This is a genomic window from Streptococcus hyointestinalis, assembly GCF_041225505.1.
GTDB classification, from domain to species: domain Bacteria; phylum Bacillota; class Bacilli; order Lactobacillales; family Streptococcaceae; genus Streptococcus; species Streptococcus hyointestinalis_B.
This window is the reverse complement of sequence record NZ_JBCLSK010000003.1, coordinates 1-57,671: the sequence shown is the minus strand read 5'-3', so window position 1 is coordinate 57,671 and position 57,671 is coordinate 1. Positions and strand designations below refer to the sequence as shown.

At 44.5% G+C, this 57,671-nt stretch carries 49 protein-coding genes and 1 tRNA gene (1 of these 50 running past the window's edge); 11 read left to right on the top strand and 39 right to left on the bottom strand.

The genetic code is table 11. From position 1 onward, the window contains the following. Both AALA56_RS01520 and AALA56_RS01515 read left to right on the top strand, forming a co-directional pair. A protein-coding gene (locus AALA56_RS01520) for an MDR family MFS transporter (RefSeq protein ID WP_369908444.1) crosses the window boundary here: on the top strand, positions 1-9 show its 3' end. 1,494 nt of this gene lie to the left of the window's left edge; the window shows 9 of its 1,503 coding nt (coding positions 1,495-1,503); its start codon lies beyond the left edge, outside the window; it ends in the stop codon at positions 7-9. Continuing rightward, on the top strand, positions 6-695 hold the full coding sequence (locus tag AALA56_RS01515; RefSeq protein WP_369908443.1) for a DUF4811 domain-containing protein: 690 nt from the start codon (positions 6-8) through the stop codon (positions 693-695). Before AALA56_RS01520 ends, AALA56_RS01515 begins: the two co-directional genes overlap by 4 nt. A 39-nt stretch (positions 696-734) precedes the next feature. Here the strand turns inward: AALA56_RS01515 and ftsX are convergent, their stop codons facing one another. The 4 genes from ftsX to AALA56_RS01495 form a co-directional block, all read right to left on the bottom strand. Beyond that, positions 735-1,658, bottom strand: a complete 924-nt coding sequence (gene ftsX, locus AALA56_RS01510; RefSeq protein ID WP_369908442.1) for a permease-like cell division protein FtsX — start codon at positions 1,656-1,658, stop codon at positions 735-737. After that, positions 1,651-2,343 (bottom strand): cell division ATP-binding protein FtsE, encoded by a 693-nt coding sequence (ftsE, locus tag AALA56_RS01505; RefSeq protein WP_369908440.1) that lies wholly within the window; start codon positions 2,341-2,343, stop codon positions 1,651-1,653. The genes ftsX and ftsE overlap by 8 nt, the downstream gene beginning before the upstream one ends. 23 nt (positions 2,344-2,366) lie before the next feature. Next, positions 2,367-3,468 (bottom strand): peptide chain release factor 2 gene (gene prfB, locus AALA56_RS01500; RefSeq protein WP_369908439.1). Its coding sequence is split into 2 segments (ribosomal slippage): positions 2,367-3,395 and positions 3,397-3,468, totalling 1,101 coding nucleotides; the frame shifts between segments, so codons are not numbered across the junction. 268 nt (positions 3,469-3,736) lie between these two features. Further along, positions 3,737-4,852 carry an HdeD family acid-resistance protein gene (locus AALA56_RS01495; protein ID WP_369908438.1) on the bottom strand — a complete coding sequence of 372 codons (1,116 nt, stop codon included), beginning with the start codon at positions 4,850-4,852 and terminating at the stop codon, positions 3,737-3,739. 168 nt (positions 4,853-5,020) lie between these two features. On the opposite strand from AALA56_RS01495, the gene AALA56_RS01490 reads away from it, so the two are divergent. Next, positions 5,021-5,881 (top strand): metallophosphoesterase, encoded by an 861-nt coding sequence (locus tag AALA56_RS01490; protein ID WP_369908437.1) that lies wholly within the window; start codon positions 5,021-5,023, stop codon positions 5,879-5,881. Positions 5,882-5,940: 59 nt separating this feature from the next. Here AALA56_RS01490 and AALA56_RS01485 read toward each other — a convergent pair whose 3' ends face one another. From AALA56_RS01485 to AALA56_RS01450, 8 genes are all read right to left on the bottom strand, one after another. Further along, positions 5,941-6,549 (bottom strand): DUF1269 domain-containing protein, encoded by a 609-nt coding sequence (locus AALA56_RS01485; RefSeq protein ID WP_369908436.1) that lies wholly within the window; start codon positions 6,547-6,549, stop codon positions 5,941-5,943. 51 nt (positions 6,550-6,600) lie between these two features. Then, a complete protein-coding gene (locus AALA56_RS01480; RefSeq protein WP_369908435.1) occupies positions 6,601-8,052 on the bottom strand; it encodes an alpha-amylase in 1,452 nt (483 codons plus the stop codon). Positions 8,053-8,173: 121 nt separating this feature from the next. Beyond that, on the bottom strand, positions 8,174-10,222 hold the full coding sequence (locus tag AALA56_RS01475; protein ID WP_369908434.1) for an ATP-binding cassette domain-containing protein: 2,049 nt from the start codon (positions 10,220-10,222) through the stop codon (positions 8,174-8,176). After that, positions 10,212-10,808, bottom strand: a complete 597-nt coding sequence (locus AALA56_RS01470; protein WP_369908433.1) for an MptD family putative ECF transporter S component — start codon at positions 10,806-10,808, stop codon at positions 10,212-10,214. Before AALA56_RS01470 ends, AALA56_RS01475 begins: the two co-directional genes overlap by 11 nt. A 12-nt stretch (positions 10,809-10,820) precedes the next feature. Beyond that, positions 10,821-12,476, bottom strand: a complete 1,656-nt coding sequence (locus AALA56_RS01465; RefSeq protein WP_369908432.1) for an amino acid ABC transporter ATP-binding/permease protein — start codon at positions 12,474-12,476, stop codon at positions 10,821-10,823. Beyond that, positions 12,457-14,244 carry an ABC transporter ATP-binding protein/permease gene (locus AALA56_RS01460; RefSeq protein WP_369908431.1) on the bottom strand — a complete coding sequence of 596 codons (1,788 nt, stop codon included), beginning with the start codon at positions 14,242-14,244 and terminating at the stop codon, positions 12,457-12,459. The genes AALA56_RS01465 and AALA56_RS01460 overlap by 20 nt, the downstream gene beginning before the upstream one ends. 149 nt (positions 14,245-14,393) lie before the next feature. Continuing rightward, positions 14,394-17,090 carry a cation-translocating P-type ATPase gene (locus tag AALA56_RS01455; RefSeq protein ID WP_369908430.1) on the bottom strand — a complete coding sequence of 899 codons (2,697 nt, stop codon included), beginning with the start codon at positions 17,088-17,090 and terminating at the stop codon, positions 14,394-14,396. Positions 17,091-17,332: 242 nt separating this feature from the next. After that, a complete protein-coding gene (locus tag AALA56_RS01450) occupies positions 17,333-17,716 on the bottom strand; it encodes a DUF1934 domain-containing protein (protein ID WP_115270230.1) in 384 nt (127 codons plus the stop codon). A 75-nt stretch (positions 17,717-17,791) separates the two neighbouring features. On the opposite strand from AALA56_RS01450, the gene AALA56_RS01445 reads away from it, so the two are divergent. From AALA56_RS01445 to AALA56_RS01430, 4 genes are all read left to right on the top strand, one after another. Further along, on the top strand, positions 17,792-19,090 hold the full coding sequence (locus AALA56_RS01445; RefSeq protein WP_369908428.1) for an HD domain-containing protein: 1,299 nt from the start codon (positions 17,792-17,794) through the stop codon (positions 19,088-19,090). 80 nt (positions 19,091-19,170) lie between these two features. Then, complete coding sequence (yidA, locus tag AALA56_RS01440) at positions 19,171-19,980, top strand: sugar-phosphatase (RefSeq protein ID WP_369908427.1); 810 nt, start codon at positions 19,171-19,173, stop codon at positions 19,978-19,980. Continuing rightward, positions 19,980-21,206 carry an aminoacyltransferase gene (locus AALA56_RS01435; RefSeq protein ID WP_369908426.1) on the top strand — a complete coding sequence of 409 codons (1,227 nt, stop codon included), beginning with the start codon at positions 19,980-19,982 and terminating at the stop codon, positions 21,204-21,206. The genes yidA and AALA56_RS01435 overlap by 1 nt, the downstream gene beginning before the upstream one ends. After that, on the top strand, positions 21,206-22,432 hold the full coding sequence (locus AALA56_RS01430) for an aminoacyltransferase (RefSeq protein ID WP_369908425.1): 1,227 nt from the start codon (positions 21,206-21,208) through the stop codon (positions 22,430-22,432). Before AALA56_RS01435 ends, AALA56_RS01430 begins: the two co-directional genes overlap by 1 nt. A 41-nt stretch (positions 22,433-22,473) precedes the next feature. Here AALA56_RS01430 and AALA56_RS01425 read toward each other — a convergent pair whose 3' ends face one another. The 7 genes from AALA56_RS01425 to AALA56_RS01395 form a co-directional block, all read right to left on the bottom strand. Beyond that, on the bottom strand, positions 22,474-22,686 hold the full coding sequence (locus AALA56_RS01425; RefSeq protein WP_369908424.1) for a YdbC family protein: 213 nt from the start codon (positions 22,684-22,686) through the stop codon (positions 22,474-22,476). A gap of 54 nt (positions 22,687-22,740) precedes the next feature. Continuing rightward, complete coding sequence (gene recR, locus AALA56_RS01420) at positions 22,741-23,337, bottom strand: recombination mediator RecR (protein ID WP_115270242.1); 597 nt, start codon at positions 23,335-23,337, stop codon at positions 22,741-22,743. Positions 23,338-23,355: 18 nt separating this feature from the next. Further along, positions 23,356-25,398 (bottom strand): penicillin-binding protein PBP2B, encoded by a 2,043-nt coding sequence (pbp2b, locus tag AALA56_RS01415; protein WP_369908423.1) that lies wholly within the window; start codon positions 25,396-25,398, stop codon positions 23,356-23,358. Between the two features lie 168 nt (positions 25,399-25,566). Beyond that, a complete protein-coding gene (locus tag AALA56_RS01410) occupies positions 25,567-28,218 on the bottom strand; it encodes a valine--tRNA ligase (RefSeq protein WP_369908422.1) in 2,652 nt (883 codons plus the stop codon). A gap of 79 nt (positions 28,219-28,297) precedes the next feature. Next, positions 28,298-28,873, bottom strand: coding sequence for a GNAT family N-acetyltransferase (locus AALA56_RS01405; RefSeq protein ID WP_369908421.1), 576 nt, complete (start codon positions 28,871-28,873; stop codon positions 28,298-28,300). Next, a complete protein-coding gene (locus AALA56_RS01400; protein WP_369908420.1) occupies positions 28,848-29,981 on the bottom strand; it encodes a GNAT family N-acetyltransferase in 1,134 nt (377 codons plus the stop codon). The genes AALA56_RS01405 and AALA56_RS01400 overlap by 26 nt, the downstream gene beginning before the upstream one ends. A gap of 233 nt (positions 29,982-30,214) precedes the next feature. Beyond that, entirely contained in the window at positions 30,215-30,469 is a 255-nt protein-coding gene (locus AALA56_RS01395; RefSeq protein WP_276759966.1) for a DUF1912 family protein, read from the bottom strand. A gap of 109 nt (positions 30,470-30,578) precedes the next feature. Here AALA56_RS01395 and AALA56_RS01390 point away from each other — a divergent pair. Beyond that, positions 30,579-30,649, top strand: a tRNA-Thr gene (locus AALA56_RS01390). Positions 30,650-30,736: 87 nt separating this feature from the next. On the opposite strand, the gene AALA56_RS01385 is transcribed toward AALA56_RS01390, so the two are convergent. Next, positions 30,737-31,294, bottom strand: coding sequence for a helix-turn-helix domain-containing protein (locus AALA56_RS01385; protein WP_369908419.1), 558 nt, complete (start codon positions 31,292-31,294; stop codon positions 30,737-30,739). A 133-nt stretch (positions 31,295-31,427) separates the two neighbouring features. Further along, entirely contained in the window at positions 31,428-31,706 is a 279-nt protein-coding gene (locus tag AALA56_RS01380) for a TetR/AcrR family transcriptional regulator (protein ID WP_369908418.1), read from the bottom strand. Positions 31,707-31,807: 101 nt separating this feature from the next. Here AALA56_RS01380 and AALA56_RS01375 point away from each other — a divergent pair, with 101 nt between their 5' ends. Both AALA56_RS01375 and AALA56_RS01370 read left to right on the top strand, forming a co-directional pair. Continuing rightward, positions 31,808-32,671 carry a carotenoid biosynthesis protein gene (locus AALA56_RS01375; RefSeq protein WP_369908417.1) on the top strand — a complete coding sequence of 288 codons (864 nt, stop codon included), beginning with the start codon at positions 31,808-31,810 and terminating at the stop codon, positions 32,669-32,671. Positions 32,672-32,984: 313 nt separating this feature from the next. Beyond that, complete coding sequence (locus AALA56_RS01370) at positions 32,985-35,111, top strand: ATP-dependent Clp protease ATP-binding subunit (RefSeq protein ID WP_369908416.1); 2,127 nt, start codon at positions 32,985-32,987, stop codon at positions 35,109-35,111. A 41-nt stretch (positions 35,112-35,152) separates the two neighbouring features. Here the strand turns inward: AALA56_RS01370 and AALA56_RS01365 are convergent, their stop codons facing one another. From AALA56_RS01365 to AALA56_RS01285, 17 genes are all read right to left on the bottom strand, one after another. Beyond that, positions 35,153-36,463, bottom strand: a complete 1,311-nt coding sequence (locus AALA56_RS01365) for an HdeD family acid-resistance protein (protein ID WP_369908415.1) — start codon at positions 36,461-36,463, stop codon at positions 35,153-35,155. Then, a complete protein-coding gene (locus AALA56_RS01360) occupies positions 36,463-37,041 on the bottom strand; it encodes a GDSL-type esterase/lipase family protein (protein ID WP_369908414.1) in 579 nt (192 codons plus the stop codon). The genes AALA56_RS01365 and AALA56_RS01360 overlap by 1 nt, the downstream gene beginning before the upstream one ends. Before the next feature lie 91 nt (positions 37,042-37,132). Further along, on the bottom strand, positions 37,133-38,179 hold the full coding sequence (locus tag AALA56_RS01355; RefSeq protein WP_369908413.1) for a D-alanine--D-alanine ligase: 1,047 nt from the start codon (positions 38,177-38,179) through the stop codon (positions 37,133-37,135). Between the two features lie 122 nt (positions 38,180-38,301). Then, complete coding sequence (locus tag AALA56_RS01350; RefSeq protein ID WP_369908412.1) at positions 38,302-39,621, bottom strand: FAD-containing oxidoreductase; 1,320 nt, start codon at positions 39,619-39,621, stop codon at positions 38,302-38,304. A gap of 169 nt (positions 39,622-39,790) precedes the next feature. Then, the gene (gene tkt, locus AALA56_RS01345; protein WP_369908411.1) at positions 39,791-41,767 is read right to left on the bottom strand and encodes a transketolase; all 1,977 of its coding nucleotides are present in this window, start codon (positions 41,765-41,767) and stop codon (positions 39,791-39,793) included. A 186-nt stretch (positions 41,768-41,953) separates the two neighbouring features. Next, positions 41,954-43,045, bottom strand: a complete 1,092-nt coding sequence (gene ulaG / locus AALA56_RS01340; protein ID WP_115270280.1) for an L-ascorbate 6-phosphate lactonase — start codon at positions 43,043-43,045, stop codon at positions 41,954-41,956. Positions 43,046-43,203: 158 nt separating this feature from the next. Then, the gene (locus AALA56_RS01335; protein ID WP_369908410.1) at positions 43,204-44,865 is read right to left on the bottom strand and encodes a BglG family transcription antiterminator; all 1,662 of its coding nucleotides are present in this window, start codon (positions 44,863-44,865) and stop codon (positions 43,204-43,206) included. 136 nt (positions 44,866-45,001) lie between these two features. Then, complete coding sequence (gene fsa, locus AALA56_RS01330; protein WP_369908409.1) at positions 45,002-45,646, bottom strand: fructose-6-phosphate aldolase; 645 nt, start codon at positions 45,644-45,646, stop codon at positions 45,002-45,004. 132 nt (positions 45,647-45,778) lie between these two features. Beyond that, positions 45,779-46,495 carry an L-ribulose-5-phosphate 4-epimerase gene (locus AALA56_RS01325; RefSeq protein ID WP_115270286.1) on the bottom strand — a complete coding sequence of 239 codons (717 nt, stop codon included), beginning with the start codon at positions 46,493-46,495 and terminating at the stop codon, positions 45,779-45,781. 2 nt (positions 46,496-46,497) lie between these two features. Then, the gene (locus tag AALA56_RS01320) at positions 46,498-47,361 is read right to left on the bottom strand and encodes an L-ribulose-5-phosphate 3-epimerase (protein WP_115270288.1); all 864 of its coding nucleotides are present in this window, start codon (positions 47,359-47,361) and stop codon (positions 46,498-46,500) included. Positions 47,362-47,364: 3 nt separating this feature from the next. After that, the gene (locus tag AALA56_RS01315) at positions 47,365-48,030 is read right to left on the bottom strand and encodes a 3-keto-L-gulonate-6-phosphate decarboxylase UlaD (RefSeq protein ID WP_369908408.1); all 666 of its coding nucleotides are present in this window, start codon (positions 48,028-48,030) and stop codon (positions 47,365-47,367) included. Between the two features lie 45 nt (positions 48,031-48,075). Further along, the gene (locus AALA56_RS01310) at positions 48,076-48,558 is read right to left on the bottom strand and encodes a PTS sugar transporter subunit IIA (RefSeq protein ID WP_115270292.1); all 483 of its coding nucleotides are present in this window, start codon (positions 48,556-48,558) and stop codon (positions 48,076-48,078) included. Positions 48,559-48,701: 143 nt separating this feature from the next. Further along, positions 48,702-48,983, bottom strand: coding sequence for a PTS sugar transporter subunit IIB (locus AALA56_RS01305; RefSeq protein ID WP_369908407.1), 282 nt, complete (start codon positions 48,981-48,983; stop codon positions 48,702-48,704). A gap of 53 nt (positions 48,984-49,036) precedes the next feature. Beyond that, complete coding sequence (locus AALA56_RS01300) at positions 49,037-50,488, bottom strand: PTS ascorbate transporter subunit IIC (protein WP_369908406.1); 1,452 nt, start codon at positions 50,486-50,488, stop codon at positions 49,037-49,039. A gap of 172 nt (positions 50,489-50,660) precedes the next feature. Next, positions 50,661-52,385, bottom strand: a complete 1,725-nt coding sequence (gene ezrA / locus AALA56_RS01295) for a septation ring formation regulator EzrA (RefSeq protein ID WP_369908405.1) — start codon at positions 52,383-52,385, stop codon at positions 50,661-50,663. Positions 52,386-52,518: 133 nt separating this feature from the next. Beyond that, a complete protein-coding gene (gene gyrB / locus AALA56_RS01290) occupies positions 52,519-54,468 on the bottom strand; it encodes a DNA topoisomerase (ATP-hydrolyzing) subunit B (protein ID WP_369908404.1) in 1,950 nt (649 codons plus the stop codon). Next, positions 54,468-55,028 carry an HAD-IA family hydrolase gene (locus AALA56_RS01285; protein ID WP_369908403.1) on the bottom strand — a complete coding sequence of 187 codons (561 nt, stop codon included), beginning with the start codon at positions 55,026-55,028 and terminating at the stop codon, positions 54,468-54,470. The genes gyrB and AALA56_RS01285 overlap by 1 nt, the downstream gene beginning before the upstream one ends. A 179-nt stretch (positions 55,029-55,207) precedes the next feature. On the opposite strand from AALA56_RS01285, the gene adhP reads away from it, so the two are divergent. Continuing rightward, positions 55,208-56,224 (top strand): alcohol dehydrogenase AdhP, encoded by a 1,017-nt coding sequence (adhP, locus tag AALA56_RS01280; RefSeq protein WP_369908402.1) that lies wholly within the window; start codon positions 55,208-55,210, stop codon positions 56,222-56,224. Between the two features lie 33 nt (positions 56,225-56,257). Here the strand turns inward: adhP and AALA56_RS01275 are convergent, their stop codons facing one another. Continuing rightward, complete coding sequence (locus tag AALA56_RS01275; RefSeq protein WP_369908401.1) at positions 56,258-57,451, bottom strand: FtsW/RodA/SpoVE family cell cycle protein; 1,194 nt, start codon at positions 57,449-57,451, stop codon at positions 56,258-56,260. Positions 57,452-57,671: the final 220 nt, after the last annotated feature.

Genomic DNA, 57,671 nt, shown 5'->3' with positions numbered 1-57,671 from the left:
GACAAATGATTATTGCCATTATTGCAACGACTACGATTTTGACCTTTTTGACTTGGACACTGATTAAGTCACCTGTTTGGCGCACTATTTGGGGAATTTTGTCGCTTTTAGCCTTTATTGGCTCTGTTTACATCCTAACAGACCACTTTATCAATCACACAGGGCTTACCGTTAAAAGTGAGGTCACACGCCAGCCTATCTACACAGCTGGTGAGACGAGCCAGCCGTATGGCATTCTCATCTATGAGCCACTTGGCACCAAATCAGACAATAAGGTACTGGTTTACCGCTCTGATAAAGAAGCTAAAAAAGCCAGCACACACTTTGTCCCAAATATGAAAAAGCCTATACAGGCAATAAAGAAAACATCTAATTACACCTTTTCTGACGTCACAAAAGCCACACTTGTCACAGATACCAAGCGCTACGCTTGGCACTCAAAGCTTGACGAGATTTTATACGGCTTTGCTAGAGAGGGAGGCAGCCTTGTCTCTCAAAAAAGCACAGTGGAATTGCCAGAAAAAACATGGCTAGCACTTACCGCCAAACAAGCGCAACAACTGGCACAAATCGCCAAAACACAAAGCCAAAGTGCAGCTTCACCCGAAGAGGAAGAAATGGCCAAAAGCGACCCTCAAGCCTACGCTGAACTTCAAGTAGCTGCCATAAAGAAAATGCTTAAACTTAACAATTAAGAAAAATTCCACAAGTCCTAAGACCTGTGGAATTTCTTTTTATGTTCTGAGATAACGGCGCATAGAGAGGGTTGAAGCAAAAGCTCCGATGATAATTCCAAAGGCAAAGAGCCCGCCGATACCATATGGTAAAAATTCTTGAGGTGTGTAGAGCACCATGCCCTTGTAGTTTGATACCAAGTCTTTGTAAACAAACTGATAACCAAAATACAGAATGATGGCTGGTAAAATAGCACCAAAGACACCAATCCAAGCTCCTTCAAAGAAGAACGGACCACGGATGTAAGAGTTCTTAGCACCAACCAAGCGCATGATTTCAATATCACGCTTACGCGAACGAATGGTTAAGCGCACGGTGTTTGATGTGAGGAGAATAGCGATGATGATAAAGGCAATCACACCGATAACCCCCCAGAGACGAACGCCACGCAAGAAACTAATCATCTGATCAGCGTCAGAACCACCATAGGTCACGTCCTCAACGCCTGAGATTTTCTTAATCGCCTTGGCAACAGACTTGACTTGGCTATCCTTACTTGCCTTGATGTAGTAGACGTCTTGAAGCGGATTGGCGTCGCCTTCAAGTGACTTAAAGGTGTCTGGTGATGTCTTTTGGAGTTTTTTCAACTCTTGGTCTTTACTTGAGTAAGTGATAGACTTGACGCCGTCAATTGCCTTGATTTGGTTGTAAATCTTGTGATAGTTGCTATTTGTACTGGTTTGACCAGAGAGGTCAGTGACTTCTTTTGCGCCATCTGTTGAGTCATAATCGAGGTAAACACTGATTTGCACCTTATCCTCAGCGTTTGAAGCAACTTTTTCGACATTGAGAAGAACCGCTGAAACCACACCCAGCAAGGTTAGCGTAATAAACATGGACGTGATAGAAGCAAAAGCCATCCAAAAGTTACGCTTTAAGTTCTTGATGGATTGCCACAAAGGGCTAAAGAAATATCTAATCATGGTAACCGTATTCTCCTTTCTCTTCGTCACGGACAATACGTCCATCCTCAATCGCCACAACACGATGACGCAGTTGGTTGACGATTTGGCTGTTGTGCGTTGCCATGATAACTGTTGTCCCTTGAAGATTGATACGCTCTAGCACTTTCATAATCTCCATAGAGATTTCAGGGTCAAGGTTTCCTGTCGGCTCATCGGCAATCAAGAGCTTAGGATTGTTGACGATAGCACGGGCAATAGCCACACGCTGCTGCTCACCACCAGAGAGCTGATTTGGAAAAGAGCGTTGCTTGTGCTTGAGCCCGACAAGCTCTAACACCTCAGGAACACGCTTTTTGATGTCACGTCGTCTGCTTCCGATAACCTGCATGGCAAAGGCAACATTTTCATAAACAGTCTTTGTCGGCAATAGCTTAAAGTCCTGAAAGACCACGCCGATACTACGTCGTAATTTTGGAATGTTGCGACGTTTGATTTTGGTGAGGTCGACATTGCCAACCTTTAACTGTCCAGACGTTACTTCTTCTTCACGGTACAAGAGTTTGATAAAACTGGATTTACCTGCCCCAGACGGTCCAACAAGATAGACAAACTCTCCTTGATTGACCGTGAGGTTGATACCTCTTAAAGCGGTTGAGGCGCGACGGTATTTCTTGGTCACGTCTCGCATTTCAATTAAAGCCATATGTTTTCCTTTATCTAGATTTTTTAGTCTTCGCTGATACGCCATTTGAGATAAGCGTCAATAAAGCTATCAATATCGCCATCCATGACCTTGTCCACCTGTGCGACTTCATAGCCTGTGCGGTGGTCTTTTACCATAGTGTATGGGGTAAAGACATAAGAGCGAATTTGGCTGCCCCATGTGATTTCTTTTTTGTCCCCTTTAAGCGCATCGACTTCTTGTGCTTTCTTTTCTTGCTCGAGTTGATAGAGTTTAGCTTGGAGCATTTTCATGGCACGGTCACGGTTACCGTACTGCGTTCTATCAACGGTAGAAGCCACAACGATTCCTGTTGGGATGTGGGTCAGGCGCACACCCGTTGATACCTTGTTGACATTTTGCCCACCAGCACCACCACTACGGAAAGTATCCATCTTGATGTCGTCATCACGAATCTCAACCTCGATAGTATCGTCGAGTTCTGGCATAACCTCAACAGAGGTAAAGGAGGTGTGGCGGCGCTTAGCCGAGTCAAATGGTGAGATACGCACGAGACGATGGACACCCATTTCTGATTTTAAAAGCCCGTAGGCATTTGGTCCTTCAAAGGACAGAGTCACAGACTTAATCCCAGCCTCATCCCCTGCTTGATAGTCGAGCACTTCAACCTTGAAACCTTTGGCATTGCCATAGCGTGTGTACATGCGAAGCAGCATATCGCCCCAATCCTGAGCTTCTGTCCCACCAGAGCCTGGATGAATCTCTAAAATGGCATTGTTGTGGTCGTAAGGCTCAGACAGCAAAAGCGTCATCTCGTAGCTTGTCATGAGCTTTTCAAGCTTTTCAAGCGTCTCCTCAAGCTCTGGCATGAGACTCTCATCCTCATCCAACATCTCAAGCATTAGCTCGCTCTCTTCTGAGAGCTCCTGCATGGTGTTGAAGGTGTCATAGGTCTGTTTGAGCTCATTGAGTTCTTGAGAGACCTTTTGCGCTACCAGATTGTCATCCCAAAAATCAGGCTCGGTCATGCGGTTTTCTAAAAGCGCAATCTCTTCTTCCAGACGATCTAAGTCAAAGAGACCTCCTGAAGCTAGTCAACTTCTCTGTGTTTTCTACTATTTTTTGGCGTATTTCTGCCATATCCATAAAAAAATACCTCGTTTTTTATATAATCTTCTTTACATTTTATCATAAGACGTGCTATTTTACCATTTTGGGAAATCACGCCTGCTACTAGTTTTTATTGTAAAGAAAAATAAAATCAGATACAAGTTAAACTTTTGTAACAAAGAAAAGACAGCTAAAAAGCTAGGCAAAACCTAGCTTTCTAGTGTGTCTAAATAATAAGTTGGTTGTCATTTATGTTTAGAACAAAGTAGCTTTTTAGCTAACGCTGTTATAAAAATAAATGATGTTAACGTTTAAAAGCATCTATCATAAGGACAAATCCTTGATAAATGAGAGCAATAGCAACAATGTAGGCTACTACAATGCTGGCTAATAGCGGATTAAACATCAAGACAATTCCTAAAATAATCATCCCAATAGATGTCCAAAGAAGATTATTACTCAACTCTGGTAGGCTCGTTGAGGTGCCAATAGATTGGAATAAACGTACAATCCCTAAAATCAATAGCCAAAAACCAATCACAGTTGGCATGAGAATAGGCAAGGTCAAGAAATAACCTGACAACAAGTAAATCCCAAAAATAGCGGAAACAATGGCGGCACATAAGCCCCAGATACTGCGAAATTCTCCACTATCGCTAAAATAGTAAATAATCTCTGCTAATGCTCCTACTAAAAACGCTACAGCTATTAACCAGCTGAGAGAGAAGAGATTAAGAGACGGTACAAATAGGAGATAAATCCCTATGATGGCTAGAATGATACCTGCTATGAAAGAGAGTGCTCGATTTGTTTTCATAACCGCCTCCTGTTTGTCATCCTTAGTCGCATCGTTAGTAAAGTGGTCTTTTACTTGATTGTGACGTGCTTTTTTCTTGGCTTTTATCTGCTCTCTGGCTTCTCTTTGAAAGTCTTCTTGCATTTGGTTGGCAAGATTCATCTCGTCTCTGACTTCAGCAGCGTCATAGCGAGTTGTTCTTGACTCAAATTTTGCCATAATATCATCATAAAAGCGGTCAACCTGCTCTGTTCCAAAAGCCACTAGCGTAACGCCATCAGCGCATGTGATATCTTGCATGACCTGCTCAATGAGAAGCGACTCATTGTCATCAGCATTATCATCAATAGCAGCCCCAGCAAGAGCACCAATCGCTCCGCCAAATAAAAGCCCGATAGGACCAGCTAGCATACCGATGAGTCCTCCAACGATACCGCCAACAATTGTCTCATCATTTGAGGAATTGTCCACCTCGTCGAGAATCTTGACTTGTCCATCTACCTTGCTCACAAGAGCAGCTTGAGAGATACTAGACAAGGGATTGACCATGCTGTTTTTAAGGTCTGAAAAGGCTTGATAAGCCTGACTTTCAACAGCGAAATTTGTCACAATTATGGTTTCCATAAAAATACCTCATTTCTAACGCTCTCAGTATAACACTTGTCTCATTTTTTTACAATGTATTTTTAATGTTTTTGCCATTCTTTTAACGACCATCAGATTTCTGTCTAAATTGTGAGTTTTCAAAAAACGCAAACACCTTGTCCAATAGATTTGTGCTACAATAGAGCTATGGCAAAATTAGCGATTATAAGTGATTTACATATTGACCTCAATCACTTTGGACGGTTTGAAATTGAAAGCTTAAAAGAGCTGCTAATAGAAGAACAGGTCGAACACCTACATCTAGCAGGCGATATCGCCAATGATTTTCACCAAACGGCGCTGCCTTTTATCAGAGAGCTGCAAAAACATCTCACCGTTACCTATAATCTAGGCAATCACGATATGCTCCGTCTAAAGGAGAAAGAAATCGAGCAGTTGGATTTTCAGCTCTATGATCTTGGGCAAAAGCAACTGCTGGCTTTTCACGGTTGGTATGACTACTCCTTTAACGATAGCGATAGCTTAGAGGCGATTGTCAAACGCAAAAAGATATTTTGGTTTGACCGTAGACTGGAGCGTCCTTTTGATGACCAAACGCTAACCGAGCAGACTCTAAAAAAGCTGGAGACGAACTTGCAAGCACTCGATGGGAAAAATGTCATCGTCGCTATGCACTTTGTCCCTCACAGACGCTTTATCATGACCCATGAACGCTTCAAGCCTTTCAATAGCTTTCTAGGCAGTCAGGCTTTTCACGAGGTATTTCAGCAGTATGGGGTCAGTGACGTGGTCTTTGGGCATGCGCATAGGAGATACGGTACGGTAGCTTTAGACGGGGTGACCTATCACTCCCATCCTCTGGGTTACAAGCGTGAGTGGCAACTGAGTATCGACTTTGTCCAAAAGCACCCAGAGTACAACCCCACAAACACTTGGAATTTAGCTAAACGCTACAATGCTATCAAAGACCTAACTAGCTTTAAAACTTACCATAAGCAGCACTTCAAAGAGGAATTGCGACAAGCTATGACCGTGTTTGAACTGTAAAATCGGACATAAATCACTAAAAATAGAGGTTAAGAACATTTGTCTCAACCTCTTTGTGTTTAGAATTTTAGTTTTGCTAATTTTTCTTTGGCGCTGTTTTTGAGTTCTTCAATTTTAGCTTTGTGGGCTGCTTTGCGCTCTACTTTGAGCTGTGCTTTAGCTTGGTTTTGTAGGTCGGCTTGAACCTTGGCTGCCGCTTTAATCTCAGTAGCTACTGTTGCAATATCCCAGCGCAAGATTTGTGTGTCGTATTTGGCAAAGTAATTATCTAGGACATACTCATCATTTTCCTGCACGAGGGCGACGACCGCTGTCTCTCCGGCAAGGAGTTTTTTGGCTACGACATCAATCAAACCCGCTTCTGCTGTATCAACAGCATCGCCAGCTGCTAGTCCATAAAGACTACCTGCGCTATAGCCCAAGACCAAACCGAGTGGACCCGCCAAAAGCCCCACAAGACCACCGATAAGCCCACCTTCTAAAGCTTTGTTAGTTGTTGAATCTTCAAAGTCAAAGCGATCTTTTTCAACGATATGCCCAGCTTCATTTTTCACTAAGGCAATTTGAGCGATTTTAGTGCGCTCACTTTGCTTGAAGGACTTTAGCTCAGTAAAGACTTGATAAGCTTCGCTTTCGGTTTTAAAAATAATAACGATTACATTTTCCATAAATTCTTCCTCCTTTTTATAGGCTCATTGTACAAATAAAATGGATTTTTGTCAACGTTTTAGACACCAGACAGCTACATTTCTAGCGGGGCAAGAAAACTCTCCAAAGCCGTCCTCATCGATGATGACCTCGCTACTGTCAGGATTTATCTGGTCAGAAAAACTCTGTCCAGCGTAGTCCTTGCCAACGTACATACGCTTACTTGTGATTTGGTGGTTATTGAGGACAACCGCAATTGGAGCACTCGTTTCACTACCAAGGCGCACCCAAGCAATGCAATTTTTCTCGTCAAAATAATCCACCTGCTCACCATAGGCAAAGTCACGTCGGATGCGCAACAAAGTCTCCAAAACAGCCTTGAAGCTAGCTTGCCCATGCGTTCCAGAAACACCGTGATAATCACCGTAAAAGACACAAGGCAGACCATCTTTGCGTAGTAAAATCGTCGCATAAGCAAGTGGCTTAAACCAATCTGCCACAACGGACTCCAAGGCTTGACCACTTTGTGTGTCATGATTTTCCACAAAAGTCACCGCCTTATCGGGATAATATTTGACTAAGGTCTCATCAAAGAGTTGGCGCAGGTCATACTTTTCCCCCACAAGCCCCGCTTCAAAAAAGTTGTAATGCAGACGGGTATCAATCAGGTCAAAGCGAAAATAGATATTTTCCAAATAATGCCGATTGTCCTCCAACTCACCGTTCCAATACTCACCAAAGACGTAAAAGTCCTCGCCGTAGCGCTCCTTGATACGGCGAATAAAATGATTCATGAAAAAGGAATCAATATGCTTGACAGCGTCCAGTCGAAAGCCCTCAACACCAGTGGTATCAATATACCAACGTGCCCAATCCCGCAGATTTTGCACGACCTCTGGGTGCTTAAAGTCAAGGTCAGCATACATGAGATAATCGTAGTTGCCATTTTCCTTATCCACTAAATCGCCTAGCGCCCAGCCTTTATTATCCCCTTGGATTTGGTAAATACCACTGCGGTTGCGCCTAGCGTCATAATCCGTCCCTGTAAAATGATACCAGTGCCAATCAAAATCATTGTATGTTTTGTTGCGCCCTGGAAAGGTAAACTGTGTCCAGCCCTCAATCTCAAAAGGCTCTGTCAAAACCTTGGTGCGGTCCTCGCTGTCCACCTCCACAACCGTGAAAGTCTCAAGCGCATCGGCACTCGCTTTATGATTTAAGACAACATCGGCAATTGGCGAAATACCATTTTCTTTTAGCGTTTGGATGAGTTTTAGATACTCGTCTTTAAAACCGTATTTGGTGCGGACAGTGCCTTTTTGGTCAAACTCTCCTAGGTCAAACAAATCATAGATACCATAGCCCACATCGTGGTCGCTCGTTGCCTTATAGGCTGGCGGTAGCCACATTTTCGTGATACCTAGCTCCGCAAAATGAGGCGCTTCCTCTGTGAGTCGCAACCAATGCTTGCCGTCAGCTTTTAAGTACCACTCAAAGCCCTGCAATAATGTCTCGTTTGTCATAAATGCCCTCTCTTCTAAATGGCTTTGTCTTCATTTTTGTTTTATTATAACACATTACGCAACCGATTGCACAACATTTGTGAATATTTTAAAACCACTCGTCTAAAGAGTGGTTTTAGCTTTATAAATAATACACCTCATCACAGACCTGCGCCATCAGCTCCACATCATGGCTGATGATGAGAATAGCCTTGCCAGCTTCTTTGAGCTGGGTGACTTGAGCCACGAAGGCTTGGAGCTGGTCGCCATCTATGTTGCTGGTCGGCTCATCAAAGATAAAGACCGACTTATCCGACAAGAGACTGGCTGCAATCATGAGCCGCTGCTGCTCACCGCCTGACAGCGTCTGCGGATGACGCTCAAGTAACTCTAGCAAGCCTAGACTGGCGAGCAGGTCTTTTGGCAGGTCTTTTCTTTTTTGTCCCAAGTTCAGTTCTTCTTTTACACTGGCAGTGGAGAGTTGCAGGCGCACATCTTGCAAGACTAGGCTGACCAACTTTAGCCTGTCTTTTGGCTTCATAGTCGAACCTTGCCAAGTGACTTGCCCCTGCTTTTCCCTCTTAGCACCTGCTAGAATTTGCGCCAAGGTGGACTTACCTCGTCCGTTAGGTCCCATCAAGCCTAGAACCCTACCACAAGTGATGGATAAGGACGGCAACATGCGTGAGCCATCTGGAAACAGCGCTAAGTCCTTAACTAGCAAATCTGACGACTGACCAGATGACCTATCCTGACTTTTTTGCTCAAGGAGGGCTTGACTAGCAGACAAGTCCAATTGGCGTAAGCCTAGCTGCTTTCTGTCTTGAGTTGACAGTGCTTGTAGCTGACTTGGTGACCAATCGTAGAGCAGTTTGCCCTTGTCCACATAAAACACACGGTCAGTTAAGTCCAAAAGATTCGCCAGCATGTGCTCTGCAATGAGAAGTGTCTTGCCAGCTTTTTTCAGCTTGGTGATTTGCGAGCGCAACTGAGCGATACTGGCTGCGTCCAAATGACTAGTCGGCTCGTCTAAGATAATGACAGGCGTGTCCTGCATGACCGTAAGAGCCATTGCTAGACGCTGCTGCTCACCACCTGACAGCGCCAAGCAATCATGCTCCAGCAAGTGTGTCAGGTCAAAGGCAGCTGCCACTTGTGTTAGACGCTTTTGGATAAGCTCAGCTGGCAATCCTTGATTTTCCGCTGGAAAGACCAGCTCATGCTTGACTTTTTGGTGGAAAAATTGACGAGCTGGCTCTTGAAAGGTACTGGCTACTTGACAGGCAAAATCTGCCGTTGTCTCTTGTCCAGCCCTACAATTACCGACCTCAACAGCCTCTACCAAATGCAAATGACTCTCCTCATCTGGCAGTAGCCCACTTAGAAGCCGTAAAAAAGTCGACTTGCCAGCACCAGAGCGCCCTGTCACTAATACACACTCACCAGAAGAAATAGACACGTCTGTCACTTGAAAAGCAGGATTTTTCGCATCAGCATAGGTGAGGGCGACATTTTTCAATGAAATCTGAGGATGACCCAGAGACTGCTCAGTAGATAGCATAGGCAAAAACTCCAATCTAAAGCGCCAAAACGCTGAGGATAGGCTGTGCTGACCTTTTTCTCTAGTGCTAAACCCTTGGTCATGACAGCTGTGGTCAAGTCCTCTGCTTGAGCTAAAAGCGTAAAGAGCAAAGGCACGATGAAGGTAGCTGACATAGCAGTGAGGGTAGCGCAGATAGTCCCAAAGACTGGTAAAACAGCCCCGTAGGCGTAAGTTTCGGTGTAGTTGGCGGCTAGTTTGCCCAATCATGGGCAGAAAACGCAGACACACCGCCAAGGTCAAGAGCAGACTCTCTGGCAGGTGCCATTTTCTAAGACCGTGCACGAGGTCGTAGCTGGTCGTCGTGCTGAGAAGAAGCCCGCCCGCCATAAAACTAGGGAGCAACCATCTGGTACCCACCAACAAAATCGCAAGACCGTCTGGCAAACTCACATTGCCAAAGTCCGCATAGACGAGGCTAAGAAGAAAAATCATCAGATAAACCAGCGCCTTCTTCCACTGTCCGTAGCTGATTTGGAGCATTAGGAGACTAGCAAGAAGTGCGTATTCTAGCGGTCCTGTGACATTGTAGAGAAAGAGCAGGTTGCAAAAGAAAAGACAAAGGATTTTAGTTCTGACATCAAGCGCCATTAGCCACCTTTTCTGTGAAGTGCTTCTTGGTCAAACGTTGCCCTAGCCAGCCACCAATCAGAGCACAGATAACGATAAAGCCTGCTAAGTAAAGGACATTCCCCAGAGTGGAATCCACCATGACCTTCTTGACATAAGCCATGTCCTTGCCACGCTCAAGGAGCTTTTGGATATAGGCGTCACGCATGAACCACATGAGAAAAATAGGACCTAGATTGCCAAAAGAAAAGATGACGTATGACCAGAGATTGCGCCACTGGCTCTTGTAGTTACCAGATCTTGCTAGAAGGTCTGCTAGAAAACCGCAGATAAGACTGGGGAAAAAGGACAGGATAAAATGCCCCGATAGGAAGAAAAAAACTGCCATGATAGCGCCCATAAGAAGCACCGCACCGAACTTTTGCACCTTAGCAATAAGGAGCATATAAACCACACCGCAAATCAGTGCAGCAACCGCTGGCGCTTCGACCATGTTTGCCGAGCGAAAGATAAGAACAGCTAATAGCGTCACCAGTCCCACACCGATACAGTAGAGGGCAGACAGGGCGCCTGTAAGAATCATGTCTTTAACAGTGAGTTGTTTCATGAAAACCTCGCTTTAGTGTTTGAGTAGGAGTTGACCAGCCTCGACCTTATAGACGGTATCTGCTGACGCAACCGTTGACGCACGATGGCTGATGAGAAAGACAGTGCCTGTGAAGTGGGTCTTGATTATCTGGATAAAGGCAGCCTCGCTAAGGGCGTCCAAATTGCTGGTTGGCTCGTCAAAGATATAGACTTGGGCTTGTTTGAGCAGGGCACGCATGAGCTCCAAGCGCTGACGCTCACCCGCTGAAAACTGGCTTGGGCTGATGACTGTGTCCAGCCCATTTTCAGCCGCTTTCAAGCGTCTTGTCATGCCACATTTATCCGCCACTAGCCAGATGTCCTCATCTGTGATGGCTGGGTTTGACAAGACCAGATTTTCCCTGATGGTTTGATTGAAAATCTGCGCTGTCTGTGGCACATAGGCAAAGTGCGCTTGCAAACCCTGTCTATCGAGCTTGTGGATGTCTGTCCCAGCTAATGTAAGACTGCCAGACGTCACATCGTACCAACGCATGATGAGCTTGACCAGCGTTGACTTACCAGCCCCAGACTGTCCGACGATTCCATAAATGATAGGCTGGTCAAAGTCAGCTGATACCTTGTCAAGAACTAGCTGACTGCGCTTGTCATAGGCAAAGCTGACCCCGTCTAAAGTGATAGGTGTCACCTCATCCTGCACAGCCATGCCAGTCGCAGCTGGTTCAGCTTCGTCTAAGAGCTCAAAGACATGACGTCCTGCATTCATAGCACGTTTAAAACCAAGCGGCAAACGGCTGAGCTCCAAAAACGGAGCAAAAGAAGCTGAGAAAGCGACAATCATAACAACAGCGTCTGATAGCTCTACTCCGCCATCCTGCGCACTCATTAAGCTAACCACAGCCACCAGCAAAATGGATAAGCCCACAACCAAGAAGGTCCAAGCCTGCTGCATAAAGTTGGCTTGCGCCACCTCACGCTCCAGCTGATTGACCTGCTGGCTCTCTGTCTGCAAGTGCTCGAAAACAGCTGCTGTTTTTTGGTATTGTACCAAGTCGGCTGCTCCACGCAGACTTTCTAAAAAGTCGCTCGTATAAGCTTTTCTGACCTGACTTTGCTTAGAGAGCTTGGGTGTCAAGACCTTGGCAAAAAGAATAGGCAAGACTACCGCAAGCAGCAGATAAGTGAGAAGAGCCACCCCCGAATTGAGAAGGGAATATTGTCCCAGATAGACTAGCATGATAAGCGCTGTGATGACAGCTGTGCCGATAGGTGCTAAGGTATGAGCAAAGAAAACCTCCAAAGCCTCAATATCCTCACCAATCAGCTTAATCAGCTGACCGCTGTCAGTCCGATCGAGCGTGCTAGGTGCCAAGCGGCGCAATTTGTCAAAGACTAGATTTCTAAAATCCGCCAAGGTATGGAAAGCCACCCAGTGTCCAAAATAGTGCTCCCCGTAGCGAAAGAGCCCACGCAAAAGCGCAAAAACAAGGAGAATGACAAGGCTAGTAAGCTCTGGTTTCTCTCCAGCTAGCGCTGCAAAGGTCAGTCTGACGAGTAGCACGGGGATAGCCACTGTCATGACAAAGCCCAGCACCGCAAAGATAATCGCTAGACCAATGGCTGGCAAACGGTGCTTCATCACAGCCAAAAGCCGTGGAATCAGTTGTCTAGTTGACTGTGTTTCCATTAAAAACCGCCCTTTCTAAGTTGGCTTGCGTATCGACCAAGTCCTTGAAACTCGCCACAGTCTCGTACAGAACCTCTGGACTGTCAAGATGGCTGTCCAGCTCATCTAGGTGAAGCACACGAGGCTCATTAATGACCTGCGCCATCTTGTGCGTGATGATGATGACCATAGCGTCTCTTGACACCAGATGGATAAGGTCATAAATAGCACGCTCATTGTCCCTGTCCACGCTTGAGGTCATCTCGTCAAAAATATAGAGACTGCGCTTAGCTAGAACCCCACGTGCACAGAGAATTTGCTGGCGCTGACCTTGCGAGAGGTTGCGCCCATTTTCACCGACAAGAGTATCAATGCCTTCTGGCAAATCATGGATGAACTGAAGAACGCCGTGCTTGTCTGCCCAAGCTAGCACTTCCTCCCTCGTCATGGAACGCCCCATGACCAGATTGTCATAAATGCTCTGGTTAAAGAGATAACTCTCGCTTGAGACGTAAACCACTTCTGTGGCGATGGTTGACTTGTCAAGACTAGAGATAGCAAGGTCGCCTAGGTAAATCTCACCACTACTTGCTGTTAAACGTCCTGTCAATAAACCAGCAAGGGTCGTCTTGCCCTGTCCGGACTGCCCAGCAATAGCTAGTACCTGTCCCTTTTCTAGGGTCAGGTCAAGCCCTGACAACACTGTCTTGTCGTCTGTGTAGGCAAAAGAAAGATTTTCTACCGTCAAGCGTGAAAAGGCTGGCAGAGTCTTGCCCTCTCTGTCATCATCCTTTTTGACATTATCTAAGAAAGTAAAAATGCGGTCTGCCATCTTGGTGTTCATCATGACCAAGTGCATGCCGTAGCCCATCTCACGAATAGGTGCAAAAAACTCGGTCGCAATGAGGATAAAGAAAATCATGGTGAAAAGACTAATCTGACCAGAGAGGAGCTGTGCCACCGCCACAAAGCCCGACAAGCCAACACCCAAATACATGACCGCATCCATATAACCCACCGACTGCAGCTGAAAACGTAGCAGCAACATAGTTGCCTGCCTAAAATCCTCTGCCTGTGTGGCAAAATCCTTGGCGTACTTGTCATCCGCTTGATAAGCATAAAGCGTATTGAGCCCAGACAAATCGTCCATAAAGCGATTACCCACATCCATATAAGACCCCCAGTAGCGGTTCATGATATGGCGAGAGCGCTTTTGCATGAGAATGATAGAAATGGGAATCAAGGGCAGGCACAATACAAAAATAGCGCCACCCAGCGGATAGAGAAAAGTGACTAAAAGCAAGACCGTCGCACAGTTAAAGTAAGTTCGCAAGAACAGATTGAGGTAGTGACCATAGTAAGTGTCCAGACTGTCAATCCCTTGTGCGGCAACCGTCAGCACGTCCGTTACACTCGTTTGGCCCTCAAACTGAGCGGACTTGGCCTGAAAAGCATCAAAAAACTGGGTTTTGAGCTGGTTTCTGGCATACTGTGAGGCTAGACCTTGCAAATTTTTAGCGAAACTTGCGACTACAAAGCCGATAAGATTGAGCCCTAAAATAGCTAGGATAAAGAAAATCCAGTTGAGCTGGTCAAAGCCCCGCTCAAAGCCTATCGCCACATAGTAGGCGATGAGTGCAAAACTTGCCACCCGCATGAGAAACTGTATCCAAGATAGGATAGCTGATCTATAAATCAAGCGCTGCTTGGCTGAAACTTGCTCTTTGAGCCGTTTCAAGAGCGCTTTTTTACGTTCACGTGATATTTTTTTGGGCTGTGAATCCGCCATGATAACCTCCTTTTTGACAATAGTATCCTTTACATTGTAAACTTTTTCACCAAAATTGTCTACACAATTTTCAGAAAAGCGGCTTTTGTTAAGCAAACTAGAATCAATACAAAAAAAGAAGCTAAGCAAGCTTAACTTCTTTCGTTTGATTAGATGGCTTTTTTGTCCTGTCCAGTAGCACGTTGGATGGCTTTGACGATCTCCACAAGCACTACCATGAGGAGACTTCCAACAATAACAGCTCCCCATTGGGTCAGAGAGAGTTGAGACACGTGGAAGAACTCGTTAAATCCAGGAATGGCAATGGTTGCCATCAATAGCACAAAAGCGATAGGAATTGCCCAGTTAAAGAGTTTGTTCTTAAAGAGTCCAACGGTAAAGATAGACTGGTAGACAGACTTGACGTTAAAGGCATGGACCAGCTGGATAAGACCAAGTGTCGCATAAGCCATAGTCAAGGCGTCCTCGTGGATAGCATGGTTATTACCAGCGTGCTCTGGGAAGAGCAATGCCCAACCGTAAACGCCAAGGACAAGCAGCGTCTGGAAGATACCTTGATAGATGATAGCCCCCATGACACCACCTGAGAAGAAGCTGGACTTGCGCCCACGAGGTTTGTGTTTCATAACACCAGGCTCAGCTGGCTCTACCCCAAGGGCAATGGCTGGCAGAGTATCTGTCACAAGGTTAATCCAAAGCAAATGCACTGGCTCCAACACATCCCAGCCAAACAAGGTCGCAAAGAAGATAGTAAAGACCTCTGCCATGTTGGCTGAAAGGAGATATTGGATGGATTTTTGGATGTTTGAGAAGACTTTGCGTCCTTCCTCGACAGCTACGATGATGGTTGCAAAGTTATCATCAGCCAGCACCATATCAGAAGCTCCTTTAGACACTTCTGTCCCCGTAATTCCCATACCGATACCGATGTCAGCTGTCTTGAGAGATGGAGCGTCATTGACACCGTCACCAGTCATGGCAACGACCTTGCCGTCATTTTGCCAAGCCTTAACGATACGTACCTTGTGTTCTGGTGACACACGGGCATAGACAGAGTATTGCTTAAAGACTTTTTGGAAGTCCTCATCGCTCAACTCATCCAACTCAGCACCAGTAAAGACATGGTCTTCAGTGTCATTAGGGTCAATGATACCAAGACGCTTAGCAATAGCTTCAGCGGTATCTTGATGATCCCCTGTAATCATGATTGGGCGGATACCCGCTTCTTTTGCGACTTTAACGGCTTGCGCAGCTTCTGGACGCTCTGGGTCAATCATACCGACAAGACCTGTAAAGATAAGGTCTTGCTCAACAGTTTCAGATGAGATGTCCTCTGGCAACTCGTCAATAATCTTATAAGCACCTGCTAGGACACGCAGCGCTTGGTGCGCCATAGCGGAGTTATTTTCTGCGATAAGTTCTGTGATGTCTTGTGTGATTGGAGCAATATCGCCAGCATTGTCACGTGTCGTACAGCGTTTTAGAAGCTGGTCTGGAGCTCCTTTTACGGCAACCAGATATTGTCCATTTGGCAATTGGTGAATAGTTGACATGAGCTTACGCTCTGAGTCAAACGGCACCTCTGCTATACGAGGGTAAGCCTCAAGATAAGCCTTAACATCATAGCCCTTGTCAAGTACAAACTGGATAAAGGCAGTCTCTGTTGGGTCACCTATGAGCTTGCCTTCTTGGTCAATCTTGGTGTCATTTGCCAATACAACTGAACGCAACAGCGGCAAGTCAAGTCCTAGAGCGATAGCTTCATCAGCCTCGTGCAAACTACCGTCATAAAAGACCTTCTCAACCGTCATCTGGTTCATGGTCAATGTCCCAGTCTTGTCTGATGCGATAATCTCTGTCGAACCAAGCGTCTCAACAGCTGGCAGTTTACGAACGATAGCATTACGCTTAGCAAGGGTCTGTGTACCAAGTGAGAGGACAACCGTCACGATAGCAGGAAGCCCCTCTGGAATAGCTGCAACCGCAAGAGCAACTGCTGTCATCAAGCCAGCAAGCGGCGCTTCACCACGCAGGAAAACACCAACCGCAAAGGTAATGGCTGCAATGATGATAACCACGTAAGTCAGCACTTTTGAGAGCTGATTGAGGTTTTGTTTGAGCGGTGTATCGGTCTCATCAGCACTTGCTAGCATACCAGCGATGTGTCCCACCTCGGTGTACATACCAGTGTTGGTAACAACCCCAAGGCCTCGTCCATAAGTGACGTTTGAGTTTTGATAAGCCATATTGAGACGATCCCCAATCCCAGCGTCAGCAGTGACCTCGGCGTCTGCTTCCTTTTCAACAGGAACAGACTCACCAGTCAGCGCTGCTTCTTCGATTTTGAGCGAAGCTGTTTCTAAAAGACGCATATCAGCTGGGACAACGTCCCCTGCCTCAAGTAAAACAATATCACCTGGCACCAAGTCTTTTGAGTCCACTTCGACTACATGCCCATCACGACGCACACGAGCAAGGGGGCTAGACATGTTTTTTAGTGCCTCAATGGCAGCTTCAGCTTGCCCTTCCTGATAGACACCAAAGGCAGCGTTTAAGACCACAACGGTCAAGATGATGATAGCGTCTGTCACACCCTCACCACCTGAGGTAATGACAGATAAGACTGCCGCTACCAGCAAGATGATAATCATCAAATCTTTGAACTGGTCTAAAAATTTCGCTACAAGAGAGCGCTTCTCTCCTTCTTCTAGCTCATTATGCCCATAAACGTCTAAGCGTGACTTAGCTTCTTGCGAGGTGAGCCCGTCAATATTAGACTCAACAGCTTCTAGCACGTCTTTTTGACTCTGGGTATAAAAGCTTGCTTTCTTTTGTTCTTTTGACAAAATCCTATTCCTCCATTTATATTTTCCACAGGGCTACAAAAAAGAGACCTGTTTTCAAAAACAAGTCTCGCTGTTTAAGACATAGCCGGAAATTTCTTTCGTAATGACGACCATGCCACAATGCTTCTAAACCACAGACCCAAAAGTCTAGCAAGCACCGTCTGCTACTCCCTTGATATGAGGTCTATTATACCAAATTTCACCCCAACAAACAAGAAAAGCGACGTTTCTTTTTGGAAAACTTAGCCCCAAGAAAGGCTGAGGCGATAAGAAGCAAAGCTAGCGCCGTTTTCCTGTGTCAGCTTGTAGTGAATAGTCAGCTTTTGCTTGTCCATATCGAGGTGATAATACTCAGTCGCTGTCGCTAAACGCTGGATACCAAGAGGTGTTGGAATCATGACAAGCGCTGGCTCTTTGTGGTGAAAGCGCATGACCGACTTAGGGCTAGAAAAGCGGGTCATCACCATAGACTCGTGGTTAAATTTCACCACTACTTTTTCCTTTTCTTCGTTGTGGTAGGTCAGATAGGCAAAATCGCCCTTTTGGATAAAGTCACAGCTGTGCACCTCATGGATAAGCTCTGTCTGGTCTCCAAGATTGATTTCATTATTCAGTGTTAATTGCATGTTTCATTGTCCCTTCTACTTTCTAAATTGTAACAATTTCTGATGAAAGTTGCAATTTTTGCTATAATAAAAGCTATGAATGAAAAAGTCTTTCGTGATCCGATTCACAACTATATCCACGTTAATCACAAAGTCATCTACGATCTTATCAATACCAGCGAATTTCAGCGCCTGCGCCGTATTAAGCAAGTACCGACAACAGCCTTTACCTTTCACGGAGCTGAGCACAGTCGCTTTTCCCATTGCCTAGGCGTCTATGAAATCGCAAGGCAAGTCATTAGCATTTTTGAGCAAGATTATAAAGACATCTGGAATAGCGACGAGAGTCTCCTTGTTATGGTGGCTGCGCTCTTACATGATGTGGGGCACGGTGCTTATTCGCACACTTTTGAGCGTCTCTTTGAGACTGACCATGAGCGCTACACACAGGAAATCATCACTAGCCCGGAAACGCAGATAAATGCTATTTTACGCCAAATGGCACCTGATTTCCCAGACAAGGTGGCTAGCGTCATCAACCACACTTACCCAAATAAACAGGTGGTTGAGCTCATCTCAAGCCAAATCGACTGTGACCGCATGGACTATCTGCTACGAGACTCTTATTACACCGCCGCTCACTACGGGCAGTTTGACCTTACCCGCATTTTACGTGTCATTCGTCCTATCGAAAACGGCATTGCTTTTGCTAGAAATGGTATGCACGCTGTTGAGGACTACATCGTCAGTCGTTTTCAGATGTATATGCAGGTCTATTTCCACCCTGCTAGCCGAGCTATGGAGTTGCTCTTACAGCAACTGCTAAAGCGTGCCAAAGAGCTCTATCAAGAACAGCCTAGCTTTTTTGAGCAGACGTCACCGCATCTGCTGCCTTTTTTCAAGAAAGAACAGACCTTAGCAGATTATTTGGCGCTTGATGACGGTGTGATGAACACCTACTTTCAGTCTTGGATACACTCAAGCGACGTTATCCTATCCGACCTTGCTAGCCGTTTTATCAACCGTAAGGTCTTTAAGTCTATGACTTTTGACGAAAAGGATGAGGACAAGCTGGAAGTGCTTCGCAAGTACATTTCTCAAGTGGGCTTTGATCCCAACTACTACACGGGTATTCATGTCAATTTTGATTTGCCCTATGATATTTACCGCCCTGAAAAGGCTGAGCCTAGAACGCAGATTGAGATTTTGCAAAAGGATGGCAGTCTAGCAGAGCTCTCTACTCTCTCACCTATTGTGCGTTCCATTTCTGGGGAGACATATGGCGACCGCAGGTTTTATTTTCCAAAGGAAATGCTATCTGAGGATGACTTGTTTGCTGACATCAAGCAGAGCTTTCAAGCGCACCTCAACAACGACCATTTCATAGGTAACTAACAGGCACACCATGACAAAGCTGCTTTTTTTTAGTAATATAGTAGTTGAGTGTTTAAAAATATCAGAAAGAGAGGTCATTTATGTCTATCAAACTCGTAGCTGTTGATATCGATGGCACCTTGTTAAACAATAAAAAAGAAATCACACCTGAGATTTTTGCAGCCGTTCAGGAAGCCAAAAAACAAGGGGTTAAGGTCGTGATTGCGACAGGACGTCCTATCGCAGGCGTTGAGGGCTTGCTAGAAGAGCTCAACCTCAAAGACCACGGCGACTATGTCATTACCTTTAACGGTGGTTTGGTGCAAGATACCGCAAATGGTGAGACTATTGTATCCGAAGAGCTTAGCTATGACGACTACATCGACCTAGAGTTTCTCAGTAGAAAGCTCGGTGTCCACATGCACGCTATCACAAAAGAGGGGATCTACACGGCTAACCGCAACATCGGTAAATACACTGTCCATGAGTCTAGTCTGGTCAATATGCCGATTTTTTACCGCACACCTGAAGAGATGGCAGATAAAGCCATTATCAAGATGATGTTCATCGATGAGCCAGAGATTTTGGACGCTGCTATTGCCAAGATTCCTGAGCAATATCACGAACGCTTCAATCTGGTCAAATCAACACCATTTTATCTAGAGTTGCTCCCTAAAACCGTCAGCAAGGGTAATGCGCTTCTCCATTTGGCTGAAAAGATGGGCTTAGACAAAGAGCAAACAATGGCTATCGGTGACGAGGAAAATGACCGTGCTATGCTTGAGGTTGTCGGCAACCCTGTTGTCATGGAAAACGGCAACCCGGAGCTGAAAAAAATCGCCAAATACATCACAAAATCAAACGAAGAAAGCGGCGTGGCGCACGCTCTTAGAGAGTGGGTGCTTGACTAATGTATTCTTACAAAACTGGACTCCCTGCCAAAGAGCACGACGACTTTGTCAAAGCCTCAAACCAGACCAACCTGCTTCAAAGCTCAAGCTGGGCAAAGATCAAGGACAATTGGGAAAATGAGCGTATCGGCTTTTACAAGGATGATGTCTTGGTCGCAAGCGCTAGCATTCTCATCAAGCCTCTGCCACTTGGCTTTACCATGCTCTACATCCCACGTGGACCTATCATGGACTATACGGATAAAGAGCTTGTCGCCTTTATCCTAGCGTCCCTAAAAGCCTATGGTAAGACAAAGAAAGCACTCTTTATCAAGTGTGACCCTATGCTGCTTTTGCGTCAAGCCAAGCTTAGTGAGTTTGATTCTGCTAAGGACAAGGAAGAAACGCTTGAGGCTATCAAAAATCTTGAGACTGCTGGGGCAAGCTGGACAGGGCGTACACAAGACTTAGCTGAAACTATTCAACCACGCTTTCAGGCAAATCTCTATGCTGAGAGCTACGACGTGAGCAACTTTGCCAAGAAAACAAGGCAGTCTCTAAGAACCGCTCGCAATAAAGGCGTTGAGGTGCAGTTTGGTAGGAGCGAACTGTTACCTGACTTTGCTGAGCTGATGAAAAAGACCGAGGTACGTAAGGGTATTCATCTGCGTGGCTTAGACTATTATCAAAAACTGCTTGCCACTTATCCAGAAGATTCCTATGTCACTATGGCGACCCTTAATCTGACAAAACGCCTAGAGACGCTGCAAGAACAGTTGGATAAAACGCTAAGCGAGAGGGAAAAATTCACTGAAAAAACACGTCAAAGCAAGGTCACTAATAATCAGCAGACCATTGAGCGCTTAGAAAAGGAAATCGCCTTTCTCTCAGAGAAAAAAGGGACAGTTAAGCGAGATGTTGTCCCACTTGCTGCGACTATATCTCTTGAATTTGGAGATACATCGGAAAATATCTACGCTGGTATGGATGACGACTACAAGACCTATCAACCTGCTATTCTCACATGGTTTGAGACTGCCAGTCACGCCTTTGAGCGCCAAAAGACTTGGCAAAATATGGGTGGCATTGAAAATGGTCTTGACGGTGGACTCTATCAGTTCAAATCAAAATTTGAGCCAACCATAGAGGAGTTTGTCGGAGAGTTCAACCTCCCTGTCAACAAGCCACTCTATGCCCTGTCTAACCTCGCCTACACCATGCGTAAAAAAATAAGGAGTAAACACTAATGACTTTGGAAATTTTAGGGGAACAAGAGTATCAGGATTACTTAGACACTTTGGAGAGCTACTCCACCTTTCAGACGACGCAGATGGCTGCTTTGTTGCAAAAAAGGGGCAATGAGACGACTTACCTTGGCTTGCGTGTAGAGAGAGAGCTTGTTGTTGCAGGGCTTGTCTTTACCCAACCTATGACAGGCGGGCAGCATATGGAGCTGTACTTTGGTCCTAATGTGAAAGACTACGCCTATCTGCAAGATTTCTACCAGCAACTAAGAGATTATGCTAAGGCTAATGGTGTGCTTGAGTTGGTCGTTGACCCCTATGAGAGCTATCAAGAGTTTGACACCAACGGCAACCCTATCAGCGAGCCCGATGAAAAGCAGATCAAAGCACTGACAGACCTTGGCTTTCAGTATGACGGCTTTAAAACAGGCTATACCGACGGACGTTGGCATTATGTCAAAGACTTGTCTGGTCTAACAGCAGACACGCTTCACAAGTCCTTTTCTAAAAAAGGGCGACCGTTGGTCAAAAAAGCCCTCAGCTTTGGTATCAAGGTGCGTCCTTTGACACGAGACGAGCTGCCGCTTTTCAAGGACATTACCTCGTCAACATCTGACCGCCGTAACTACGATGACAAGCCACTGTCTTACTATGAGTATTTCTACGATAGCTTTGGTGACCAAGCAGAGTTTATGGTCGCAACGCTTAATTTCAAGGATTACTTAGAGCACTTATCAGCCGACCAAGACAAGCTGGCTAAGAAAATCGAGAAACTCCAAAAAGATTTGGAGAAAAATCCAAACTCTGAAAAGAAACACAACCAAATCAGAGAGTTTACCAGCCAGTTTGACACTTTCACAGTGCGTAAGGAGGAAGCGCAAGCTTTCATTGATAAGTACGGTGATGAGGATGTCATCCTATCTGGTAGTCTCTTTGTCTACACGCCTGTTGAGGCGATTTACCTCTTTTCAGGCTCTTACACAGAGTTTAACAAGTTTTATGCGCCTGCTATCTTGCAAGACTATGTCATGAAAGAAGCCATCAAGCGCAATATTCCTTTCTACAACTTCTTTGGTATCCAAGGTGTCTTTGACGGCTCTGACGGCGTTTTGCGCTTCAAGCAAAACTTCAACGGCTATATCATTCACCGTCCAGGGCTTTTCCGCTACTATCCAAACCCTACAAAATACAAAGTCATTAGCACCATCAAAAAAGTGCTTAGACGCTAATAACATAAAAAATCCTGCGCAAGCAGGATTTTTTGCTATGCTTATCCACGAAAGGCATCGAGGATAACTTTAAATTCGTCATTGGTGAGTGTGATACCTTTTCCCATTTTGGTGTGATCAGGGCTCCAAGTGCGAATGTCAAATTTTGGTTCTACCCCGTTAAAGCTCACACGGTTCAGCTCTTTTGTCCAGCCCTTGTCATTTTCTGAAAGGACCAATAATTCTTCAACAATTTCAAATGTAAATTCTGCCATTTTATTACCTCCACTTATTTATTCGGTTTTATTTTTAAAAACAGGAAAACTTTTTTAAATTTCTGTGCGATTTTCGATAGCACGTAAAAGTGTCACTTCATCTGCGTACTCGATGTCAGAGCCGACAGCGAGACCTCTGGCAAGGCGGGTCACCTTGATACCAGCTGGCTTTAGGACACGTGAGATGTACATGGCTGTCGCCTCTCCATCTGCAGTAGCATTGGTTGCGATGATAACCTCTGACACCTCGCTATCCATTAAGCGTGTAATCAAGGACTTGAGGTTAATGTCGTCTGGTCCCACGCCATTCATGGGTGAGATAAGCCCTTGCAAGACATGGTAAAGCCCATGATACTCTTGGATTTTTTCCATAGCCGAGACATCCTTACTATCTTCAACGACTAAAATCGTTGACTTGTCTCTGGTCTCATCGGTACAAATACCACACGGGTCATCGTCTGTGAGATTGCCACAAATGGAGCAATAAGTCAGCTCACGCTTTGCGGACAAGAGATTTTTTGCAAACTCATTCACATCCTCATCGCTCATGCCAATCGTGTAAAAGGCTAAGCGTGTAGCGGTTTTGATACCGATACCCGGCAGTTTTGAAAAACTATCAATGAGTTTAGAAATCGGTGTTGGATAAAGCACATTGCCCTCCTTTTGAGATTAGTTACTGCTAGAGTTGCTAGAGACATATTGGTTGATAATATCACGAGCAATTTGTTGGTGAATGTAGGTGCTGGTTGAGGCTGCGTGGGGGTACATGACTGCAACAGCAATGGTTTTATTTTCATCATAAGCGACGGCGTTGAGGTTCACGGTTTTGACAGTTGTACCGCTAGCGTTTTGCGTGTAGGTTTCGGCAGTACCGGTTTTTCCGCTGATGGTAGTGACACTACTTCGCATTTGGCTACCTGTCGCGTAGGCAGAATTGCTATTCACCACATTGTAGAAACCTTCTTGGATAAGCGCCATATCGCCGTCTGGAAGACTTACGGTATTGAGTGTTGCGCCTGTGATGTCTTTTATCTTGTCCCCAAGAGTACCATCTTTTTGACTATAAATGCCCTCAACAAGGTGGGTCGCAACACGGTTACCACCGTTAGCCACTGTAGCGACATACTGCGCTAACTGGATAGGGCTGTAAGCGTCATACTGTCCAAAGGACTCAAACAAAGTATCACTGACAGTAAAGCTGGTAGGGATATAGCCTTCTGCTTCTGGTAAATCAAGTCCTGTCGTCGTTCCAAGACCATACTCCGCATAGGTCGCACGCAGTTTTGCCATAGCGTCTTTGTAGCCTTTGTTTGATAGCGTTGAGCCTGCTGTATAGTTTTGCCCCATGAGTTTCAGCGCTATTTGCACCATGTAGGTATTTGAAGAATACTCGAGCGCCTGTACGGCAGTGATTGGCATGCTACCTGAGGTGAACCAAGACTTAATCCCTGAAATTTCTTGGTCGTAGAGGACTTCATTGCCTGAGAGGACATTGTTTTGCCAACCTGCGCTGAGCGTTGCCCCCTTGACCACAGACCCTGGGGTAAAGACGTTATTGATATTGCCTAAAATGTCTGTCGTGGCAGTGCTTGAGCCGACTTCGTGCTTGAGTCCCGCCATAGCCAGCACCTTGCCTGTTGACGGCTCAATCGCTACGGCGTAGATACCGTCTGAATTGACCGCCTCACCGTTTGAGATATCGGTATTGTAATACTGCTGCAAGATGGACTGGACTTTATTTTGGAAATCAAGGTTGATGGTCAGCTTGAGGGAATTACCTGTGGAGCCTTTTTCAGTGACCTTGTCGCTGACGATTTTATTGTTTCGGTCAACCACAACTGTCCTTACCGTACGCTCACCTTGCAAATCGCTCTCATAAGCTTTTTCGAGATAGGACGTTCCTACACGATCATTGAGCGAATAGCCTTTTTTGAGGTAGCTTTTAGCATCTTCTTTTGGCAGCCCTGTCTTTTCAGAGGAGATACTTCCCACTAGACTGGCTAGACTCGTATCTGCCACGTCACGGTCCCAAGTCTTAGAGATGGCTAAGCCTTTTAGAGACGACTTGGCAGCCTTAATGGCAGCCATCTGCTCATCTGTCAAGTCCTCTGTCGTGATATTGACCGTGGCAAAGGTCTGCGCAGCATTCATCTCGGTAAAGGCATGTACGACACGCAACTCCTCATCCGAGTAGTTAATAGCAGAGTCCGGAACACTAGCAACTGCATTCTTATAAATAGTTGCCTGAGAGAGGGAATTGCCAAAATAATCCACTTTTTTCGACTTTGGCAGCGCCTCAACTACCTTTTGATAAGTCTCTGTGTCTGCTAGGTAGTAATCCTTTTTGTCACGTGTGCTAACAGAGGCATCGTCAAATGTCACATAGTTTGGCAATTGCTGTGCTAACTCCTTGATGTACTGAGTGGTCATGGTATTACTACGAGTAAAGGTCAAAACATTTTTTTCAACATTGCTAACAAGGGCTGTCCCGTTGGCATCGTAGATTTGCCCACGCTGGTTAGCCGTTTTAACAGTGTAGGTCGTTGATGCGGTTAGCTTCTTATGGTAAAAATTATAATTGACCAACTGCATCTGGACTAGACGAAAGAGCAAAATAGAAAACAAAAGCGCTACTGCAAAAAATAGAGCATTCAAGCGAAAAGGAAGATTAGCCATACGCTTAATCTTCTTTTTATGTTGTCGTTTAATCATTCACGTCTCCATCTCATTCTAAAGATTTTTTATCTCTTTCCAAAAAACTCTCCCTACTATTTTATCACAAAAGTGGCAAAGAAGACTTATCCAAAAAGAAAATTCAGAAAAAACATTTGAACCTTAAAAAGGGACTGTTAAAACCCAGTTAATAACTGGGTTTTACAATTATTTGACCAACTTTTCCATATCCGCAATGCGGGCTTTTGTAGCGTCGTATTTGGCTTGGTAGTCAGTTTGTTTGTCACGTTCTTTTTGGACGATTTCTGGTTTGGCGTTCTCTACGAAGCGCTCGTTTGAGAGTTTCTTAGCCACCATGTCCAGTTCTTTTTGCCATTTGGCGAGTTCCTTGTTGAGGCGCTCTAACTCTTCTTCGACATTGAGCAAGTCAGCTAGAGGAAGATAGATTTCAGCGCCTGTGATGACAGCACTCATGGACAATTCTGGTGCGGTGATGTCGCTTGCAATTTCCAAGTGCTCTGGGTTTGTAAAGCGCTTGATGTAGTTGACATTGTCCGCAAAGAAAGTCTCAAGCGCTGGGTCAGTGGTTTTCACCAAGAGCGTGATCGGTTTGCTTGGTGCCACATTGACTTCGCTACGAGCGTTACGCACGGCACGGATAAGGTCTTTCAGTGCCTCAACACCTGCGGCAGCTTCAGCATTTTCAAAGTCAGCACGCACCTCTGGGTAGCTGGCTGTGACAATGGTGCTATCAGAGATTTGCTCAAAAATTTCCTCAGTCACAAACGGCATAATTGGGTGCAGCAAACGCAAGATTTGGTCAAGCGTGTAGAGAAGGACAGAGCGGGTCATGACTTTTTCAGCCTCGTTGTCGCTGTAAAGCACTTCCTTGGTCAGCTCGACATACCAGTCCGCAAACTCATCCCAGATGAAGTTGTAGAGGATGTGTCCTGCCACCCCAAACTCAAACTTGTCAAAGTTCTCCGTCACCTTGGCAATAGTCTCATTGAGGTTGTGGAGAATCCAGCGGTCCGTCACGTTACCTGCTTGACTGGCTGCGACTTTAGCGACATTTTCACGGGCTTCATCCAGTGTCAAACCTTCGTTATTCATGAGAATGTAGCGGGAAATGTTCCAGATTTTATTGATGAAGTTCCAGCTGGCGTCCATCTTTTCATAGCTGAAGCGCACGTCTTGTCCCGGCGCTGAGCCATTTGAGAGGAACCAACGTAGAGCGTCTGCTCCGTACTGGTCAATCACGTCCATAGGGTCAATTCCATTGCCCAGTGACTTGGACATCTTACGTCCTTGCTCGTCACGAATAAGTCCGTGAATGAGGACATTTTCAAACGGACGGCGCTCTGTGAACTCTAAACTTTGGAAAATCATGCGAGACACCCAGAAGAAGATGATGTCGTAGCCTGTTACCAAGGTTGACGTTGGGAAGTAGCGCTTGAAGTCCTCGGCGTCTGTGTCAGGCCAGCCCATGGTTGAGAAAGGCCACAAGGCTGAGCTAAACCAAGTGTCTAGCACATCCTCGTCCTGCGTCCAGCCGTCCCCTTCTGGCGCTTCTTCACCCACGTAAATCTCACCTGCTTCATTGTACCAAGCAGGGATTTGGTGTCCCCACCAAAGCTGGCGAGAAATCACCCAGTCGTGGACATTTTCCATCCATGATAGGAAAGTATCATTGAAGCGTGGTGGGTAGAAGTTGACCTTGTCGTCTGTCTCTTGGTTGGCAATCGCATTTTTAGCCAGCTCATCCATCTTGACAAACCACTGAGTAGATAGACGTGCCTCCACTGGTACCCCTGTACGCTCAGAGTGTCCCACACTGTGGACACGCTTTTCAATCTCAACCAGATTGCCCAGCTCTTGCAATTTAGCCACTACTGCTTTTCGAGCTTCAAAGCGGTCAAGACCAGCAAACTCACCAGCCAGCTCATTCATAGAGCCGTCGTCGTTCATGACATTGACCTGTGGTAGGTTGTGGCGTTGCCCCACGAGAAAGTCGTTTGGATCGTGGGCAGGCGTGATTTTCACGACACCTGTTCCAAACCCTGGGTCAGCGTGCTCGTCTGCCACGATTGGGATTGGTTTGTTGAGGATTGGGAGGATGACGTTCTTGCCAATTAAGTCCTTGTAGCGCTCGTCCTCTGGATTGACCGCCACAGCCACGTCCCCAAACATGGTTTCAGGACGAGTAGTCGCTACTTGCAGGTAGGCTGAGCCGTCCTCTAGGGCATAGTTGATATGGTAGAAAGCACCTTCGACGTCCTTGTGGATAACCTCGATATCTGAAAGCGCCGTGCGGGCAGCTGGATCCCAGTTGATGATGAACTCACCACGGTAAATCCAGCCTTTCTTGTAGAGTTCTACAAAGACCTTACGCACCGCCTTTGACAGCCCCTCGTCCAGCGTGAAACGCTCACGCGCATAGTCAAGCGATAGCCCCATCTTGCCCCACTGTGACTTGATGGTTGAGGCATACTCGTCCTTCCATTCCCAGACTTTGTCGAGGAATTTCTCACGACCAAGGTCATAGCGGGAAATCCCCTGCTCACGCAAGCGCTCCTCAACCTTGGCTTGTGTCGCAATCCCTGCGTGGTCCATACCTGGCAACCACAGGGTGTCAAAGCCCTGCATGCGCTTTTGACGAATGATGATGTCTTGAAGCGTCGTGTCCCAAGCATGTCCCAAGTGGAGTTTACCGGTCACATTTGGCGGTGGAATCACGATAGAGTAAGGTTTAGCCTTCTTGTCGCCAGACGGCTTAAACACGTCCTCGTCCAACCACTTTTGATAACGCCCTGCTTCAACCTCAGTCGGGTTGTATTTTGGTGAAAGTTCTTTTGTCATATATTTGCTCCTTTATTTTAGTTTTGTTTGCAAATGTAGCGAATAAATCATCAAATCTGATTAGCTAAACTGAACAGCTTTATCGCTCCCACTCCTCTCTCCTAAGCCCCCAAGTCTCATCTCGGCACACGCGTCCTGCAGGGTCTTGGATTTCCTCGCTGACGGTTTCAAGGGTGAAACCAAGTTTTCTGGCGACGGCTTGGCTTTGTTGGTTATAGTCATAGCAAATGAGGATAATCTTATCCAAACCGAGCAATTCAAAGCCAACCTTGAGCATGGCACGTCCCGCCTCTGGCACAATACCTTGCCCCCAATAGTCTGGATGAAGTATATAACCCATCTCCAATACCTTATCGCCATGTCGGTGGTTAAAGTCAATAGAACCAATGACCTTGTCTGTGCCTTTCAAGGTGATACCATAGCCACTGGGAATATTTTCCTTAGCCAGATTGCTCGTATAAATCTGCTCTATATAGTAAAGCTCATCCGCCACCGTCTCGACAGCTGGAAATCCCGCAGGTATAGTCACCTCTGGCAAACGAGCATAGGCAAAGATGTCCTCAGCATCTGCATTTGTCCGCTGACGCAGATAAAGCCTGTCCGTTTCCACGTCAGGTAAGCGATTAGCACTAGCTTGTCCCAAAATCTTTATCATGGGCGTACTCCTCTCTCAAAAGCCCAAAGACCAAACGGTCATGAGAACCATCAGCCTTTTTCAGGTAAGCCCGTAGCCTTGCCTCTTGGGTAAAGCCGAGCTTGTGAGCAAGGGCGAGGCTGGCTTGGTTGTCGTCATAGATGTTGAGGTCTATCTTGCGAAGACCGAGCCGGTCAAAGCCGTAGCGGATAAAGGCACGAGCAGCCTCCGTCCCAAAGCCCTGTCCCCAGTAGTCAGGGTGCAGCACATAACCCATCTCTGCTATGTCCTCCTCTCCAGACACATGCGGATGAAAGTCAATGGCACCAATCACTTGGGCACTGTCCTTTAGAGTGATAGCATACATCCTGTATGTGCTGGCTTTAGCGAGATTATCTCTTATGAAGCTCTCCACTTCAGCAATAAACTGATTAGGAGGAAATCCTGCTAAGTTTGCAACTCGCTCCTGACTACCGTAGGCAAACATGCTAGTAGCGTCAGCTATTTCCACAGGTCGTAAGTTTAGACACTTGGTTTCAAGAACAGGCAAGACTGGCTGTTTAGCCCGTTTTTTCTGTCTAGCTGCCTTCATAAAACCACCCAAAGGTGTACTGCTATCTGTCAGCTGGCGGTAAACCCGCTCTTTCCCATCTCCCATATAGATATAGGGTGATAGCTTCTCATAGTCCAAGTGGTCATCCGTCAAGAGGTTATCAGCCACCTTGCGGTTGACAATCTTAGCAAAGAAATGCACGAAATTGCCAAAGACCACCTCCTGCTCCACGACACAAGACAGAGTGAGTAGACTATCCGTCAAGATAGGAGCGTCAATCTCATCCGACACTTCATAGTCTATCTTTGTCATGGTCAGCTTATCCCGATGCGTGACAAAGCCCGCCTGCTCAACCTCCGCCATCAAGTGCTCCGGCGGTATATTGAGCGTGAAAGTACCGTGCTTTCTGATTTGTGCCGTCGCATTATTCTGGCAAAACAGCCCAATGACAATGGTATCTGCCAAGCTGTAGGACGAGCTAGAGGTTGTGATATTATAGCCCCATTGCTCATCCTTATAGCCCAGCACCACCACTGGAAAGCCATAGTAGAGTTTCTCTGTTTCAAAATCCTTCATCGTTTGCACCTAAATACAAAAAATCCCTGCCAAACGACAGGGACGAATCTTTATAATCCGCGGTACCACCCAATTTCGGGTGCAAGACCCGCAACTCAACTCTCTAACTCACCATCAGCAACCAGCTTTGCTGCAATCTGCGGACTTCTCAACACCACCGCTCTCTGTAAGACTGCGTGCCACAAAACACCTCTGAATAGCTTTATTGTAGCAAAAATCTACTCAAATAGCAACTAGTACTTTCGCTGACCAAAAAGCCCGTCTGGCAGGTCATGAAAATCTTTTTTAGCATGATAGTTGGCAAATTTGCCTTGCAAGAAGCGGTAAGCGTCTAGCTTACTTTCATAGCGGATATAAGCGTCTGCTGCTCGCTCGTCCTTGTCCTCTTCGACGATTTTTTTCGCCTCAGCCATCGCCACTTCATTGACCATCACTTGAGTGTTCAACCACTCTTCAAAATCTTTTAAAAATGTTTCCTCGTAAGTCATGATAACCTCTGTTTTTTATGATACCTCCATTATAGCATATTTTAAAAAAGTACGTTTTCTGAAAAAAAGACTTGCCTAAAAAAAGGTTTCATGATATTATAGAAAAGTAGCCGCTATAGTTAAATGGTATAATAGAGCAATGGTAATGCTCAGTTCCGAGTTCAATTCTCGGTGGTGGCATTTTTTAATCCTTACAAAGCCTTGTTTTAAGGGCTTTTTTTCGTTCTTGGCACAAATTTGGCACAAATCGCATTTTTCTACGATAGCTTATGACATGCGTGCAACTTTATAAATAATATTAGCCATTTCTTGGTCGCTTTCTTTTGCCCCTGATAATATCCATGTAAATAATACATCTGCTAACCCTGCCGATACATAGGACTGCCAATATGGCTCTATACTAGGACGTACTTCATTGAGAAAGTAATTATTTACCAATACTTTTAGATAGTCTTTAAAACTATAATGAATAATGTACCTCATATCAGATTGCAATAGAATAAGCAATTCTGTTTGAAATTGCCTAAAAAATTGAAAGAAAAATACCCTGGTCTGTTTATCAAGTTGAACAGCTTTCACAGAGCGTTTTCGGTTTTCTTCATAGGCCATCTGAGCTCTGTCGGCTGAATAGACCTTTTTGAACCTACTTTGACGCACTTGTTGGAGAATTAGCCCCCGCTTGACCTCATTATGAATGGTTTGAGGAGCTTTATCTAGTCGCCTAGCCACTTCACGATTGGAACACCCTTCATGTAACCAACGTTCAATATTTCTACGGTCTGATAGTGTTAAATGTTTTCCTTTTGGTGTATAATAGTCTTGCATCTCAGAGTCTTTCTAATTGTTTTTGTGGTGATTACAATTATATCTCTCTGAGGTGTTTTTTCATACTTTTAAGTGGCTAACTTCATTTTAGAACTTTTATTCAGGAATCAGGTTGCTTAATCATTTTATTATTTCACTGTCTACTTGACAGGGAGCTGTTCATAGCTTCGTGTCCTTTTCGTTTGTATTTTTCTATCTGAAGAAGATAATCATGAAACATTTGGTCTAGCTTTTCTCGCACAATATCCTCTAAGCTAACATAATTTCTGTAGTAATACATACGAGATACTCCTGCTTTTTGACAAAGCTGGCTAATATTTATCTCATCCATACTCTGTATCCTTAGCTGTTCAATCAGCGCTTGAAATAGCCTCTCTTTTTTAGGTAAATCAGCCTCTATTTGATTACTCATGTGACACCTCCTGCTATCTTGTCACAAGAGACTTGCGACACTCGTCATAATAGCATATAATCGTCAGCGTTACAAGATTTTTATATTGGGAGGACATACCTATGTCAAAAAAATCAAAATGGGTTGACCGGCTTTTGTGGCTGATTACTTTAATAGCAACCTTACTTATCTTTTTAAAACCTTTGATGCCTGTAGGGATAGCTGCAGGAATTACGATTTTATCTTATATTATTTTCTCTATACTCCATGGCACTAGGCGTATGGGGTGGAGAAACTTCCTTATCTTCTTTCTTATTACTTTTGTTGTCAGTTGGTCCTTTGAAAGTTTGAGTATCCATACAGGCTTTCCATTTGGCCACTATTACTATTCTGATATTTTAGGAGCTAAGCTAGGTGATGTTCCTTTAATGATTATGCCTGCTTATTTTGGTATGGGATATATCTCTTGGGAACTAGCCCATCTATTAACTGATCATTTGGACAACTACCTCAAGGGAAGCGACATTTTCAGAATCCCAGCAATAGCTGCCTTTATCATGGTCATGTGGGATTTATCTATGGATCCTATTAGTTCAACTATCCAAGGTTCTTGGGTTTGGCGTGACGGTGGTAGTTACTGGGGAGTACCTCTCGTAAACTTCCTTGGCTGGTATCTTTGTGTCTATACTATTTTCCAACTTTTTGCTCTTTATCAGCAAAAGACAACACCTAAAATGCAACTTACAATCGAGGAAAAACACACTGGAGCTTGGTATCAACTGATTATCTATTACTTTATTCAAGGGCTTGCAAAAATCTGGGCAATGTTCATCGAAAAAAAGAAGATCGTAACAGACCCCAGCGGTGTTCCGTGGCGAACCCAAGACATCTATAGCGGATTAGCTGTTGTAATTCTCTTTACTATGACCTTTGTGACCATTATAGCATGGGATAGAGTAAAGCGCCTTTTACCAAAAGCACAATAAAAAACTTGAGCATAGCGATGTCGCTGTGCTCCTTTTTATATCCTAGTCCATGCACAATATTTTTCAGGTACTACCATTTTTATCACATAAAATAGGATAGTATTATTTTATTGTTATTTTTTCATTTTTTCGATGCTTTTGGGTTGACTTTTCCTCATGATAAGAGTATAGTATTAGTCAGAAGGTGGTTAGATAACCTAAATATTACCGCTAACATGACACCTCTCAAACTGACTGGATTAGATAAAGCGGTAATCCTTCTAAATACATGCTATCGTATGATAGTATCATTTTAACAAACGAGGTATATACTATGGCAAATAATTATTATGGACGTGATCCTTTTGGAAGTATGGACGACATTTTCAACCAACTCATGGGAAACATGGGAGGTTACAACACCGAACGTCGTCGTTATATGATTAACGGGCGTGAAATCACACCTGAAGAGTTTGAAGAATACCGCAAAACAGGAAAACTTCCTGGTCAAACAGAGCAAGCCGCTCCTGCTGCAAATGCGCCTAAAGAGGACGGTATCCTTGCAAAACTAGGAACAAACCTTACCAAAAAAGCACGTAACAATGAGCTTGACCCTGTTATTGGACGTAACAAAGAAATCCAAGACACTGCTGAAATCCTAGCACGCCGTACAAAGAACAACCCTGTCCTTGTCGGGGACGCTGGTGTCGGTAAGACAGCTGTCGTCGAAGGTTTAGCGCAAGCCATTGTTAACGGTGACGTGCCTGCTGCTATCAAAAATAAAGAAATCATCTCTATTGATATTTCTGGGCTTGAAGCTGGTACGCAATACCGTGGTAGCTTTGAAGAAAACATCCAAAACCTCATCAAAGAGGTCAAAGAAGCTGGTAATATCATCCTCTTCTTTGATGAAATCCACCAAATTTTAGGCGCTGGCTCAACAGGTAGCGATAGCGGCTCTAAAGGTTTGGCTGATATTTTGAAACCTGCACTTTCTCGTGGTGAGTTGACCGTTATTGGTGCAACAACACAAGACGAATACCGCAATACCATTTTGAAAAATGCTGCGCTGGCACGTCGTTTCAACGAAGTCAAAGTCAATGCGCCCTCTGCTCAAGATACCTTTAACATCTTGATGGGTATTCGTAATTTGTACGAAAAACACCACAACGTTGTGCTTCCAGATGATGTCTTGAAAGCAGCGATTGACTACTCTGTTCAATACATCCCACAACGTAGCCTTCCTGATAAGGCGATTGACTTGATCGATATGACGGCAGCACACTTGGCAGCCCAACACACTGTCACAGATGTCAAATCTATCGAAGAAGAAATTGACCAACAAAAAGCAGCACAAGAAAAAGCGGTAGCTGATGAAGATTATGAAGCTGCGCTCAACGCTAAGACACGTATCGAAGAGCTTGAAAAACAAAAAGACAATCACAAAGAAGACCAAAAAGTCACTGCAACTGTCAATGACGTGGCTGAATCTGTTGAACGTCTAACCGGTGTCCCTGTCTCTCAAATGGGTGCTAGTGACATCGAACGTCTCAAAGAAATGAACACTCGTCTTAAAGGACATGTCATTGGACAAGACGAAGCGGTCGAAGCTGTTTCTCGTGCTATCCGTCGTAACCGTGCAGGCTTTGACGAAGGCAATCGCCCAATCGGAAGCTTCCTCTTTGTCGGACCAACTGGTGTCGGTAAAACAGAGCTAGCTAAACAACTCGCTCAAGACATGTTCGGCTCTAAAGAAGCCATCATCCGCTTAGACATGTCTGAATTTAGCGACCGTACTGCTGTCTCAAAACTCATCGGTACAACTGCTGGTTATGTCGGCTACGATGACAATAGCAACACACTGACTGAACGTGTACGTCGTAATCCTTACGCTATCATCTTACTTGATGAAATTGAAAAAGCTGACCCTCAAGTCATCACACTTCTTCTTCAAGTGCTAGATGATGGTCGTTTGACTGACGGTCAAGGTAATACCGTTGACTTTAAGAACACTGTCATCATCGCAACTTCTAATGCAGGCTTTGGTAACGAACGCTTGACTGGCGATGAAGATAAGGACATGAAGATTATGGATCGTATCGCGCCTTACTTCCGTCCTGAGTTCTTGAACCGCTTCAACGCTGTTATTGAGTTCTCACATTTGACCAAAGAAGACCTTAACGACATTGTTGACCTCATGTTGACTGAAGTCAACCAAACCATCGCTAAGAAAGGCATGGACTTAGAAGTGACTGATGCTGCTAAGGCTTACCTCATCGAAGAAGGCTACGATGAAGCGATGGGGGTTCGTCCACTACGTCGTGTGATTGAACAACAAATCCGTGACCGTATCACTGATTACTATCTTGACCATCTTGACAGCAAACACTTGCTTGCTGACCTTGTTGATGACACTATTGTTATTAGCGAACGTCAAGAAGAACAAGAAAACAAAGACTAAGCACGTCAAAAACACTTTCTGCTCAAGCAGAAAGTGTTTTTTTATTCTTCAACTTCTGAAATATTGAGACTAGCGTTATGAATGGTTTCACCCACTACGATAGAGTTTGGCTTTTGATATTCTTTATGGAAATACTCATAGTAAGTCCCCGGCGACAAGATCCCCACCATAGTAATCAAGTCCAGACCGCTGGTTCCGATCAATTGATCTGCTAGCAAGACACAGTTAGTACCAAGGACAAAGTAGGTTTTAAAACGAGACTTGGTGAATTTATAAGTTTCAGCGTGGAAACGCTTGACCATCAAGCCCATATAGCTGGCTTTCTGTGTTTCTGAGGTCAGCTCCCAAGGAACTGTCATGTCCTCAAGCTCTTTGAGCTTCTTCTCAAAAGCTTCCTGCTGCTCTTTGGTCAGCGCCACACGATACTCAAAGAGGGTCTTACCATACTCCAAGCAATAAGTGATATAGTCCTTATCATCCAGCGTAAAGAAACAACCGTCTCCCACCGCTGAAAACACACGCTCAGAATCCACATCGTAAGAACCGTAAGAATAAACTCTGCCCTTATAACTCAAGTCCACATGCCCAACAGAACCGAAAATCCCCTCACTCACGTGGATAAAAACCTTGAGCACAGGATCGCCCTTGACTTTCTTTTTCACTTGAGGAATAAGCGTCTCCTCAACTTCCTCTGGGCTGACCTCGTCGTTTAGCAGGTGGTTGATTTTCGAGTGAATGTCAGCTGGGATGAGCATGGTAAAGAAAACAGGAACACCGACACGCCAGCGTCGTCTTTTGCGTTGCTTGGTTTTATCTGTCACGAGCAAGTCTCTAGCGTCAATCAACCAAGTAATCCCGATGAAAATCACGTAAATCCCGACTAAAACCAAGGTATCTCGAACAGAACGTGTGCTCAGCAAGGTCCCAATTCCCCAAAAGAAGGTAATGAGTCCAATGACCAGCTCTTTGAGCCGTCCCTTGGCACGGTCTTTTTGCAAGAGGTAGTAGGTGAAAAGGCTGACAAGTCCTATCATGAGCTGATAGAGCCCAACACCAAAGCTAAGCAACTTTGCCGCATCACCACTCCAAGTCATGACAATCGTCCCTAGGATGATGTGCGCAAGAGCACTGACGAGATTGAGCAGACGAGCTTTACTACCTTGTGCTTTATGCTTGGGTAAGAAAACTTCCACCGCACGAAATAGACCAACCAAGGTCAGCAAAATCCCCGTCCACCAAGTAACACCTGCAACAAAATACGTATTAAAGAAAATTAAGCAAATGCCCAGCACGCACATGAGAATACCGCTGACAAAATGCCCCCAATTTTCAAAACGTGACCATATGTTCATTAGCCAAATACCTCCTCAAGTAGCGCTATCACTACCTTGTAGCCCGAATAGTTCAAATGCACTCCGTCTTTTGTATAGTCTGTCTTTAACAAGCCCGCTTCTCCTACCAGCCTACTATAGACGTCAATATAGTGTGCATCTAGCGTTCTCAGATAGAGATTAGCCTCAGCAATCTCATCAGCCAGTGCCGCCCCATAAGACTCAGACTGGCGTCTCGGGTAAAGGCTCTCAGGATAAAGCTCAACCGTAGGAAACTTTTGTCTTAACAGCTCTAAAATACAGCTGATACGCTTCTTGACATCATTCACCGACTCACCCAACATCAAGTCATTTGTCCCAATCAAAAGGACGATACTTTTGGGGTCTTGATTGGTAGTGAGAGTATCGAGGTGCTCGATTAAAAAGCGTGTGTCAATGCCACGGATGCCGTGATTAACTAGAGGAGCCTGAAGTGCTAGCTTATTGGTCGGGAGAAACTCAACCAAAGAATCTCCTCGGAAAAGAATGCTGTCAGCAGGCGCTTTGCTCCTCTTGTAATCGTCTAATAATTGTTCTTGAATATCTTCTAACGTTTTCATTGTCATCTTTCTTCACGGAAAAAACAGGTCACCAAAGACCTGCTCTTTCTATCTATTGGTGTTTAGTCTCTATTTGGCTAAACTTTTTCTTTTACAAGAGATGGCTCTCTCGCTTTTCAAACATCTCTTTGGCTAAGCTGACCAACTCATCAATCAAGTCAGCGTATTTAAGTCCCATATTGTCCCAAAGGAGAGGATACATAGACCACTGCGTGAAACCTGGCATGGTATTGAGCTCATTGAGGTAGATGTGACCGTCCTCTGTCAGGAAAAAGTCGCAGCGTGACAAGCCACAGCCACCAATTGCCTTGAAAGCTTTGCTAGCGTAATGGCGCATTTTTTCTGCCGTCTCTGCTGGCAATTCAGCTGGGATTGCCATGGTGATTTTATTGTCAATGTATTTTGCCTTGTAGTCATAAAAGGCAACGTCTTTGACCACTTCACCTGGTAAGGTAGTCTTGACATCTGTATTGCCTAAAATACCAACCTCAATCTCACGTGCCACAACCCCTTGCTCGATGAGGATACGACTGTCGTACTTGAGCGCAAGTGTAATCGCTTCAACCAACTCAGCGTCATTTTCTGCTCGTGAAATGCCGACACTTGAGCCCATATTGGCTGGCTTGACAAAGACAGGATAAGTCAATGTATCATGGACATTAGCCACTGCCTCATCAAGGCTATCGCCATCCATGTAAGTCACGTAAGCAACCTGTGGCACACCAGTGCTCTCAAGGACGTGCTTGGTTGTAATCTTATCCATAGCGACGCTTGATGAGAAGATATTAGTGCCGACATAAGGCATTTTCAAAACCTCAAGAAAGCCTTGGATAGAGCCATCCTCACCCATCGGTCCATGAAGAACTGGAAAAACAACAGCTCCTTCTTCGTAGATAGCGCTTGGGCTAATGACTTTACTTTCATCAATGGTGTGATTGGTCATCAGCTTTTCGTCACCATTAGGCGCTTCTGTAAACTCCTGCGTCTTGATAAAGCGACCGTCTTGAGCGATAAAGTAGGTCTTGACAGTGAACTTATCATAATTCACCGCACGCATGACACTCTCAGCGGATAAAACAGAGACCTCACGCTCTGCAGAACGCCCACCATACAAAATAATTAAGGTTTCTTTAGACATAAAAGGTACTATTCCTAACTCTATTGGTTTTCCTAATTATAATACCACAAATTGCTTGAACTTTCAAAGTGACTTGAGGTTATCAGCAAAAAGCGTCTAAAAATATTTTAGACGCTTTTTTGTTAGAAATTGAAGACATCATTCAAGTTTTCTGCCATGGTTGGATGAGTGAAGACTTGGTTTTTGATGTAAGTGTATGGGATGTGGTTGTCCATCGCCATTTTAATGAGGTTGATAATTTCTTGTGAGCCTTGTCCAAAGAGCGTCGCACCTAAGATTTCATTGGTTTCTGGGCTGACATTGACCTTGTAAATACCACGCAGGTCATTGTTGACATGTGCTCTTGGCATAGCTGCCACACGCAATTCATTGGTCTTGTAGGCAATGCCTTTTGCCTTGAGTTCGGCTTCTTTGAGTCCGACGCTAGACAAGGCTGGCTCGATAAAGGTTGTATTTGGCACGTTTTGACGTTTAGACAGACTATAGTCGCCATTTCCAGTGAGACGCCCAAAGACGATACGGAAATCATCTAGTGAGGTGTAGGTGAACTGTAAACCACCATTGACATCACCAACAGCATAGACACCAGCTACACTAGTCTCACAATAGTCATCCACCTGAATAGCACGGCGCTCTGTAAGGGCAATGTCCGTGTTTTCAAGACCAAGACCTTCGATATTTGGCTTACGTCCAGTAGCATAGAGTACCACATCAAAAGTATAGGCCCCGTCCTCAGCACTTAGGACAACCTGCTCACCGATGTTTTTAACACCACCCACACGAGCATTGACCTTGAAGGTAATACCGTCTTCTTCGAGGTATTCTCTAGCTAGTTGAGCAACGACAGGCTCTTCACGCGGTAAAATCTTGTCCCCTGCTTCAAAGACTGTGACCTTTGTCCCTAGCTTGCTGTAAAGACTAGCAAACTCTAAGCCGATATTGCCCCCACCGATGATACCTAGGCTAGCTGGCTGTTTGTCAAGGTTTTGGATACCTGTGCTGTCAACGACATTTTTGCTCTCTAAAAGCCCTGGGATAGGTAGGACATTGGACTGTGCTCCTGTGTTGATGACAATGGTTTCAGCGGTGAGCTGCTCAATGTCACTACCAGCTGTGACTTCAACGACTTTGTTTGAGACAAAGCGTGCTTTAGCATTGTAGATATCGACACCTGCGCTTGCTACTGTATCATAGTTTTTCTGACGTAAGCGTGTTGTCACCACATCTTTTTGCGCCATGGTCTCAGCAAAACCGAGATTTTCCTCTGCTGCGACAATCATAGTCTTGGTTGGAATACAGCCGATATTGATACAAGTACCACCGTACATCTTGCTGTCTTGCTCAACGAGCGCAACCTTTTTCCCTAGCTGACTCATCTTGGCAGCCAAGGTTTTACCTGCCTTACCAAATCCAATAACCAATATATCGTATGTTTTAACCATATTTTCCTCCAAATAAGTATTTACCCACACAGTCTATTTAGTAGACAAAGTGTTGTGTTTTGGTTAGTTTTTATTATATCAAGTTCCAAATGACTTTGTCACAAATCTGCTACGGGCTTGATTTTGGGTACTCAAAAACCTCAAATGCTAGGCATTTGAGGTTTTAGGATTAGTCTAATCCTTTAACGACATTAACGACATTTTCAACGGTGAAGCCGTAGTTGTCGATAACAGTTTGCGCTGGCGCAGAAGCACCGAACTTGTCAATACCGATAACGGCACCGTCAAGACCAACATATTTGTACCAGCTTTGTGTTGCTGCCATTTCCACAGCTACACGACGGCGGATGTTACTTGGTAGGATTTCTTCTTTGTAAGCAGCGTCTTGTGCGTCAAAGAGGTCAGTTGATGGTACTGATACCACACGCACTTTAGCGCCTTCTTCTGCCAAGACTTTAGCGGCTTTGACTGCCAAGTTCACTTCAGAACCTGAAGCAAGGAGAATAGTGTCAAAGTCTGCTGCGCTTTCATAAACTACGTAAGCACCCTTAGCCACCTTGTCAAAATCTGTGCCTTCTTCAACAGTCAAGTTTTGACGCGTGAGGACAAGGGCAGATGGTGTAGACTGGTTCTTGAGTGCCAAATACCAAGCTGCTTGTGTTTCACGAGCGTCTGCTGGGCGAAAGACGTTGAGGTTTGGCATAGCACGAAGTCCAGCTAAATGTTCGATTGGCTCATGTGTAGGTCCATCTTCACCAACAGCGATAGAGTCGTGGGTAAAGACATAAGTCACAGGAAGACCTTGCAACGCTGACAAGCGCATAGCTGCTTTCACATAGTCAGAGAAGACGAAGAAAGTACCACCGTAAACACGAAGTCCACCGTGAGCAGAAAGTCCGTTCAAGATAGTTCCCATCGCAAACTCACGCACACCAAACTGGATGTTACGGTTAAGTGGATGAGTGCTATCTTGCAGACCATCTTCTTTGATGTAGGTCATATTTGAGTGAGCAAGGTCAGCTGAACCACCAAGGAAGTTTGGCATAACGCTAGCAGCCACGTTCAAAGCGTCTTGTGAAGAGTTACGAGTGGCTTGTGAGAAGCCTGCTTCAAGTGCTGGGAAGTCTTCTGGTTTGATTTCAACAGGGTCTTTACCAGCGAGAATAGCAGATACTTCTTCTGCCAATTCTGGGTAAGCTTGTTTGTAGTCTTCGACTAATTTGACCCAAGCGTCGTAAGCTGCTTCACCACGTTCAGCAACGTTTGTCTTAAAGTCAGCATAAACTTCTTCTGGCACTTCAAACGGTGCGTAGTCCCAACCAAGGTTTTCACGAGTAGCTTGTGTTTCTTCAGCACCAAGAGGAGCTCCGTGAGTAGCATTTGTGCCTTGTTTGTTTGGAGAACCGTAACCAATCACTGTTTTCACTTCGATAAGAGATGGTTTACCAGATTTTTTCGCTTCTTCAACAGCAGCGTTAATAGCGTCAACGTCTGTACCATCTTCAACCAAAGCAGTGTGCCATCCGTAAGCGTCATAGCGTTCACGAACATTTTCTGTAAAGGCATCCTCTGTACCACCGTCCAAGCAGATGTTGTTTGAATCGTAAAGCACAATAAGTTTGTCTAGCTTTTGAAGACCAGCGTATGACGCTGCTTCACCAGACACACCTTCCATGAGGTCACCATCACCACAGATGACATAAGTATAGTGGTCAAAGATGTTGTAACCTTCACGGTTGTACTTAGCAGCAAGGAAACGTTCAGCTTGGGCAAAACCAGTCGCTGTTGAGATCCCTTGACCAAGAGGACCAGTTGTTGTGTCTACACCAGCTGTGTGACCGTATTCTGGGTGACCTGGTGTTTTAGAACCCCATTGGCGGAAGTTCTTGATTTCTTCGATAGAAACGTCTTTAAAGCCTGAGAGGTGAAGAAGAGCATAGAGCAACATAGAACCGTGTCCAGCTGAGAGGATGAAGCGGTCACGGTTAATCCAGTTAGGCTGTTCTGGATTGATACGCATTTGCTTAGTGAAAAGGCTGTAAGCCATAGGGGCAGCACCCATGACAACTCCTGGGTGACCAGATTTTGATTTTTCAATCGCATCAACACCCAAAAAACGAATCGCATTAACAGATAAATTAGACATGTATTTCTCCTTTTTTAGTTCACTTAACATCATACCATATTTTTGGCATCTTTTAAAATATCCGCACATCGTGCGATATGCGGATATCAATCGTTTGGTTTTAAGGACAAGCTTGTCCCAAGAAACACGGCAACTAAATTCAATCTCTTTTATAGGACAGATTTGTTAAAATAGAGGGAGAGTTTCTTATAGAAGAGCTTTGAATTGGATGTTAGAGTCGTGTTCAAAGGCATCGTCAAATCCACGTGGGTGGTGATATTCAATTCTGTCTTTGTCTTGTGGATAAGTGTACTTGCCACCAACTTCCCAAATGAATGGGTGGAAATCATATTGGAGACGTTCTTTTCTCATCTTCCAAAGAGCTAAGATTTCATCAGTTGATGCCATGAAGTTTGACCAGATGTCATAGTGCACTGGGATGATGACTTTAGCACGAAGATTTTCAGCCATACGAAGAAGATCGATTGAAGTCATCTTGTCTTGGATACCAACTGGGTTGTCACCGTAGTTGTTGATAGCCACATCAATATCAAAGTCTTTACCGTGTTTTGCAAAGTAGTTTGAGAAGTGTGAGTCTGCACCGTGGTAGATAGTTCCACCAGGAGTTTCAAAGACGTAGTTAACAGCCTTACGAGCCATTTCTTCATCTGTTACAGCAAGACCTTTAAGGTTGTCGTCATTTTCCTTAGCACCTTCAACTGGAAGGGTTACAAGACATGTACGGTCAAAGGATTCAACAGCTGTTACTTTCACATCTTTAAATTCAAAGCTGTCGCCTGGTTTGATGACGATGATACGGTCTTCTGGCACACCCCATTTTTTCCAAATTTCGCCACATTCGTATGGTCCAACGAATTTTACGTGGTCAAGTTTTGGATTGTTGACAATCGCTGCTGCTGTGTTGATGTCAATATGGTCACTGTGGAAGTGAGATACAAGATAGTAGTCCAATTCATTGATGGCAAATGGATCGATAACCATTGGTTGCACACGGAGGTTTGGTTGCAATTTACGTACACCAGCCATGTTTGCCATTTGGTGTCCCCAAACCATGTCTTTTACTTTCTTAGTAGATTTACCACGGTTTGACCACAAATCCATAACGATGTTAGCGCCACCTGGTGTTTTAATCCAAACACCACAGTTACCTAGCCACCACATGGCAAAGTTGTCTTTTGGCACAACTTCTTCTTCGATTTCTTCGTTAAGCCAAGTTCCCCATTCTGGGAAAGTTGATAGAATCCATGATTCTCTTGTAATATCTTTCACGTTAGCCATTTGCTAATTCCTCCTTGAGTTTTATCACTTTTTTCTTACACTATTAGTATACCTCTTGTAAGCGCAAACAAAAAGACCAAGAAACACACAATGATGTGTGCAGAACTAGACTCTAATATAATTCACACAACCTAAAAATGCTTGGAAAAATTCCAAGCTTACTTTAAATCACGTAATAATTCATCTCGAAAGACTTTTTCTAATTGATTGCGCAGAACGTAGCGCTCAGACTCATCCTTGACGTAGTGTCCTAGGAGCTGATCCAAATCCTGAGCCAAGTCCTCATGCGTTCGCTTACCGTTTGAGTAGACAAAGGAAACGAGGCGAATGATGTCCTCATTGGTGAGTACAGGATTGACCACTAGCATGGGCAGCTTCGTCTCAATACCATCACTCGTTGCTATCACAACATCAGCAGCCACAATATCTCTGACACTATTGAATTGCTCAGAGGTAAAGACCGCCTCAATCCGTGCCTGTGGAATATAGCGCTGGCATTGCTTGAGTAGAAACTTGCGTGAGCCGATTCCCTCATCACACACTATGATGACCTTTGGCTGATAGCGATCCTGTGCGCCGATATGATAGAGTGCCCCTCCCAGATGAATGGTCAAATAGGCAATGTCATCATTATTGAGCTGGATAAACCAAGCTTCCTCCAAAATGTGAGCACAGGACTTGGTCATGGCAAAAAGATTGCCGTACTTGGATTTTACTTGCTCTGTCATCGGATTTAGCGAGAAGATACCATAGGTCTTGCGGTACAGCAAAGCCTTACAATGCGTCAGCAATTGGTTAATCAGCTCGTCCCTGTGCTCAAGGGAGAGGTCATAGCGCTTTTCAAAAGCGTCTAAGAAGGACTTAATCACCTCCCGCATGGCGTCAAAGTCCGAACTGTCGTTGTGGCTGTCCTTGTCCTTTCTAAAAGAAAGGAGCAACATAGCGATGATACTGATTTCGACGTCGTCATAGGCAACGTGAAACTTATCTTCAAAGCCCTTTGCCATACGCTCAGCGATGTGATACTCGATACGCTCTTTCGCCAGTAAAAACTCTTTTTCTAAGCGTTTTCTCTCATCAGGACTGATGACCATATTGCGGTAGCTCATCAAAAGATAAGGCAAGATGTTAAACATAAACTCGCTATCTTGCGTGTTTAGCTTCTTACCGAGCTCTTTTTTAGTCTCATCTAGCAACTGTCGCAGATAATCAAGCTTGGCTGGACAAAACAGTGTTTCGTAATTTGTGAACTCCACGATTTTATCGTGCATGATTTTTTGAAAACTATCAGACTCAGTGGTGTAGATATTGTAGAGCGTGCGGTGTACAAACTGAATTTTAGCCAACGGGTGCGCTTCTAGGTAGTAGCCTCTTGTCTTTGTGACGTGGATTTGGACATTATACTGCTCCAAGGACAAGCGCTCACGTAGGCTGTTGAGGTCATTAAGCACGGTGTTTCTGGAGACTTCAGTCAGCTGCATGAGCTTCTCAAGCGTCACACGACTATCCGCTACTGCGATGTAGACTAGCATTAGCTGTATACGCTCACGACTACTCATGACATAGCTATAAGCATCCAATTCTTCTAGCAATTGCCTACACGCTTCTTTTTGCTCCTCGTTTAGGACGATACCGACCCGAGGGAAACTCACTATCTTTTCCACATCATCTGGTAACGATTCATTGATCTTATCCAAATGATAATAAATCTTTCGTCGTGACTGTCCTAAATGCTTTGAAATCGCCATGACCGTCTCAGGTTCATCCAGAGAAATCAAATAAGACAGCAGTGCAGAACTTTTCTTATCAAGCACAATCATTATGTGTTCTCCTTTTTCTGAAATCACTTGCATTATATCATGTTTTTTGTGAAAATGCTTGCAATATGACTTACAGACTGAAAAGACTTATCTTCTAGGTAGCGGAAGATAAGTCTTGTGATAGCACTAAAAGGGCTTATTTTTTGAAGGCTTCCCAGTCTTTCATAAAGGTTTCAATCCCTTGGTCAGTCAATGGGTGTGAGAAGAGTTTTGCAAAGACTGTATCTGGGATAGTTGCGATGTGTGCACCACGTTTTGCCACACCTTCCATGTGAGGAAGTCCACGAATACTTGCTGCGATGATTTCAGAATCATAACCGTAGAAGTCAATGATATTGCGCAAGTCTTCGATAAGAGCGTAAGCGTCTGTACCGATGTCCTCTAGGCGTCCGATAAATGGACTGATGTAAGTAGCACCAGCCTTAACAGCTGAAAGCCCTTGAGAAACAGTAAAGATAAGTGTGACGTTTGTCTTGATACCTTCTTTTGAAAGCACGTTAACCGCAGCCAAGCCTTCTTCTGTCATTGGAATTTTGATGATAACATTGTCAGCCCATTTTGAAATGCTACGAGCTTCTTCGATCATTTCTTCACGAGTGAGACCTGTCACTTCGGCGCTGACAGGTCCGTCAACAATAGTACAGATTTCTTTGATAACTGTTTCAAAGTCACGTCCTTCACGTGAGATAATCGTTGGGTTAGTTGTTACCCCATCCACGATTCCAAGTGCGTTTAAGCGTCTGATTTCATCGACATTGGCAGTATCTAAAAAGTATTTCATGTGTAATCCCTTTCAATTTTTGACAAGAAAAAGCGAGACAGGAGTCCCATCTCGCAAAGTGGAGATAGTCGTGGTTGCAAAGACTGTTGTTGAGCGCTTAGACAGCCACCTATCTCACAACAAATTAAACAATTAGTGGTTGTCGCCTTTTTGACCATAGTAAGCATTTGGTCCGTGTTTACGGAGATAGTGCTTGTCCATGATGTATTTTGGAGCTGGCTCAACACGTGGGTTGATTTGTTCTGTGAAGCGGTTCATTTTTGCTACTTCTTCGAGAACAACTGCATGGTAAACAGCTTGTGCTGGGTCTTTACCCCAAGTAAATGGACCGTGGTTGCGCACAACGATACCAGGAACAGCAACTGGGTCTAAGCCACGATTTGCAAATTCTTCGATGATGACTGTTCCAGTTTCTTTTTCGTAGGCAGAGTTTACTTCATCTGCTGTCAATGAACGTGCGCATGGCACTGGTCCATAGAAATAGTCTGCGTGTGTTGTTCCGTAGAATGGAATGTCACGACCTGCTTGTGCCCAACCAACAGCTTCTGTTGAGTGTGTGTGCACGATACCACCGATTTCTGGCCATGCTTTGTAAAGCTCAACGTGTGTTGGAAGGTCAGACGATGGGTTGAGGTCGCCTTCGACGATATTTCCGTCAAGGTCAGTCACCACCATGTTTTCTGGTGTGAGCTTGTCGTAGTCAACACCTGATGGTTTGATAACGATAAGCCCTGCTTCACGGTCAACCTCTGAGACATTACCCCAAGTGAATTTTACAAGCCCGTGTTCTGGAAGTGATTTATTGGCATCACAAACACGTTGGCGCATTTCTGCTAATGATTTTGCCATTTTTATCGTAACCCTGCTTTCTCAATCAATGGGTAAAGGAAATCTTGTGCTTTCTTGATTTCGGCACGTGTTTCCTCAACCGTTTCACAATTTTCAGACCACATTTCAATGAGGAATGGTCCGTTGTAGTTTGTCTTTTTAAGGACATCAAACATAGCTTCCCAGTCGACACAACCTTCGCCAAATGGTACATCACGGAACTGCCCTTTTGAGGTTTCAGTCACAGCGTATGTGTCTTTTAAGTGAAGAGCTGCAATAGAGCGGTGACCATTGTAGAACTCGCTCCAGAGGTCATTGCCCCAAGCTGAGACATTTCCTGTATCCGGGTAGACAAAGAGATATGGTGAGTCGATTTCTTTTTCAACTGCCAAGTATTTCTCAATAGAGTTCATGAATGGGTCATCCATGATTTCGATAGAGAGAATAACCTGTGCTTCTTCTGCCCAAGTGCAGGCTTGACGCAAGTTTTTGATAAAGCGAGCACGTGTTTCAGGAGATTTTTCCTCGTAGTAAACATCGTAGCCAGCCAACTGGATGTTGCGAACACCGATGTCTTGGGCAAAGACGATACATTTTTTCATCATGTCCATGGCACGTGCTTCTTTTTCAGGGTCGTTTGAGCCCATTGGGAAGCGACGGTGACCACTAAAGGTAATGGTTGGCACACGAACACCCGTCTCAAAAATCGCCTTTACCAACTCCAAGCGTTCTTCCTTAGACCACTCAAGACGTGCCAAGCGCTCGTCTGACTCGTCAATAGACAACTCAACAAAGTCAAATCCAAGCTCTTTAGCAAAGTTCAAGCGTTCTAACCAAGTGAAGTGCTTAGGCGTTGCCTTTTCATAAATACCGATTGGACGTGCCATAGCTTACCCCCAAATACGTTTGATTTCGTCTTTAAATTCACGAGCTGCTGCTGCTGGATCTTCTGCTTCTGTGATACCACGACCTGCGATAAAGGTAAAGACATCAACACCTTCAAATAGTTTCAATGTATCAACAGACAAACCACCTGTTACAGATACACGGAAGCCCATTTCAATCAATTTCTTAACCTTGTTAAGGTCTTTTTCACCCCAAGTTTCACCAGCAAGAAGAGCGTCACGTGATTGGTGGTAGATAGCTTGTGAGATACCAGCGTCAAGCCATTGTTGTGCTTGTTCGTATGTCCAATCACCGTAGAGTTCGACTTGGATTTCACCTTTGTCGCTACGGACCTCTTGGATAGCTTTAAGAGCTGCTTTCATTGTTGGGATAGTAGCTGAGCAGATACATGTCAGCCAGTCAGCACCACGCACAGCGTTGTTTTTAGCGACTGTACTACCAGCGTCCGCACATTTAGTATCAGCTACGATAACCTTGTCTGGGAAGAGACTACGAAGCACTTCAACGAGTTCGCTACCTACTTGGAGGAGACAAACTGTCCCTGCTTCGATAACGTCAACTTCATGTCCAACAGAAACAGCAGCTTTGATAGCGCCTTGAAGGTCTGAATGGTCTAGTGCAACTTGTAAATTTGGTAATTGTTTTGTCATTTCTGATCGCTCCTTTTCAAATATCGTTTTTAGCTATTTTAGTTCTTAGTCAAAGTCAAAGCCTTCAAGATATGGGCTGTTTTTAGATTCGTCAACAAGAGCAAGCACATCTTCAGGAGTCTTGCAAGCAAGCAGACGGTCAATAGCATTGTCCAATTCAAACAAAGCAATGATTTGTGGGATAGCAACTGATGCGTGAATAGCTGAGCTTGTTGCAGCAAGAGTCAAGAGAACAGATACTTCTTTACCATCTGTGAAAGTCACAGGTTCTGTCAATGTAATCAATGAAAAGGCATCACGTTGAACACCAGCTTCTGGACGAGCGTGAGGCATTGCCATACCAGGTGTCAAGATGTAGTAAGGACCGTGTTCTTTTGTAGAAGCGATGATAGCATCGTAGTATTCCGGAAGAACGGCACCGCTTTCAATCAACGGATCAACGGATAATTTTACCGCTTCTTGCCAATCTTTTGCTGTCAAACCAAGGCGAATTGAGTTGTTTTCGATAAATGCTGTTTTTAAATCCATGATAAATCCTCTTTTACTTTCTATCTTTCTAATAAATAAGGGAGTAAGTGCGCATCACTGTATCAGATGACAACTCACTCCCCGATTATTGATGCGTCATGGCAAAAGTAAGCATCTCACAATGTAACTATTGTTGTCCTATCTTATGAAAGAGCAGCTTCTAGTTTTGTTTTGATTTCATTATCGTCCATGAGGTTATCAAGTCCGATAAGTTTGCCATTTGTACGTCCATCCAATTCATGGATAAGGTGGTTAGATGCAACAACGATGTCGTATCCTGAAGCCAAACCTTTTGCTTCACCAACTGAACAAGATGCTGATTCAATATTTGAAACACCTAATTGACGAAGAGCGTTTTCAACTTTCATTTTGATAACCATTGATGAACCCATACCGTTTCCGCATGCTGTAAGTACTTTAACCATAATATTTTCCTCCGAAATTGTTTTTTTATAAAGATTGTGACACTGTTAAGAAATTATTCCCCTTGAGCTTCACCACGGTAGTAAGCTTCCTTGTCTTTTGCTTTTGCAAATTGAAGTTGTGGAATGATAAGCAAGAACAAGCAAACCAATACATAACCAATAACACCGAGGTATTTGAAGAGGTAAGCAAATGGTACCCATGGAATATCCAAGTCGATGTTTCCGTGGTAACCACCGACAAGACCTAGAAGGCTAACGGCGATAGCACCAAAGGCAACTTGAATAACACCTGAGATGAAAGATAGCGTGAGTGCTGCTTTCCAACCACCACGTTTGTCTGCGTAAACTGCGATTGCCGCATTGTCAAAGAATACAGGAACGAAACCAGTGATGATAAGAACAGGGTTTTTAAAGACAATCAAGAGAACGATTGTAATCAATTGACCGATAAGACCAGTTGCAAAACCGAAGAGCACGGCACTTGGAGAACCAAAACCAAAGGCTGCTGCAACGTCGACCGCTGGGAATGAACCTGGAAGCAGTTTGTTTGAGATACCTTGGAAGGCATTTGTCAATTCACCAACGAACATACGTACACCTTGCATCAAGATGAAGAGGTAAACTGAGAAGGTGAATGCTGTTTGAAGTACATACATGAAGAAGGCTTGTTTTTCAGGATTGTAAAGCGTTCCTGATGTGATGACTTCTGCATTTGACATGATGTCTGGACCTAAGACGAAAAGGATAGCTCCAAAGAAGACAAGCATAAGTGTTGCAGACGCTACAACTGTATCGTGGAAGATGTTCAAGAAAGTAGGTAACTTGAGGTTATCAAGGTTTTCTTCTTTCTTACCAAGTTTTGGTGCGACTTTATCAACAAACCAAATCGCAAATTGTTGTTGGTGACCGATGGCAAATCCACCACCACCTGTTAAACGTTGTGTTGGCTCAACAGTCATGTTTGAGCTGACTGCCCAGTAGAGACCGCAGACAAGACCAACAGCTAGAGTAGCAACCAATTCGTTCACTTGGAAAGCTGGGATGAGAAGCACCATAACAGTGATTGTCGCAGCTTGTTGCACCATGATGTGACCTGTGATGAAGAGGGTACGAACTTTTGTAATCTTACGAAGTGCAACCAGTAAGATGTTCACGAAGAACCCTACCAACAAAGCCGATGTAGCAACGCCGACAAATTTTGGAAATTCTTCTGCAATTTTTTCGTTAGCAGCTGTCAAACCAAAGTAAGGGTCGATAACCGCCGCACCGATGTTAAACTTGTAGTTTAAAGCCGTTAAGATGGGACGGAAAGTGCTAACCAAACCTCCAGCAGCTACATCCAAAATCATGTAACCAACCGTTGCTTTTACAAATCCCGCAAAAACATCATACCAAGGCTTTTTAAGTAATGCGTATCCTATCAAAACCAAGAGACCAACGAAGAAGGCTGGTTTCTGCAGAATGTTTTGCGAGAACCAATTGAGAATGTCCATAAGGAAATCCATAATATTTCTCCTTTTTTCATTTTTTTAGTTGTCGAACGTTCTTACAGTTATAGTATACAAAAGAATGCGCTTACATAAAAGACCAAGAAACACACAGATTTGTGTGCAAAACTAGACTCACTTTAATCTTTTCTTTATCAAAAGCAAAAAAATAGACTGGATGACCAGTCTATTATAGGAATATTCTTTCACGTGTTTTCTCATAAGAGCTAACAAAACGCTCTGTAACGCCCGGCTCAACTAACTCAAGCGCATTTGAAATCTCGTCAAAGGACGCCGCATAGTTATTGTCCACCTCAAAGAGTCTAAGCGCATGCTCAAAGCTTTGCTGAATGCTAGGCTCAAAGCTGCGGTAGCGGTTTGAGTATTGAAGCAATTGCTCTGTAAGCACAGCGTCCTGCACGACTTGATAAGCAGAGCCTTCAAGGTTATGAATAGCATTGGTGGCGACCTCAGACAGACGACTCACTGCCATGATATCAATACGCTCACGGCTCAGCTCATCCATCAGAGCTTCTAATTGTGAGCTTGTTGTAAAGAAGAGGCTCATAAAATCTTGAGGAATCCCTGGAAGATTGCGCTTTTCCATGAAACGTTTGATAACATGAAGACGATTGATATAGTCGTCTACGTTCTTGCGAGCCACCACTTCGATTTTTTCCAAATCCTTAATTTCATGGTAAAGATCCATCTGTTCATCTTCCACTTCACCCAATTTCTTCAAAGCTTTATCAAAGAGCACTTGCAACTCTGAAAATGGTTTTTCTGCTTGGGCAAACGACTCCACAGACGGCATAACATCACGCTCAATCGCTTCTAACTCACGAACAAAAGGACGAACGGTCAAATTATTATTTTCTGCTAGGATATAGCGGACAGACAAACGGCGGATTTCTTTTTCCAGTTTTGTCGTGTTTTCCTTAGCATGTGCGAGGTAGTTTGGCAAACGTTTACTATCACGCTTAGCCACTTTTTGCGCTTCAATTTCACGCTCAAACAGTTGATAGAGCGAGTCAATCTTAGCTTGAATACTTTCATTTTCCTCACGAGCACGGTCAAGGTCTAACGTTACTAGCTCAAAGCTATTAGCTCTGACATCATCACGTACCTCTTGGAAACGTGCCTCAATATCCTTTTCAGGGAAATGATAATTCGCTTCAAGAAGATGTCTGTAGCCATTTTCCAAATCATCCAGTTGATCAGGAAAATCATCCTCAAGTTTAGCGACAATAGCTGGAATCTGCTCAGAAATCTGACCAAGAGCAATGGTGTGCTCCTCAGCACGATCTAGCACTTCTGAAGCTTCCATCGGATCTCCAGTCGAATTCAAAGTCACAAACTGTGAAAACTCAGCTTCGATATTACTCAATTGTTTTTCAATTTCTGGCATGGTTGTGCCAAAATTGTCTTCGTTTTCTTTGATATTTTTTTGAAGTAGCTCATACAAGTCCAGCGCATGGGTCACACGTGCACTGTTTTTTTCTTCCTGCTCTTTTAGGATAGAGAGTGCTTCACGAATCGCTGCAATATCCTCTTCGACAAGGTTAAGCTGGCTATCAGCGTTGTCAATTTCATGCTTTGCCTTAATGAAGTTAAACGTATCGTTTAAGCTTTCAGCTTCTAAAGTATGTGCTTCAATTTCTGGAAAGACATTTTTAGAAACGTCTGACCATTTCTGACTCCACTCTCTAAAAGTCGTCTGACTTTGACCAATGAGATGGAGCTCTTGTACCGATTCAATTTCGTCTTGAACTGGCAAATCAAGTAGAGCTTGCTTGCGCTCATCAAGGGTAGAGATGAGTGATTCGTTACGCTTACGTATAATCACTCCTGCCAGATAAGCTACTATCACGATCAGGACAATAGCCACCAGCAGCAAGATAAGTCCGCTAGACATGAGTTTCTCCTTCATCACAATGAAGTAGCCTGATAATGCATAGGCTACTTTTACTTTTTATTATCGTTTTCTTACTAAAATGAACGTTTACGATTATACCATAATTCTGCGTTTTTTTCAAAAAACTTTAGTATTAAATATCAAGGGTACTGTAAACAGCATTTTCTTCGATAAACTCACGGCGTGGCTCTACACGATCCCCCATCAGCATATCAAAAATTTTGTCCGCTTCTGCCGCATCATCTACAGAGACACGTGCCATCAAGCGGTGCTCTGGATCCATAGTCGTTGCCCAGAGTTGGTGGTCATCCATCTCACCAAGACCTTTGTAGCGCTGAACAGTTGGTTTTGAGCGACCATTGCTGTAGCGCTCAATCGCTGCTTGCAACTCTTGTTCTTGGTTGCTTCCTGGTTGGATATACTCCTTAATCTCACTGCCGACCTTAACCCCATAAATCGGTGGTTGGGCGATGTAGACATAGCCAGCCTCCAGCACAGGGCGCATGAAACGATAGATAAGCGTCAAGAGAAGGGTACGGATATGAGCCCCATCGACATCGGCATCGGTCATGATGACCAGCTTGTGGTAGCGTGCCTTCGAGACATCAAAGTCTGCACCAAAGCCTGTTCCCATCGCTGTAAAGAGACTTCTGATCTCATCATTTGCCAAAATCTTGTCCATGCTGGCTTTTTCGACGTTGAGAATTTTCCCACGAATAGGTAAAATCGCCTGAAACTCACGATTGCGTCCAGACTTGGCTGAACCGCCCGCTGAATCCCCCTCAACGATGAAGAGTTCATTTTGGCTGGCATCGTTTGAAGAGCAATCTGCCAACTTCCCTGGTAAGTTTGAAATCTCAAGACCTGACTTTTTGCGAGTCACTTCCCGAGCACGCTTGGCTGCGATACGAGCTTTTGAAGCAAGGATACCCTTTTCAACGATTTTTTTAGCAATTTGAGGATTTTCAAGGAGAAAACGGCTAAAGGCATCACTAAAGAGGCGATTAGTGATTTTCACCACTTCTGAATTACCCAGTTTGGTTTTGGTTTGTCCTTCAAATTGTGGATTTGGGTGTTTGACAGAGATAACAGCTGTCAAGCCCTCACGGACATCCTCACCAGTCAAGTTGTCATCGTTTTCTTTTAACAGTTTATTTTTCTTAGCGTAGTCATTGATGACACGTGTCAAAGCAGTTCTAAATCCTTGCTCGTGTGTTCCTCCCTCATGGGTATGGATGTTATTGGCAAAGCTCATGATGGTTTCATGATAACTAGTCGTGTACTGCATCGCCACTTCCACAGTGATACCATCCATCTCACCATCTGTATAGATAGGGTCCTTAAAGATAAGCTCTTTATTTTCATTGATAAAGGAAACGTAAGACGCAATTCCACCCTCATAGTGGAAAGATTTAGTTTGCTCTTTGCCTTCTCGCTTATCGGTGATAGAAATTCGAAGCCCACGGTTCAAAAAGGCAAGCTCTTGCACACGTTTGGCTAGCTTGTCAAAGTCATAGGTCGTGGTTTCTGTGAAAATAGCACTGTCTGGTGTGAAGTGCACAGTTGTCCCTGTGCGGTCTGTCTCACCGATGACAGCTAAGTCTGCCACTACTTGACCTCGTCTATACTCTTGGAAATGAATACGTCCGTTTTTATAGACCCTTACATCCAACTGTGTTGAGAGGGCATTGACAACTGAGGAGCCAACACCGTGTAGACCACCAGAAACCTTGTAGCCGCCTCCGCCAAACTTACCACCTGCGTGAAGCACTGTAAAGACCGTCTCAACAGCAGGACGCCCTGTTTTTTCTTGAATATCAACAGGAATCCCACGCCCATCATCGATAACGGTAATGGAATCATCTGGCTCGATAATCACCTCAATATGGGTCGCAAAACCTGCTAGCGCCTCGTCAATCGAGTTGTCCACAATCTCCCAAACAAGGTGGTGAAGCCCTTCTGATGAGGTTGAGCCGATATACATCCCAGGACGCATACGAACAGCCTCAAGTCCCTCTAGGACTTGAATCTGGCTAGCGTTATACTCTTGTGCACGTTCTTCTAAATTTTTTTCTTCTGCCATTATTTTACTATCTCCATCAAGGATTTTTTTCCATCAACCAATAAGGTCGCAAAGCCTGCCGCTTCTCCAGCTTGGCAGTCAATCTTGCGGTCCCCAATCACGATACCATTTGTTATGTGGTATTTTTCCTTCAAATACAGCATGCTCTCAGGATCTGGCTTTCTAGCAAAACCACTCTCAGACGTAACCACTTCTGTAAAATAGCCTGAGATACCTGTCTTTTCCAGCAAAGAGAGCACTTGCTTGTCACGGTGTGAGACTAAAAAATTGCGCCCACCAGAGGCTACAATCTTAGCAAGAACTTCCTTTGCACCCGAAAATAAAATCGGATGCTCTAAGCGCTTTGCCTCGTCTGCCTTGTAAATTTGAAAAAAATTGTTTTCTTTTGGGGCAAAATGGGCAATCGCTGCTGCTGTAGACTGCTTGAGATAATGATACACCTTATCATGAGAAGCACTCAAGCCAAAATGCTCTAGAGCTTTGATAAAGGCTTGTGTTGACAACTCGTAATTATCCAACAGCGTACCGCCCAAATCCCAGATATAATCGTCGTAATGCATATTTACTATTATACCATATTTTGCGTAAATAGTGGCTTTCGATGCTAATTTCTCCAAAAATGACCGGGGTTTTTAGACTTTTTTCTTGAAAGGATAAAAAAGGGTTGACAGAGTTTGTGAAAAGATGTACAATTACAATGTAAACGATTTCATAACAAATTAATTAAGGAGGTTTTGTCATGAAAGCTGTTGTTGTAAATCCAGATAGCACTGGTGTTGAGATTGTCGACCACGAGATGCCTGAGATTGGCTATGGGGAAGCCTTGGTCAAGGTTGAGTATTGTGGGGTTTGCCACACAGATTTGCACGTTGCGCACGGTGATTTTGGGAAAGTACCGGGGCGTATTTTAGGACACGAGGGGATCGGTATTGTCGAAAAACTTGGTGACGGGGTAACATCACTAAAAGTCGGCGATCGTGTGTCTATTGCGTGGTTCTTTGAGGGCTGTGGCTACTGCGAATACTGTACAACTGGACGTGAAACGCTCTGCCGTTCCGTTAAAAATGCCGGTTACAATGTCGACGGTGGTATGAGTGAGTATGCTGTTGTGACTGCCGACTATGCTGTCAAAGTCCCTGAAGGACTAGACCCAGCCCAAGCTTCTTCTATCACTTGTGCAGGTGTCACGACTTACAAAGCCATCAAAGAAGCTGGCGCAGCTCCAGGTCAATGGATAGCTGTTTATGGTGTCGGTGGACTTGGTAATCTAGCTGTACAATACGCTAAAAAAGTCTTCAATGCCCATGTCGTTGCTGTCGACATTAACCAAGACAAACTGGATTTAGCAAAAGAAGTTGGCGCTGACCTTATTGTCAACGGTCATGACATCGAGGATGTCCCTGCCTATATCCAAGAAAAAACAGGCGGTTGTCACGGCGTTGTCGTCTCTGCTGTCTCTAAAGTCGCTTTCAACCAAGCTGTAGACAGCGTGCGTGCCGGTGGAACTGTCGTTGCTGTCGGGCTTCCTTCAGAGTACATGGAGCTCAGCATTGTCAAGGCGGTGCTTGATGGTATCCGTGTCGTGGGCTCCCTCGTTGGTACTCGTAAAGACCTAGAAGAAGCTTTTGCATTTGGTGCTCAAGGTCTAGTGGTTCCTATCGTTGAAAAAGTACCAGTAGACAGCGCTCCACAAGTCTTTGATGATATGGAACACGGACGTATCCAAGGTCGTAAAGTACTTGATTTTAGCTTGTAAGACACAAAAAAGCTAGGTTTTCACCTAGCTTTTTTAATGTTTTCTTTGGTAATAGCATTCGTTCAAGCGGTTTTGATTGCTCATGGAAAGCACCAAGCCGACACCTATCATATTGCTAATCAGCGAGCTTCCTCCTTTTGAGATGAAAGGAAGTGGGATACCCGTCAGTGGTAAAATGCCCAGCGCAGCTCCGATATTTTCAAAAATATGAAAGCTAATCATCATGATAAATCCAGTTGAGATAAAGGTGTAAAACTGATTGTTGGACTTTATTGTGATGAGAAGCATGCGGTAAATCAAAAGCAGGTAGACCAGCAAGACAATACTACTTCCCAAAAAGCCAAAGTCCTCAGCAATGACAGTGAAAATCATATCACTCTCACGCACAGGAACCGCTAAGTCTAGGACATTAAAGCCTTTGCCAAGCACGCCACCGCTACCGATAGAAATCATGCCCTGTGTTTGCTGGTAGGCAATCCCTTCGGCATACTTAAAGGGGTCAAACCAAGCAGATAAGCGGTTAATCTGATAAGTGTCCATCCCCATCTTGTAGAGAAACTCTTTTCCTCCTGGGATGAGAAAAACAATCAAAAAACCAGCAACCACCACGACAACCGCCGCAATAATCGGAATCAAAATCCGACTGGAGATACCAGAGAGCAAAACCACACCTGCTAAAATAGCCATAAAGACCATAGCTGTTCCCAAGTCTTTTTGCAAAGCTAGTAAAATCATAACAGGCAGAGTCACTAAGCCATAAAAGAGAAGAAATAGCCAGTCGTCTTTCAAACTATCTGAGGCCAGTAACTTGGGGCGCCACCAGACCGTCACCCTCGCAAGCGCCAAGATATAGGAGATTTTCATGAACTCTGAGGGCTGAAACAAGGGCGTATTGGCAATGGTCACCCAGTTTTTTGCACCAGTTGACGCCACTAAAGCCTGACTGTAAAAAATCAAGGGAAGCACCATCAATAAGAGACCCAGCACATAGAGATATGGCGTTGCTTTCCACAAAAAAGAGGTCTTAAACATCATGACCAGATAAGCTAGACCACAACCAAGCAAAATCCAAACGACTTGCTGCGCCATCACGGATATCACTGTCTTTGGGTAATCATTAGCTGTTGAGATATAGATGACAACCAAGCCAATTAAAATCAAAAAAAAGACTGGCATCAACAGACCGTAATCAATATTTTGCTTAAAAAATTGCTTGTGTTTTTTCATTGTTTTCCTCTCTAAGTCTTCAAGTAAATATTATACCACTATTTCAAAAAATCTTGAAAAAATTTTTAGCTTTTCTTACAAAAAAATCAGCCCTATTAGATTACCATTTGAAACTTACGCAAACACTAAAAGCAGCTAAAAATTGAACAGCTCCCTGTCAAGTAGACAGTGAAATAATAAAATGATTAAGCAACCTGATTCCTGAATTCAAAAGGAGTCA

Bases quoted from the DNA above. Each gene is read 5' to 3' on its own strand.
- AALA56_RS01515 (WP_369908443.1), top strand. From the start codon at position 6: ATGATTATTGCCATTATTGCAACGACTACGATTTTGACCTTTTTGACT.
- ftsX (WP_369908442.1), bottom strand. From the start codon at position 1,658: ATGATTAGATATTTCTTTAGCCCTTTGTGGCAATCCATCAAGAACTTA.
- ftsE (WP_369908440.1), bottom strand. From the start codon at position 2,343: ATGGCTTTAATTGAAATGCGAGACGTGACCAAGAAATACCGTCGCGCC.
- AALA56_RS01495 (WP_369908438.1), bottom strand. From the start codon at position 4,852: ATGGAAACCATAATTGTGACAAATTTCGCTGTTGAAAGTCAGGCTTAT.
- AALA56_RS01490 (WP_369908437.1), top strand. From the start codon at position 5,021: ATGGCAAAATTAGCGATTATAAGTGATTTACATATTGACCTCAATCAC.
- AALA56_RS01485 (WP_369908436.1), bottom strand. From the start codon at position 6,549: ATGGAAAATGTAATCGTTATTATTTTTAAAACCGAAAGCGAAGCTTAT.
- AALA56_RS01480 (WP_369908435.1), bottom strand. From the start codon at position 8,052: ATGACAAACGAGACATTATTGCAGGGCTTTGAGTGGTACTTAAAAGCT.
- AALA56_RS01475 (WP_369908434.1), bottom strand. From the start codon at position 10,222: ATGGCGCTTGATGTCAGAACTAAAATCCTTTGTCTTTTCTTTTGCAAC.
- AALA56_RS01470 (WP_369908433.1), bottom strand. From the start codon at position 10,808: ATGAAACAACTCACTGTTAAAGACATGATTCTTACAGGCGCCCTGTCT.
- AALA56_RS01465 (WP_369908432.1), bottom strand. From the start codon at position 12,476: ATGGAAACACAGTCAACTAGACAACTGATTCCACGGCTTTTGGCTGTG.
- AALA56_RS01460 (WP_369908431.1), bottom strand. From the start codon at position 14,244: ATGGCGGATTCACAGCCCAAAAAAATATCACGTGAACGTAAAAAAGCG.
- AALA56_RS01450 (WP_115270230.1), bottom strand. From the start codon at position 17,716: ATGCAATTAACACTGAATAATGAAATCAATCTTGGAGACCAGACAGAG.
- AALA56_RS01445 (WP_369908428.1), top strand. From the start codon at position 17,792: ATGAATGAAAAAGTCTTTCGTGATCCGATTCACAACTATATCCACGTT.
- yidA (WP_369908427.1), top strand. From the start codon at position 19,171: ATGTCTATCAAACTCGTAGCTGTTGATATCGATGGCACCTTGTTAAAC.
- AALA56_RS01435 (WP_369908426.1), top strand. From the start codon at position 19,980: ATGTATTCTTACAAAACTGGACTCCCTGCCAAAGAGCACGACGACTTT.
- AALA56_RS01430 (WP_369908425.1), top strand. From the start codon at position 21,206: ATGACTTTGGAAATTTTAGGGGAACAAGAGTATCAGGATTACTTAGAC.
- AALA56_RS01425 (WP_369908424.1), bottom strand. From the start codon at position 22,686: ATGGCAGAATTTACATTTGAAATTGTTGAAGAATTATTGGTCCTTTCA.
- pbp2b (WP_369908423.1), bottom strand. From the start codon at position 25,398: ATGATTAAACGACAACATAAAAAGAAGATTAAGCGTATGGCTAATCTT.
- AALA56_RS01410 (WP_369908422.1), bottom strand. From the start codon at position 28,218: ATGACAAAAGAACTTTCACCAAAATACAACCCGACTGAGGTTGAAGCA.
- AALA56_RS01405 (WP_369908421.1), bottom strand. From the start codon at position 28,873: ATGATAAAGATTTTGGGACAAGCTAGTGCTAATCGCTTACCTGACGTG.
- AALA56_RS01400 (WP_369908420.1), bottom strand. From the start codon at position 29,981: ATGAAGGATTTTGAAACAGAGAAACTCTACTATGGCTTTCCAGTGGTG.
- AALA56_RS01395 (WP_276759966.1), bottom strand. From the start codon at position 30,469: ATGACTTACGAGGAAACATTTTTAAAAGATTTTGAAGAGTGGTTGAAC.
- AALA56_RS01385 (WP_369908419.1), bottom strand. From the start codon at position 31,294: ATGCAAGACTATTATACACCAAAAGGAAAACATTTAACACTATCAGAC.
- AALA56_RS01380 (WP_369908418.1), bottom strand. From the start codon at position 31,706: ATGAGTAATCAAATAGAGGCTGATTTACCTAAAAAAGAGAGGCTATTT.
- AALA56_RS01375 (WP_369908417.1), top strand. From the start codon at position 31,808: ATGTCAAAAAAATCAAAATGGGTTGACCGGCTTTTGTGGCTGATTACT.
- AALA56_RS01370 (WP_369908416.1), top strand. From the start codon at position 32,985: ATGGCAAATAATTATTATGGACGTGATCCTTTTGGAAGTATGGACGAC.
- AALA56_RS01365 (WP_369908415.1), bottom strand. From the start codon at position 36,463: ATGAACATATGGTCACGTTTTGAAAATTGGGGGCATTTTGTCAGCGGT.
- AALA56_RS01360 (WP_369908414.1), bottom strand. From the start codon at position 37,041: ATGAAAACGTTAGAAGATATTCAAGAACAATTATTAGACGATTACAAG.
- AALA56_RS01355 (WP_369908413.1), bottom strand. From the start codon at position 38,179: ATGTCTAAAGAAACCTTAATTATTTTGTATGGTGGGCGTTCTGCAGAG.
- AALA56_RS01350 (WP_369908412.1), bottom strand. From the start codon at position 39,621: ATGGTTAAAACATACGATATATTGGTTATTGGATTTGGTAAGGCAGGT.
- tkt (WP_369908411.1), bottom strand. From the start codon at position 41,767: ATGTCTAATTTATCTGTTAATGCGATTCGTTTTTTGGGTGTTGATGCG.
- ulaG (WP_115270280.1), bottom strand. From the start codon at position 43,045: ATGGCTAACGTGAAAGATATTACAAGAGAATCATGGATTCTATCAACT.
- AALA56_RS01335 (WP_369908410.1), bottom strand. From the start codon at position 44,865: ATGATTGTGCTTGATAAGAAAAGTTCTGCACTGCTGTCTTATTTGATT.
- fsa (WP_369908409.1), bottom strand. From the start codon at position 45,646: ATGAAATACTTTTTAGATACTGCCAATGTCGATGAAATCAGACGCTTA.
- AALA56_RS01325 (WP_115270286.1), bottom strand. From the start codon at position 46,495: ATGGCAAAATCATTAGCAGAAATGCGCCAACGTGTTTGTGATGCCAAT.
- AALA56_RS01320 (WP_115270288.1), bottom strand. From the start codon at position 47,361: ATGGCACGTCCAATCGGTATTTATGAAAAGGCAACGCCTAAGCACTTC.
- AALA56_RS01315 (WP_369908408.1), bottom strand. From the start codon at position 48,030: ATGACAAAACAATTACCAAATTTACAAGTTGCACTAGACCATTCAGAC.
- AALA56_RS01310 (WP_115270292.1), bottom strand. From the start codon at position 48,558: ATGGATTTAAAAACAGCATTTATCGAAAACAACTCAATTCGCCTTGGT.
- AALA56_RS01305 (WP_369908407.1), bottom strand. From the start codon at position 48,983: ATGGTTAAAGTACTTACAGCATGCGGAAACGGTATGGGTTCATCAATG.
- AALA56_RS01300 (WP_369908406.1), bottom strand. From the start codon at position 50,488: ATGGATTTCCTTATGGACATTCTCAATTGGTTCTCGCAAAACATTCTG.
- ezrA (WP_369908405.1), bottom strand. From the start codon at position 52,385: ATGTCTAGCGGACTTATCTTGCTGCTGGTGGCTATTGTCCTGATCGTG.
- gyrB (WP_369908404.1), bottom strand. From the start codon at position 54,468: ATGGCAGAAGAAAAAAATTTAGAAGAACGTGCACAAGAGTATAACGCT.
- AALA56_RS01285 (WP_369908403.1), bottom strand. From the start codon at position 55,028: ATGCATTACGACGATTATATCTGGGATTTGGGCGGTACGCTGTTGGAT.
- adhP (WP_369908402.1), top strand. From the start codon at position 55,208: ATGAAAGCTGTTGTTGTAAATCCAGATAGCACTGGTGTTGAGATTGTC.
- AALA56_RS01275 (WP_369908401.1), bottom strand. From the start codon at position 57,451: ATGAAAAAACACAAGCAATTTTTTAAGCAAAATATTGATTACGGTCTG.